The following is a 57,671-nucleotide window of genomic DNA, read 5'->3' as shown; positions in this document are numbered from 1 at the left end:
TGGAGGAGCGCCTCGATCGCGCCCTGGGTGAGCAGCGGCCCGAGCGCGAACGCGATGTTCGCGGTGGTGGTCAGCTCCTGGATGGCGAGGCCGACCGTTCGCGGGAACCCTCCGCCGCCGAATTCCTCGGGCAGGGGCACCGAACCCCAGCCGGCATCGACGTAGGCGGCGTAGGCCTCCTTGAAGCCGGTCGGCGTGGTCACCGTCCCGTCGGCGTTCAGGCGGGCGCCCTCGATGTCGCCGGCGCGGTTGGTGGGGGCGACGACCGCAGCAGTGAAGTCGCCGAACTCGTCGAGGATCTCGGAGACCGTGTCGAAGTCGGCGTGCTCGAAGCCCGGAAGCTGCTCGACCTGGTCGTAGCCCACGACGTGCTTGAGCGCGTAGGCGAGGTCGGCAACGGGCGGACGGAAATCATTCATCTTCGGACTGTAGCCCCGGGCCTGCCGCCAGGCGCCGTCATCTGTCGGGATCGACGATGCGGATCGGCCGTTCCGGCGGTGCGCTTGTGGCATCCGGCAATCGGTCAGGCGCCGTGCTTCGCGACCACGTCGGCCCGCGACGAGTCCTCGCTCGCGAGCACGCCGCCGTTCGCGACGACGTCGGCGGAGATCTCCTGGTACACGATGCGCACGTCCTGCGGGCGCGCGCCCAGGATGTCCACGGCGTGGGCGGTGACGGCTTCGGCGAATGCGCGCCGTTGGTCCACGGTGCGACCGCGCAGCAGCTCGACGGTGATGTTGGGCATGGTTCCTCCTTGGTCGGGTCGGATGTCAGATCGCGGTCACGCGGCGACTGCCGAACTGCCGGCTCAGCTGGTCGCGGGTCTCGAGCAGCAGCTCGATGATCGAGCGCTCTCGCTCGTCGTCCAGTCGAGCGATCGGCACCGAGCAGCTGATCGCGTCCTTCGACGGCGTCTGGAACGGGAGCACCACCGCGAAGCACCGCATGCCGAGGCCGGCCTCCTCGGCGTCGATGGCGTAACCCTGGCGCCGCACGTCGGCGAGGTGCTCGATGAGCGCCTCGCGCGAGGTGATCGTGTGCTCCGTCGAGGCGGGAAGGCGCTCGGGGAGGATGCGCCGGATGGTGTCGGCCGGGAGCTCGGCGAGCGTCGCCTTGCCGAGCGCCGTCGCGTGCGCCGGGAGGCGTCGTCCGATGGCGGAGAACATGCGGAGCGGATGCGTCGACTCGCGCTTGGCGAGGTAGACCACGTCGGGCACCTCGAGGCGGGCGAGGTGCACGGTCTCGCCGGTCTCCGCGGCGAGCCCGTCGAGGGCGTCGGACGTGCGGAGCACCGTGGGGTCCTGGTCGACGTAGGAGGATCCGATCAGGAGCGCGTTCATGCCCAGCATGTAGGTCGACCGCGCCGCGTCGCTCTCGACCCATCCCCGGTGCTCGAGCGTGCGGAGGATGCTGTGCATGCTGCTCTTCGGGATGCCGAGACGAGCCGACAGCTCCGCGAGGCTCGCTGTACCGGATGCGAGCGCCTCGAGCACGTCGAGCGTGCGATCGGCGGACTTCACGGGCACGAAGTCGGTGTCGTCCGCGCCGCCGGACAGGGGTTGGGACATCGGTTCTCCTTGACGCTGGCCGTTCACATTCTTGAACGATGTTCTCATACTTGACTCGCTGTGCCGAATCAGTCTACGGTCTCCGTACAAGATACGGAACATCGTTCAAGGATGAGGATGGATCGCCTGCCTCTCCGCGACCGACTCGAGGAGCTGCGCATGGACATCGACCGCCCGGCCATGGACGCCCAGCGCGCCCGTGCCGCGACGACGCAGGAATTGCGGGACGCGTTCCTCGTCGAGGGCCTCTTCCGGGAGGGCGAGGTGTCGACGCTGCACACGGCGGAGGACCGGATGCTCATCGCCGGCGTCGTCCCGTCGGGCTCGGCCCTCGAGCTGTCCGAGATCGAGGCGCTCGGGCCCGATGGCCTCTCCAGGCGGGAGTTCGGCATCGTCAACGTCGGAGGCCCCGGGGTGGTCGTCGTCGACGGCGAGCGGTTCGAGCTCGCACCGCGCGACGGCCTGTACGCCGGTCGCGGCAGCTCGCTCTCGTTCGAGGGCGCCGGGGCGCGCTTCTACGTCGTCGGCGCTCTCGCCCACACGCGACTGCCCGCTGCGCGCATCGCCTTCGACGAGACCGAGCCGGTCGAGCTCGGCGACGAGGCGGGCGCCGGCCGCCGGCGCCTCTACCGCTACATCTGGGGCGGGGGCACCGTCGAGTCGTGCCAGCTGCAGCTCGGCGTCACGGTGCTCGAGCCCGGCGCGGTCTGGAACACCTTCCCGCCGCACCTCCACGCGCGGCGCACCGAGATCTACCTCTACTTCGAACTCCCCGGCGCCGGTCGCGTCGTGCACCTCATGGGCGAGCCCGAGCACACGCGACACCTCATCGTCGCGAACGAGCAGGCCGTCATCGCGCCGCGCTGGTCCATCCACTCCGGCGCCGGGACCGCGCGATACTCCTTCGTCTGGGCGATGGCCGGCGACAACCGCGACTACGGCGACCTCGCCCCGGTTCCGGTGGAGGACCTGCGGTGACGGTCGACACGCTCTTCTCCCTCGCAGGTCGTCGCGCGCTCGTGACCGGTGCGAGCTCGGGGATCGGACGACAGATCGCACGCGGACTCGCCGCCGGCGGGGCATCCGTCGTGCTGATCGGCCGGTCGGCATCGCTCGACGCCACGCGGGCGCAGATCGCCGCGCAGGACGGCGACGCCGTGATCGCGCGCCTCGACCTGCGCGACACCGAGGCGCTGGAGGACGCCGCCGGCGAGCTGGCCGTCGAGCACCCGGTCGACATCCTCGTCAACTGCGCGGGCACGATCCAGCGCGGTCCCTTCCTCGACGTCGACGACCACGAGTGGCGCGACCTCATGGCCGTGAACCTCGAGGCGCCCCGCGTGCTGAGTCGGGCCTTCGGCGAGGGCATGCTCGCGCGCGGCCGCGGGAAGATCATCAACATCGCGAGCCTGCTCTCGTTCCAGGGAGGTCGTCAGGTCGCCGGGTACGCCGTGAGCAAGCACGCCCTCGTGGGGCTGACGCGCGCCCTCGCGAACGAGTGGGCCGACCGCGGGGTGCAGGTGAACGCCATCGCCCCCGGCTACATCGCCACCGACAACACCGCGGCGCTGCGCGCCGACCCCGAGCGCGACCTCGAGATCCTCTCGCGCATCCCGTCGGGGCGCTGGGGCCGCCCCGAGGACCTCGTCGGCGCGGCCGTCTTCCTCGCCTCGCCGGCATCCGACTACATCACCGGACACACCCTCGTCGTCGACGGGGGGTGGATGTCGCGATGACCGAGACCACCCACCTCACCTCGAATCCCGAAACGGAGCACAGCACATGATCAGCACATCCGCCCGCAGCCGGCGCGCGCTCGCGTTCGCCGCCGCCGGCCTGACCGCGCTGGCACTCGCCGGCTGCGCGACCGAGTCCGCCGCCGAAGGCGACGGCGGACAGGCCGCCGCATGCGCGCCCGAGGACATCCAGCTCATCGGCCAGGTCCGCAACGAGACCAACCCGTACGAGAAGGCCTGGCTCGACGGCGGCGACGAGTTCGCCGAGTCGGTCGGACTCACCCAGACCCGCCTCACCTACGACGGCGAGTCGCCCAAGCAGCAGGAGCAGCTGCGCCAGGCCCTCAGCACGGGCAACCCCGAGTGCATGGTGCTCAACGTCCTGCCCAACGGCGACTCCGACACGACCCCGATCGTCAAGGAGGCGGATGCCGCCGGAGCCTACCTCGTGACGCACTGGAACAAGCCGGCCGACCTCGACCCCTGGGACGGCTACGACACCTGGATCTCGCACATCACGTTCAACGGCGTGGACTCGGGTCGCCAGATCGCCGAGGCGATGTTCGAGGCGATGGGCGGCGAGGGCGGCATCATCGCCCTCCAGGGCATCCTCGACACGAGCGCCGCGAAGGACCGCTTCATCGGCCTGGAGGACGCGCTCGCCGAGAACCCCGGCGTGACCCTGCTCGACGAGCAGGCGGCCGACTTCGACCGCACGACCGCGTTCAACGTGACCAAGACGCTCATCACCAAGCACGGCGACGCGATCACGGGCGTCTGGGCGGCCAACGACGACATGGCGCTCGGTGCGCTGCAGGCGCTCGAGGCGGCGGGCATGAGCGGGGTCGCCGTGGTCGGCATCGACGCGGTCCCCGAGGCGGTCCAGGCGATCGCCGACGGCAAGATGACCGCGACGGTGTCGAGCGACGGCCCGTGGCAGGGCGGCATCGGCCTCGCGATGGGCTACTGCGCACTGACCGGCGAGCTGGCGGTCTCCGACCTCAGCGACGAGGAGCGCGCCTTCTTCGCGAAGCAGACGCTCATCGACGCGTCCAACGCCGAAGCGAACCTCACGCCGTCGGTGAACCTCGAGGACTTCGAGTGCGGCAACCTGTTCAACCGCGTCGACGGGCCGGTGAGCTGACATGACGCCCGCCCGGCTCGGGCAGGCGCCGCCCGAGACCGGGCGGGCCGCCGGCCCACGACCTCGACCGCGCCGCTTCGATCGTGCGACGCTCCTCGCCGACTTCGGTCCGCTGGCCGCCCTCGTGCTGCTGTGCATCCTCTTCGCCGTCCTCAGCCCGCAGTTCGCGACGTGGGGCAACGTGCGGAACCTCCTCGACTCCGCGGCGGTGCTCGCGGTCATCGCGGTCGGCCTCACGTTCGTCCTGCTGCTCGGCGCGATCGACCTGTCGATCGAGGGCGTCATGGCGACCGCCGCCCTGAGCGTGGCGCTCCTGGTGGCCAACAGCCGGAACGACATCGACCTCGGCCTGCTGGGCGTCGTCGCGGCCGTGGCCCTCGGCGCATGCTTCGGCCTCGCGAGCGGCATGCTGTCGACGGGGCTCAAGATCCCGTCGTTCATGACGACGCTCGGCATCTCGGCCATCGGGATCGGCATCGCGACGGTGCTGTTCGGCGGCGTGCAGCCGACGTTGCGCTCGCCGGAGCTCGCGGAGTGGGCGGCCGGACAGTGGCTCGGACTCACCCGGCTGACCTACGTCGCGATCGCGGTGGTCGTCATCGGGCTCCTCGTCCAGCGATACACGCGGCTCGGCCGGTACGCCCGGGCGATCGGCGGCGCCGAGGAGCTGGCACTGCTCTCCGGCATCCCGGTGCGTCGCTACAAGACCCTGGCGTTCACGTTCGCGGGCGCCGCGTACGGGCTCGCGGGCGTCATGGTCACGGTGCAGCTCGGCTCGGGCATCGTGCAGGCCGGCGTCGGGCAGAACTTCGCCGCCATCACGGCCGCCGTCGTCGGCGGCACGCTCCTCTCCGGAGGCCGCGGCGGGGTGCTGCAGTCGATCGTCGGGGTGCTCATCGTCACCGTCCTCGCCAACGGGCTCGTGCTCATCGGCGTGAGCCCGTACGTGCAGCGAGCGGTCCAGGGAGTGATCGTCGTCGCGGCCGTCGTCATCACGGCGTGGCCGCTGCGGCGGAGATTGCGAGTGGTCAAGTGAGTGCGGACATCGAGACGACCCTGGACGTGGAGCGTCCCTCGAGCACCGCGCCGGTCCTGGCGGTGCGAGAGCTCCGGAAGCGGTTCGCCGAGACCACGGCCCTCGACGGCGTGACGTTCGAGGTACGGCAGCACGAGGTGGTCGGGCTCATCGGCGAGAACGGCGCGGGCAAGTCCACGCTGCTGAAGATGCTGGTGGGACTCGCCCAGCCCGACTCGGGCTCGATCGAGCTGCGGGGCGAGCGCGTCAGGATGCGCGGCATCGCGCAGGCGGGGGCTGCGGGGATCGGGATGGTGTTCCAGGAGCAGTCGCTCATCCCCAACCTCACGGTCGCCGAGAACATCCTCCTCGGCGCGGAGGGCCCCGCCGTCGTCGGCGGCCTCTACCGCTGGGGAGAGCTGCGGCGGCGCGCCCAGGTGCAACTCGACAAGATCGGCTCGGACATCTCGACCGACGCCGTCACGGAGAGCCTCAGCTTCGCCGACCGGCAGCTCGTCGAGATCGCGAAGGTCCTCGCGACCGAGGAGCGCACCAACGCCGAACCGGTCGTGCTCCTCGACGAGCCGACCTCGGTGCTCGACCGCGACGAGACCGAGGTCCTGTTCGCCCAGATCGAGCGGTTGCGCACGCGCGCCTCCGTCGTGTTCGTCTCGCACCGCCTCGACGAGGTGCTCCGCGTTTCCGACCGCGTCTACGTGCTGCGGAACGGCCAGACCGTGGCGGAGTGCGTGCCGGGGGACGTCGACGAGGCGACCCTGCGCCGGCTCATGATCGGCCGCGACCTGGAGGGCAGCCACTACGACGAGGAGCGGCAGCTGCCGCCCCGCGACGAGGTGCGCCTGTCGGTGCGCGGACTCACGGTCAAGGGTGTCTGCGACCGCGTCGACTTCGACCTGCATGAGGGCGAGGTGCTCGGGATCGCAGGCGTGCAGGGATCGGGTCGGGAGGAGCTGTGCCGGAGCCTCTTCGGCGCACTCGCGAGTCGCAGCGAGTCCGTCACGCTGGAGGGCAGGCCGCTGAGGTCGCGCTCGCCTCGGGCCGCGATCGCATCCGACATCGGGTTCGTGCCCGCGGAGCGCCGTCGGGAGGGGATGGTCGGCTCGATGTCGGTCGCCGAGAACATCACCCTGCCGCACCTCGCCGAGGTGTGCGCAGGCCCGATGCTGCAGCGCGGCAGGGAGCGGGCACTCGCCGACGAGTGGATCGACCGGCTCAGCATCCGCACCCCGTCGGCGTCGGCGCCGCTCGGGTCGCTGTCGGGCGGCAACCAGCAGAAGGCGGTGCTCGCCCGCTGGCTCGTGTCCGACTCGCTGCGGCTCCTCATCCTCGACCATCCGACGCGTGGCCTGGACGTCGGGGCGAAGACCGAGGTCTACCAGTTGATCCGCGAGCTCACCGCGTCGGGGATGTCGGTGCTGCTCATGGCCGACAGCCTCGAAGAGCTCATCGCCATGAGCCACCGCGTCCTCGTCATGAAGGACGGGCGCGTCACCGAGGTCATCGATGCACCCGCGGGCGCGAAGCCCGCCCCGCTGCGAGTGCTGGAACGGATGGTGTGATGAGCGTCACCGACAAGACCGGCACGTTCGCCCGACTCGGCGAGCCGCCTCGACTCACGCAGACCACCCGACGGCAGCTGCTGCTGACCGTGATGCCCGTGATCGTCCTCGCGGCCCTCGTCGCGGCGATCGCGATCGCCAACCCCAACTTCCTGCGCCCCCTGAGCATCTGGACGGTGCTCGATTCGGCGGTGCCGCTGATGATCCTCGCCTCCGGCGCGATGCTCGTCATCCTGTGCGGCGGGATCGACCTCTCGGTCGCCGCCCTCGCCTCGATGGCGTCGGTGCTCGTCGCGCTGTGGATCCCCGTGCTCGGCCCGTGGGTCGTGCCCGTGGTCGTGCTGGTCGGCGCCCTTGCGGGGTTGCTCCAGGGCGCCATCCATGTCGTCGCGCAGATCCCGTCGTTCCTCGTCACCCTCGGCGGGCTGGCGGTGTGGTCGGGGATCGCCCTCGTCGCCTCCGGGGCGTCGACGATCGGCGTCTCGGGTTCGACCCTCGACTGGACGTTCACCCGGGTCGGCCCCTGGCGCATCCCGAGCGCCGTGCTCATCGCCGCCGCGATCGTCGTGGTCTTCGCGCTCGTGCTGACGTTCACCCCGGTGCGGCGCTGGCTCATCTCGATCGGCAGCAGCGAGCCGGCCGCGCTCATGGCCGGCGTGCCGGTCGCCCAGACGAAGATCGCCGCGTTCGTCGTGTCGGGCGCGTGCGCGGGATTCGCGGGCGTGATGCTCGTCGGCCGCACCTACAGCGGTGCGCCGAGCCTCGCGGATTCCCTGCTTCTGCCGGTGGTCGCCGCCATCGTGGTGGGTGGGACGGCGATCACCGGTGGATTCGGCGGAATCGGACGTACCGTGATCGGAGTGCTCATCATCACGGTGCTGCGCGTGGGACTCTCGGTGGCGGGCGTCGACTCCTCGTACGAGCAGATCTTCTACGGGGTGCTGGTGATCGCCGCGGTCGCCCTCACGATCGACCGCTCCAAGCTTCCATTCGTCAAGTGACCGCACATGACGTCAACTGAAAGGAACCCCATGACCAACGCAGCCCTGCTCCCGAGCGTCGCCGAGTTCGTCGGCTCGCCCCGGCAGCTGCTCATCGACGGTGAGTGGCAGGATGCCGCGGACGGCCGCACCTTCGCGACGATCGACCCCGCGACCGAGGATGCGATCACCCAGGTGGCCCAGGCCGGACCCGAGGACGTGAACCGCGCGGTCGCAGCGGCAAGGCGCGCGTTCGAGCACGGCTCCGCGTGGAACCGGTTCACCCCACGCCAGCGCGGACGCCTGCTGTGGAGGATCGCCGACCTGCTCGAGGAGCACGCCGACGAGTTCGCGCAGCTGGAGGCGCTCGACGGCGGCAAGCCGTTCGTCGGCGCGCGCGACGGCGACGTGGCCACGGCCGCCGAGCTGTTCCGCTACTTCGCCGGCTGGGCGAACAAGACCGAGGGCACGACGATCCCGCTGTCCAGCGAGACCTCGGAGTTCCTCGCCTACACGGTGCGCGAGCCGATCGGGGTCGTGGCCGGGATCGTCCCATGGAACTTCCCGCTGACGATGGCGGCCTTCAAGATCGTCCCCGCGATCACGGTGGGCAACACCGTCGTGCTGAAGCCGGCCGAGCAGACGCCCCTCAGCGCGCTGCGCCTCGGCGAGCTGCTCCTCGAGGCCGGACTGCCGGCGGGAGTCGTCAACGTCCTCCCCGGGTTCGGCGACACCGGAGCGGCCCTCGTCGCACACCGCGACGTCGACAAGGTCGCGTTCACGGGCTCGACGGAGGTGGGCAAGAAGATCGCTGCGGCCGCCGCCGGCAACCTGAAGAAGGTCTCGCTCGAGCTCGGAGGCAAGGCCCCGAACCTCGTCTTCGACGACGCCGACCTCGCCAAGGCGATCCCCGGCTCGGCGCACGCCGCGTTCTTCAACCAGGGCCAGTGCTGCGTGAACGGCTCACGCCTCTACGTGCAGCGCGGCGTGTTCGACGAGGTCGTCGCAGGGATCGCGGAGATCGCCCGCGGCATCCGTGTCGGCAGCGCCTTCGACGAGCGCACCGACATGGGTCCGCTCATCTCGGACGAGCAGTTCGCGAAGGTCACGGGCTACCTCGAGGCGGGCGTCGCCGAGGGGGCGACGGTCGCCGAGGGCGGCGTGCGCGTCGGCGACCGCGGCTACTTCGTGCGTCCCACCGTCTTCACCGACGTGAGCGAGCAGATGTCGATCCAGCAGGACGAGATCTTCGGGCCGGTCGTCACGGCCGTGCCGTTCGACACCGAGGAGGAGGCGATCAGGCTCGCGAACGACACCCGCTACGGGCTCGCGGCGGGCGTGTGGTCGCGCGACATCGGCACCGCGCACCGGGTGGGCGGCCGCCTCCGGGCGGGCACCATCTGGCTCAACTCGTGGCACGCCGACGACGTGACGCTGCCCCGCGGCGGGTACAAGGAGTCGGGCTGGGGTCGCGAGCTCGGCTCGTTCGGCCTCGAGGACTACACCGAGCTGAAGACGGTCATCGCCGAGCTGTGACGGCCTCGCGGCTGGTCGGGCCGCGAGGCCTCGCTCCGGCCATCGACGCGCGCAGCGGGTCGTGACGCCGGACGCCTCGGTGCGCCACACTGTGGTCATGTTCGGTGGGTACACGGACGCGCAGTGGGCGGGCATCGGGTTCGTGCTGCTGGGCATCGCGCTGATGCTCGCGGTGCTGCTGCGCCGATTCGTGCCGTTCCTCGCGGCGCTCTACATCCCGGCGAGCGTCATCGCCGGGTTCCTGATCCTGCTCCTCGGGCCGCAAGTGCTCGGGGCGATCACCGGCGGCTGGAGCCTGGTCCCGCCCGAGGCGGCATCCGTCATGTCTCGACTGCCGGGCCTGATGATCAACATCGTCTTCGCGGGCATCATGATCGGCAAGAGCCTGCCGTCGGTGCGGCAGATCTGGAACGAGTCGGCGCCGCACGTCATCCTCGGGTCGGTCTTCTCGTTCGGGCAGTTCGCGCTCGGCGCGTTCGCGGTCGCCTTCATCCTGACGCCGCTGTTCGGGCTGCCGGATGCCGCGGGGTCGATCCTCGAGCTCTCGTTCGCGGGTGGGCACGGCACGATCGCGGGCATGGGCGGCATCCTCGAGGAGGCCGGCGCGCCGGAGGTCGTCGACATCGGCCTCGGCCTCGCGACGATCAGCATGATCACGGGCGTGGTCGGCGGATCGATCCTCGTGAACTACGCGATCCGCAGCCCGCGCATCCAGGTGGCGCGCATGGCGCCGACGCACGGAGACGGCCCGGCGAGCCTGCAGCAGGTGCGGCCGAACACCGGCGACCAGGCTTCGCCGGGTGACATCGGTCTCGGCGCGATGAGCCGGGCCTTCGGCGCGATCGCCGTCGCCATCGCGCTGGCGATCGTGATCCTCGAGGTGCTCCGCTGGATCACGAACGCGTTCGGCTCGCACATCTTCGACGCGTTCCCGTTGTTCCCCTTCACGGTCATCGGGGGCTTCCTCGTGCAGCTCGTGCTCACGGCCACCAAGCACGAGTACCTCGTGCAGCGGCGGAACGTGAACGACATCAGCGGGCTCGCGCTCGACGTGCTCATCGCTGCGGCGATCGGCACGATGTCGCTCCAGGCGCTCGGCTCGAACATCCCGAGCCTCGCCATCCTGACCCTCATCGCGCTCGCCTGGAGCGTGATCGGCATGCTGTGGCTCGGCCCGCGCATCCACCGCACGCACTGGTTCGAGCACGCGATCGCGGACTTCGGGCAGTCGCAGGGCAACGTCGCGACCGGGTTCGTGCTCGCCGACATGGCCGACCCCGCTCGCACGACGAACGCCGCCCGCGCGTACGGCTACAAGCAGCTGATCTACGAGCCGTTCCTCGGCGGCGGCATCCTCACCGCCTTCAGCGTGCCGATCATCCTGCAGATCGGCTCGGTCGCGTTCGGGGTGGTCTCGCTCGTCGTCACGGTGCTGCTCATCCTGTGGGGGACGCTTCGGGGGAGGCGGGCCTCGGGGGCGCCCGGTGGGTGAACTCCATCGTCAGGAGTCGCGGGGAGCGCCGACGGACTCGCGCCAGACGATCCGGGTCATCGGCTCCGTCGACGGCGTGACGGGCTCGCCGGTGATCGAGGCGATGAGGCGCGCCATCGCCTTGCTCCCGACGCGTTCGAGGTCGACGTCGACGGTCGTCAGCGACGGCGAGAGGAAGCCGGTGATCCGGTCGTTGTCCCAGCCGGTGACGCTGACGTCGCCCGGCACGTCCCAGCCGCGATCACGCGCTCCGCGCAGCACGCCGGCGGCGACGAGGTCGTTCGCCGCGAGGATCGCCGTCGGCAGGTTCCGTTCGTCGAGGGAGCCCACCGCGGCGAGCCCCGACTCCCCGGACCAGTCGCCGTCGAAGACGCCGATCGACTCGAGGCCCATCCGGTCGATCGTCTCGAGGTACGTCTGCTTCCGCGCCCGCGCTGACGCGAACTGCTGGTCGCCCGCGACATGGAAGAACCGGCGGTGCCCGAGCTCGACGAGGTGCTCGATGATCTCCGTCACCGGTGCGCCGTCGGCAAGCTCGCCGATGCTGCGCATCTCGTCGTCGAAGTCGGCCGAGACGACGATCGCGGGGGAGTCGGCGAAGCGCCCCTCGCTCGACGGCGCCACGGGTGCGAACGATAGGATCCCCTCGAACTGGCCGGAATCCGCGAGCTCGGCGATGCGGTCGGCTCGCGCGTCGGCACCACCCGCGAGGCTCAGCACGTCGACGCTGTATCCGGCGTCGAAGGCGGTCGTGCTCGCGCCGTCGAGCATACGTGCCGGGTTGAACGCGATGGCCGGGACGAGCACGGCGAGGCGTCCCGTCCGTCGCGTCCGCATCGAGCGGGCGACGAGGTTGGGCCGGTAGTTGAGCTCCTTGATCGCGGCGTCGAGCTTCGCCCGGGTGGCCGGCTTGACTCCGGAGTTGAAGCGGATGTAGCGCGAGACCGTTTGGTGGGAGACGCCGGCCAGTCGGGCGACCTCCATGATCGTCGGCCGGCGGCCGGTATTCCCGGGTCCCGGGGTGTCAGGTTCCGTCACGCTCCGAGCCTCCCACCCGCTTGCAGCTCGACGCAAAGGTCCGGTCGGCTAGTCGGTCGGTGCTGGGCCAACCGATTCCCGCCAGATGATCCGGCTGATCGGAGCGTCGGGCGCCGGGTCGGGCTCCTTGCGCACCGAGGCGATGAGGCGCTTCATCGCGTTGCTGCCGAGGCGCTCCAAGTCGATGTCGACCGTCGTCAGCGAGGGGGAGAGGAATTGGCCGACCGGGACGTTGTCCCATCCGGTCACGCTGAGATCCTCGGGCACGCTCCAGCCCCGGTCGCGTGCGCCGCGGATCACGCCGGACGCGACGAGGTCGTTGGCGGCGATGATCGCCGTCGGGCGATCGCGCTCGTCGAGCCGATCGACGGCCCGGATGCCGCTCTCGGCCGTCCAGTCGCCGTCGAACACTCCCGCGGACTCGAGGCCGAGCTCGTCGATGCTGTCGAGATAGGTCTGTCGCCGGCCCCGCGCCGAGGCGAAGTCCTGGGAGCCGGCGACGTGGAGGAAGCGGCGGTGGCCGAGGTCGGCGAGGCGGGCGATGAGCTCGCGCACGGGCGACCCGTCGGCGAGTTCGCCGATGCCGCGCATCTCGTCGTCGAAGTCGGAAGACCCTACGATGGCGGCGTCACGAGCGAGGAGTTCGTCGCTCGACGGTGTGATGGGAGCCAGCGAGAGGATGCCCTCCACCTGTCCGGAATCGGCGAGCTCGAGGATGCGCTCGGTGCGTGCCTCCGCCCCGCCTTCGAGGCTCAGGACGTCGACCGCGTAGCCGGCCGCATGGGCGGCGGCGGTGGCGCCGGCGAGCATGCGTGCGGGGTTGAAGGCGACGGTTGGCATGAGGATGGCCACCCGCCCGGATCGTCGCGTGCGCATCGAACGCGCCACGAGGTTCGGCCGGTAGTTGAGCTCGCGGATCGCGGCGTCGACGCGTTCGACCGTCGCCGGCTTCAGCCCGCCCTGGAACCGCAGGTACCGGGAGACCGTCTGGTGGGACACGCCGGCCAGACGGGCGACATCCATGATCGTCGGCCGTTTCGGGCTTGCTCGTACCTCGGTCAAATCCCGCTCCCTCCCAGGTCGTGACCTCATCTTGACAGAAATAGTGAACCTTCACTAGCGTAGCGCGCAGCAAAAAGTGTACGATCACTTTCACGAAAGTGCACGATCACTATGCAGCTCGATCCAAAGGAGTATCCGTGCCGTTCCCCACCTCGATTCGCCGCGACGCATGGCGTTCGCGCGGGTCGATCCGCCGCTCCCCGTGGAGCGCCCGATGAGCGCGATCAACGAGCTTCGACACCTGAAGGGCGGGTCGGGCCAGACGACGAAGCGCGACGGCAAGGCGGCCCTCGTATTCCTCGCCCCATGGTTCATAGGTCTGTTCGCCATCACGGCGGGTCCGATGCTCGCCTCGCTCTACCTGAGCTTCACGAAGTACAACCTGCTGCAGCCGCCGGTGTTCACCGGGCTCGACAACTTCACCCGCATGTTCACCGACGAACGCCTGCACAAGTCGCTCGGCGTCACGTTCACGTACGTGCTGGTCTCGGTGCCACTGCAGCTCGCCCTGGCGCTCGCGCTGGCGGTCCTGCTCGACCGCGGCGTCCGTGGGCTGTCCTTCTACCGCTCGATCTACTACCTGCCCTCCCTCATCGGCGGCAGCGTCGCGATCGCGGTGCTCTGGCGCACCGTCTTCGGCACCGACGGACTGTTCAACGTCGTGCTCGGATGGTTCGGCATCGAGGGCAAGGGCTGGATCTCCGACCCCGACACCGCGCTGTGGACCTTGATCCTGCTCAATGTCTGGACGTTCGGTGCGCCGATGGTGATCTTCCTCGCCGGCCTCCGCCAGATCCCCGGCTCCTACTACGAGGCGGCGAGCGTCGACGGGGCGTCGAAGTGGCGGCAGTTCTGGAGCATCACCGTGCCGCTGCTCAGCCCGATCATCTTCTTCAACCTGGTGCTGCAGATCATCCACTCGTTCCAGTCGTTCACGCAGGCGTTCGTCGTCTCGGGCGGAACGGGCGGTCCCGCGGACTCGACGCTCGTCTTCTCCCTCTACCTCTACCAGCGGGGATTCGGCGCGTTCGACATGGGCTACGCGGCATCCCTCGCCTGGCTGCTGGTGATCATCATCGGCGCCTTCACCGCGATCAACTTCTGGGCCTCGAAGTACTGGGTGTTCTACGATGACTGACCTGCTCCGCCGTGACGACACGGCCACCTCCGCGATCCTCGCCGCACCGACGGGCGCCACACGCGCTCCTGCCGGCCGCCGGAGACATGGCTTCGGCGCGCTCCGATCCGTGATCAAGCACACGGTGCTCATCCTCGGCGCGCTGCTGATGCTCTATCCGGTGCTGTGGATGGTCGCGAGCTCCCTCCGGCCGAACGACGCGATCTTCACCGACCTGAGCATCATCCTGCGCGACTTCCACATCGAGAACTACGTCAACGGGTGGAACGCCTTCGCCGAGCCGTTCGGCCACTACCTGATCAACTCGGCCCTGGTGGTCCTCGGGTGCATCCTCGGGAACCTCGTGGCGTGCTCGATGGCGGCGTACGCCTTCGCGCGGCTGGAGTTCCGAGGCAAGAAGTGGTGGTTCGCGATCATGCTCGTGACGATCATGCTCCCGATCCACGTGATCATCGTGCCGCAGTACATCATGTTCGCCCAGCTCGGATGGGTGAACACCTACCTCCCGCTCATCCTGCCGAAGGTGCTGGCGACCGATGCCTTCTTCATCTTCCTGATGGTGCAGTTCATCCGCGGCATCCCGCGTGAGCTCGACGAGGCCGCACGCATCGACGGCGCCGGACACGGGAGGACCTTCCTCCAGATCATCCTGCCGTTGATGGTCCCCGCGCTCGGCACCACCACGATCTTCACGTTCATCTGGGTCTGGAACGACTTCTTCAGTCAGCTCATCTACCTCACGAAGCCGGAGAAGTACACGACGCCGCTCGCCCTGCGGGCGTTCGTGGACCAGCAGGCTGCGACGGACTGGGGCGCGGTCTTCGCGATGAGCGTCGTGTCGTTGCTGCCCGTGTTCATCGTCTTCCTCCTCGGCCAGCGATTCCTCATCCAGGGGATCGCGACCACGGGAGGCAAGTAGTCCGGCGCGCCGGCGCGCCCCGGACCGTGCGCGGCGGCCCCCGCCCGCGTTCGACCCACGCCGAATCGGCCCACCTCACCACCCTGAAACACCCTCACCCCTGAATCCACAAGGAGAATCACCATGAGAGGCACCTTCATGCGGAAGGCCGGCATCGGCGCCGCCCTCGCCGCGACCGCAGCGCTCGCCCTGTCGGGCTGCTCGGGCGGCGGCGCGGCCCAGAGCGGCCCCGAGCTCAGCGACGAGCCCGTCACCATCAGCATGACCTGGTGGGGCGGTGACGCCCGCGCCGAGCAGACGCAGGAGGCGATCGCCGCGTTCGAGGAGGAGTACCCCAACATCACGGTCGAACCACAGTACGCGGACTGGAACGGATACTGGGACCAGCTCGCCACTTCGACGGCCGCCGGCGAATCGCCCGACATCATCCAGATGGACGAGCTCTACCTCGCCTCCTACGGAGCACGCGGAGCGCTCTACGACCTGAGCACGCTCGACATCGACACGTCCGAGGTCCCCGACGAGGCGCTCGCCACGGGCAAGGTCGCGGACACGCAGTACGCCCTCCCCATCGGCGTCGCGGTCTACGCGATCGTCGCCAACGCCGACCTGTTCGAGCAGTACGGCGTCGAGCTTCCCGACGACGAGACCTGGACGTGGGACGACTACGCCGCACTTGCGGACGAGCTCTCGGAGAAGAGCGGGGGAGCCATCACCGGTACGGCCCAGATCGCCGGGTTCGACGCGGGCAGCCTGAAGTACTGGGCTCGCGCGGCCGGCGAAGAGGTCTTCGACGAGGACAACCAGGTCTCGGTCTCGCCCGAGACGATCGCGGACATGTGGCAGTACGAGCTCGACCTGATCGCCTCGGGCGGCATGCAGCAGCCCTCGGCGATCGTCGAGAGTCAGGCCGCCGGCATCTCGGGCGGCGCGCTCGCCACGAGCAAGGTCGCCCTCGGAACGGCCTACAACACGCAGGTCACGGCGCTCACCGACGCGAGCGGGGCCGACCTGCGGCTGCTGAAGCTGCCCGAGCCGAAGAGCATCCACCCGAACTCGTACAAGCCGTCGATGTACTGGTCGGTGTCGGGCAAGTCGGAGCACCCGGCGGAGGCCGCCCTGCTCGTCGACTTCCTCCTCGACAGCGAGGCGGCGGCCGACATCATCGGCACCGAACGCGGAATCCCGGCGAACCAGGCCATCCTCGATCACCTCAGCGACTCGCTGTCGCCGACCGACACGATCGCCGTCGAGTATCAGGACCGCGTGACCCCCGGTGACGCACCGCTGGTCACGCCCAACGGCGCGAGCGGCATCGAGGCCATCCTGCAGCGCTACACGCAGGAGGTCCTCTCCGGCCAGACGCCGCCGCTCGACGCAGCCGGGGCGTTCATCGCCGAGCTGCAGGCGGAGATCGACGCCGCCTGAGGCCCGATCATCCGGCGAGGCTCTCACGGCGTCGCCCGGATGACCCCTTCCGGAGCGCTGGATGACGTCAGCGAGCCGGAGCCCATCCCCGGAGCGCACCCTGTCTGCGTGCCCGTGGATCTCACCGCATCCGAGGGGGCCGTCTCCCGGCGGCCCCCTCGGATTCCGAACTGAACCGAAAGAGGACCATCGACCATGTCCGCGAAGACCCCGCCGTTCCGCGTCGCCATCATCGGCACCGGTGGCATCGCGCACGCACACGCTCGTGCGCTTGCGGAACTCGGCGATCGAGCCGTGCTCGTCGGCGTCGCCGACGTCGACCGCTCCCGAGCCGAGGGCTTCGCGACGGAGTTCGGCGCCTCCGGTGTGTACACGGATGCCGCCGACCTGCTCGCCGCCGAGACCGAACTCGACCTCGTGCATATCTGCACCCCGCCCCAGACGCATGCGACCCTCGCGATCCAGGCGATGCGTGCCGGCGTGCCGGCGCTCGTCGAGAAGCCGACGGTGCTCAGCCTCGCCGAGATGGACGAGCTCGTGCACGTGAACGCCGAGACCGGCGTGCCCGTGCTCACGGTGTTCCAGCACCGCTTCGGACCCGCCGCCCTGCGACTTCGTCGGCTCGCGGCATCCGGTGCACTCGGCCGACCGCTCGTCGCGACCTGTGAGACGCTCTGGTATCGCCCTGACGAGTACTTCGACGTGCCGTGGCGCGGCCGCTGGGAGGTGGAGGGCGGCGGACCGACCATGGGCCACGGGATCCACCAGTTCGACCTGCTGCTCGCGGTGCTGGGGCCATGGGCTCTCGTGAGCGCGTTCGCCGCCCGCCAGTCACGCCCCACCGACACCGAGGACGTCTCGATCGCCCTGGCGCAGTTCGACAACGGCGCCGTGGCCACCGTCGTGAACTCGGTGGTCTCGCCCCGTGAGACATCCCGCCTGCGATTCGACTACGAGTACGCCACCGTCGAGGTCGAGCACCTCTACGGCTACGCCGAGAGCGACTGGACCTTCACACCGGCTCCCGGGCACGAGGACCTCGTACCGCTCTGGGCCGCCGACGCCGAGCCGGATGTCACGAGCGGACACCGGCTGCAGATCGAGGCGATCCTCGACGCGCTCGAGGCCGGACGCGAGCCGGAGGTCTCGATCGCCGAGGCACGCCGCACGATGGAGTTCGTCGCGGCGACGTACGCCTCCGCCTTCCGCGGGCTGCCCGTCGCGGCCGGCGAGATCACGGGCGACGACCCGTTCACCCGCAGCATGGACGGTGGCGCGGTGCCTTGGGCCCCTGTGAAGGAGGTCGTCGCATGAGTGTGCTCCGAGCCATCCACGACGTCGGCACGAGCATCACGGTGCTCGACGGCGACGTGGAGCTCCTCCGCTACACCTACGTGCCGGACAGCCCGCAACTCGAATCGCCGAAGCCGTTCGTGCACCCCATCCGCACTCGCGCCGGCCACCTCGTGAGCCTGTTCCGGCCGCACGACCACGTCTGGCACAAGGGCATAGCGTGGTCGTTGCCGGTCGTCGGCGACGAGAACTTCTGGGGCGGCCCGACGTACGTCCACGGGCAGTTCTACGTCCAGCTCGAGAACGACGGAACGCAGGCCCACCGCCGAGTCGAGACGCTCGCCGTCGAGGACAGCGGCGTCGAGTTCGTGCACCGGCTCGCGTGGATCAGCCAGGCGGGCGAGCGTCTCTTCACCGAGCGCCGGGCACTTCACGTCGGCATCCTGAGCGACGACGCCTGGGCGCTCACCTTCGAGACGTCCATGAAGAACGTGACCGACCGGACGATCCCGATCGGCTCGCCCACGACCCGGGGCCGGGAGAACGCCGGGTACGGCGGACTCTTCTGGCGCGGCCCGAGATCGTTCACGGGCGGACGCGTGGTCACCGCCGACGGCGTCGGCGTGGCCGACGAGGTTCGCGGTCGACGGCACGAGTGGATGGCCTTCGAGGGGCGCCATGACGACGTCGACGCCACCTCCCTCGTCGTGATGGTCGACCATCACCGCAACCCGCAGCATCCCCCGCAGTGGTTCGCCCGATCGGTCGAGTTCGCCTGCCTGAACCCGGCACCCTTCTTCAGCGAGGAGCTCGAGATCGCGCCGGGCGAGACGGTCCACTTCCGCTACGGGGTGGGGATCGTCGACGGCGGCGCGGAGGTCGCGGCGGAGGTCGCCGGCGCGGTGCGCGCCGATCTCGTGTCCGAGCGCGTGACCGACGTCCGCATGGCCCGCGTCGCGGCGGGGATCGGGGCGTCGGCATGAACCTGCCGTCTTCGTCGTTTCCCGGCGGCACCTCGGTCACGTGGCTCGACGTCTACGACGATGCCGCGCCCGACGGACTCCGCGGCGGCAGCCCCCACGTCCACTTGGCGTCGACCGAGTGCTACGTCGTCGCGGGTGGTCGAGGCGCACTCCACACGCTCGATCCGTCGGGCGCGCGCGAGAGGACGCTCGTGCCCGGTTCAGTCGTGTGGTTCACCCCGGGTACCATCCATCGTGCGGTGAACCACGGCGACCTCCGGGTGCTCGTCGTGATGGGCAACGCCGGCCTCCCCGAGGCGGGCGATGCGGTGATGACCTTCCCCAACGACGTCGTCGGCGACCCCGAGCGTTATCACGCGGCCGCGACGCTGCCCGACGCCTCCGAAGGTGCGACGGCACGATCGGATGCCGCGCGACGACGTCGCGACCTCGCCGTCGAGGGGTACCTGCCCATCCGCGACGCCCTGCTCCGCGGAGACGACGGTCCGCTCCGCGAGTTCCATGCCGCCGCCGCCGAGCTGGTCGCCGGACGTGCGGCGTCATGGTCGCGGATCGTGACGGACGGACCACTGGCGCAAGCGCAGCGAAGCCTGCAGCTCACGACGGCGCTCGAGTACGGGTCCGCCGCACACCTGGCGGACGCGCGAGTGGAGCAGGGCGTGCGATCCGAGGCCGACCTCGGATTCGGGATGTGCGGCCGCCTGCGGACCTACGACGTCGCCGCGCGCCCACGGCCCGTCCCGATCCTCTGATCCGCGATGACCGGGTCAACCGATCTCGGAAGCCGGCGGACGGCGACCCTTCAGGACGTCGCCCGGGCCGCGGGCGTCTCGGTGACGACCGCCTCGCGTTCGCTGAATCCCGGCGCCGAGCACCGAGTCGTCACCGACGCGTTCCGCCGGCGCGTGCTGCTGGCAGCGCGACGTCTGGAATACAACCCGAACGTGCCGGCGCGGGCGATCGCGAACGGCTCGACCTCGACCGTCGCCGCGATCGTGGGCGACCTCGCCGATCCGACCTCCTCGTCGATCGTGTCGGGCCTCGTGGCGGAAGCCGACCGGCGACGCCTCACCGTGTCGATCGCGTCGACGGGCCGGGACCACGAGCGCGAGCCGGAACTCGTGCGCCGGCTCCGGGCGCAGCGGCCGGGCGCGATCATCCTCGCTGCACCACGGGTCGCGGACCGAGCGACCGAGTCGGCCCTGCGTGAGGAGCTCACCATGTATCGCCGCACGGGCGGACGGGTCGCGTGCGTCGGCCGGAACGGGCTGGGCGTCCCGACGGTCGAGCTGGACGACCGAGGCGGCGGGGCGGCCCTGGCGCGCGCGATGTCGGCGCTCGGCCACCGGCACGTCGCTGCGCTCGCGGGTCCGGTGGTCTCGACGGCCACGATGGATCGCCTGGGCGGCTTCCGGGCCGCAGCCGAGGGCGACGGCCGGGCCCTCGTCATCGACGCGGTGATCCACGCTGCGCTCACGCGCGACGACGGCTACGACGGCGCTCGCCGCCTTCTGGGAGCGAGGTCCAGGCGACCACGACTCATCGTCGCAACCGACGACGTGCTGGCGATCGGGGCGCTGGCGGCCGTGCGCGACGCGGGTCTCGTCCCGGGCGAGGATGTCGCGGTCGCCGGATTCGGCGATCTGCCCGCCGCACGCGACGTGTTGCCGGGATTGACCACCGTACGCGTGCCGTTCGAAGAGCTCGGACGGCGCGTGGTGGCGATCGCGCTCGACGACCCCGAGGGATGCGGTGCAACGGTCGTGGGGATCGGGGTCGTGGTGCGCGGGAGCACGCCGCGACTCGACCGGGATCGTGGTGCGGAGGGCCCGCCGCGACTCGTGAGGGACGATTCGAGCGAACTCCTTGACAGCCAGAGTGATCGTTCACTAGTTTGGCCGGTGAATGAGAACGTGAACGTTCACCATTGCTGCTGAACCCCAGCTGCCACGGAGGCAGACACGTGACCGAGGTCCAGTCCGCTGACGACTGATCCGCCATCGAGGCGTCGAGACGATGACGCACCACCCCCGGAACTGAGCGCGCCACAGCGCGCACGATGAAAGGAAACGCCGATGTCCCTGTCCCTGTCCATACGACGGCCCGTCGCCGCGGTCGCGGTCTCGCTGGCCGCGTTGCTCGGCGCCGGCCTGCCGGCCGTGCTTGTCGTGCCGGCAGCCGCCGCCGCGACTGCAGCGGGGGAGTCGTTCGTCGGCTTCACCGAAAAGAGCGCCCTCGAGGCCGAGGGGCGCGGCGTCGTGTCGAACCGGCAACTGCTGGTCGAGGACGGTTCGGCACCCGCCGGAGCCGGAACGACGTACTACGTCGACTCCGCCGCCGGCGACGACGCGCTCGCCGGAACGTCGGCCGAGACCGCCTGGAAGTCGTTCGCCAAGGTGAACGCGACCGTGTTCCAGCCCGGCGACCGCATCCTCCTGAAGGCGGGGAGCACCTGGACGGCGCAGGGCGACGAGGTCGCACGCGAGGCGTACGACTACACGACCTGGAGCGGCGGCGTGGGCACAGACGTGCCCGGAGCCGACGCCACCGCACTGCTCGCGCCGAAGGGCTCGGGGACGGTCGATCGCCCGGTCGTCCTCTCGAGCTACGGTGACGGCGCCGCTCCCGAGCTCAACGGTCGGGGCGTCGTGAACGACGTCGTGCAGCTCACCAACCAGGAGCACTGGGACATCTCGAACCTCGAGATCAGCAACATGACCGACGGCTTCGACCCGTCGGACTTCGCCCCGAAGGCGAACCTCGGACAGGTACCCGGCGAGGAGAACCCGCAGACCGGCGACGTCCGCGGCATCCACGTGCAGGGCGAGAACGCCGGCACGCTCCGCGGCTACGACATCCACAACGTCTACATCCGCGACGTCAGCGGGGTCATGTGGTCGGTCAGCGGCGCAGGCCTCGACAGGTCGAAGCGCACCGGCGGCATCCTCTTCGAGGGGCTCAAGGGCGACGCCCAGACCGTCTCGCGGTTCGAGGACGTCTCGGTGCACGGCAACTTCATCGCCAACACGGCCTTCGCGAACCTCATCTTCAAGCAGTTCTCGGGCATGGGCACGAACCGCTACCAGGACCTCGACCCCGGCTGGGGCGACCGCGCGGTGGGCAAGGCCAGCAGCACCGGTGTGATCACGGAGGACCCCGACTGGCGGCCTCACTCGAACATCCACATCTCGGGCAACTACCTGACGAACCGCGACACCGAGTACGGCTGGGACTCGATGTACCTGACGAGCGTCCAAGGCGCGACGGTCGAGGACAACCTCATCGACGGCGCGGGTGTGTCGGGCATCGAGATGTACTACTCCGACAACATCGTCGTGCAGGACAACGAGGTCGCGGAGCTCGAACCGCGGACGGGCGCCGCCGACTCGAACGGCATCGATCCCGACCGCGGCGCGACGAACATCCTGATCCAGGGCAACTACGTGCACGACTCGGGCGAGGGCATCCTGCTCTGCGGATTCAGCTTCGGGTCCGCCGTCGTGCGCTACAACATCATCCAGGACGTCGACCGGAACTACGTCAATCCGCACGGCGACAGCGGCGTGAACGTCATCTACAACAACCTGATGTACAACACCGAGCGCCCTCTGAAGAACAATACGGTCGGCTTCTTCGAGTCGTCGGGGAGCGCGAGCTCGTACCTCGTGGCGAAGAACCCGCACTGGGTCCTGAACAACGTGTTCCTCAACGCCCGCGACGACGTGAGCGGCGCGGCGTTCCGCACCGAGTTCCCGGGCGTCACCTTCAGCAACAACTCCTACTGGGGTCCGATGGTCACCGCTCCGACGGCCGACGCCCACGCGACGGTTACCGACCCGCTGCTGGGCGGCAACCCCGCGGACGACATCCTGAACGCCGAGCCGACCTCGGCCGCGTCGCCGCTCATCAGCGCCGGCGCGCCGGTCGACCTCGCGATCATCGCACCGGGGTTCGGTGTGACCGGGAACTCAGGCGAAAGCCGGCTGCCGATCAGCGTCGACTTCTTCGGCCAGCCGCTCTCGACGCCGCCGAACGTGGGTCCCACCTCCTACGAGCCGGCAGCCGGTCACGGACTGGTGTCGGGCCTGGTCTCCGATGCCTTCGGAACGCCGGTTCCGGGCGCGACGGTGTCGTACGGTACCGGCATGGCCACGGCCGACGTCCGAGGCCGGTACGCGGTAGAGGCAGCGGCGGGCGAGTATGCGCTGACTCCCTCGGCCGACGGCTACGCACCGGGTGCGCCGGTGGCGGTGACGCTCGAGGCGGGCAAGACCATCAGCACCGGCCTCACGCTCGGCGAGACGACCGCGACGACCGGCACGATCGCCGGACGCGTGACCACCTCCGGCGGCGGCCTGGCGGGCGCGACGATCACGGTGTCGAAGGGTGCCGAAACGGTCGCCACATCGATCACCGGTGCGGACGGCGCGTTCAGCATCGCGGAGGTCGCGAAGGGGGACGGTTACACCGTCGCCGCCTCCAAGGACGGGTACCAGACGACATCCGAGTCGGAGGTCACGGTGACCGCCGCCCGGACGGTGACGGTCGACCTCGTCCTGCGACGCGAGCTCGGCGACACGACGTACGTGATCAACGAGACCTTCGACGACGAGGCCACGGGTGACTTCACCCAGTCGAGCGACGGCGCACTCGTGGCACGGACGGCACCTTCGGTCGGGTCGATCACAATCGCCGACGACGCGAGCCGAGCCGGCAACAAGGTCCTCCGTATCAACAAGTCGAGCTCCAGCTCGGCGACGCTCGGCGTCCACAACGCCGCGGAGCAGAACCTGACCGGAACCGTCACGATCGAGGCCCGGGTGCAGCGCACGACGACGAACGGGACTCCGAACCAGCTCGCGATGTACTCGTACACGGAGAGCGGATGGAACGCCGCGAACCCGGCCTCGTCGACCAATCCGTCGGCGACGTTCGGGTTCGCGGGCGGCCAGATCATGACGCACAACGTGACGGGTGCGAGCACCGTGAAGAACGTCGCGCCGTACTCCGTCGGTCGCTGGTACACCGTGCGGAACGTCGTCGACCTGGACGCCGGGACGTTCGACTTCTACCTGGACGACATGACGACGCCCGTGCTCGCGGACCAGCCGCTGCGCACCAAGGTGGACGACCTCGACTACTTCCTGTTCTTCATCAACGGGTCGAACGTCGGGGACCTGCTCGTCGACTACTTCCGGGTGAACACGGGGACGCCGTACGGCCACGACGATGCGACGCTGGCAACCGTCGGCGCTGCGACGGTGGGAGGCGAGGTCGACCTCACGGCGTCCGGGGATGGCCTGACGTACACGGGCACGGTGGATGCGTTCACCGAGTCGGTCACGATCACGGCGGCCCCGGAGAGCGGATTCGCGAGCCTCGTCGTCAACGGATCGCCTGTCGCGGCCGGCGCGTCCGTCGAGGTCGAGCTGGCAGACGGGTCGCCGAGCGATCCCGTCTTCGTCACGGACGTGCCCATCGTGGTCACCGCCGAGGATGGCTCCCAGGGGAGCTACACCGTGTCGATCTCGCGCATCAACCCGAGCCAGATCGCGGGCCTGCGCGCCCTCTCGATCAGCGGCTACGAACTCAGCCCGGCGTTCGATCGGGACCGCAAGGGTTCCGAGAACCCGTACGTGGTCGAGGCGGACCTGGAGTCGACGGTTTCGTCGGTGACACTCGCCTGGCAGCCCGGCTGGGACGGCCAGCAGGTGCAGGTGAACGGCGACCTGCAGCCGGTGGGCGCGACCGAGGCGACCGTCGAGTTGGAGGACGGCGAGAACGTCGTCGAAGTCACCGCGAACTCGTTCGCCGGCGACTTCGGGACCTACGTCGTCAAGCTGACGCGTGCAGCAGCCGAGCCGGCGCTGGCAGTCGACGTGACCACCAGCACCAAGTGCGTCGGCGGGAAGGTGGTGCTGACCGCCGCCGTCGAGAACGAGGCGGACATGCGTGTCGACATCACGCTGGCGACACCGTACGGATCGACGACGTTCAACGCACTCAAGTCAGGCAAGAGCGCGTCGAAGGCGTTCACCACCCGCCTCGCCGAGCTGCCCGCCGGCGAGCTGACCCTCACATCGACCGCGATCGTGGACGGACAGCCCGTTCATTCAGTCCAGATGGTCGGCTACCCGTCAGCCGGCTGCTGAGATCCGCGGGCGGGGCGTATCAACTCCAGCGCCCCGCCCCATCCCTGACCTCCCCCGGTCGTGCACCCGCGCGACCGGGGGAGATCGCTTTCCGGATGCACATCCTTCTTCCCGTGCTCGCACAGCGTTCACCGAGCGCCTCCACAGTGTGCCGTGGGCGTGCCCTGGCCTCGGTCGGTGCCCGCGCCCGCTCACCGAGGACAAGAGGAAGGACGGCGCGCCGATGCGGCCGAGCAGTCAACGCCCAGAGGGCGAAGCGAGACGATGGAAGGGGCGGGCGGCCGCGGTCGCGGCGGTGGTCGTCACGACGCTGGCGGTGTCGGGAATGGCGGCGCCCGCGGCATCCGCTGCGCCCTTCACGACCGAGAAGCCCGGTGCGACGACCCCGGTCGCTCCGACGCTGAGCCCCGAGAACGGTGCCTGGCTCGAGGGTGACGTCATGGTCGCCTCTGATGCCACGACGGCCGGCGACCCCGTCGCGAGCCTCGCGATCGACGGCGCGCCGATCACGGCCACGCCGACGCCGGGCGTCGCGCACCTGACGTTCGACATCGGGAGCAACTCCGCGTCCGCCGCATACCGCAACTACCTCGTGGTCAACGGCCACCGGATCGACCAGGACCGCACCTGGGTGTCCGAGCGCGTCGATGTCCCGGTGCCGAACGACTGGCTCGTCACGGGGGAGAACACCGTGGAGATCTTCGCCGGCACGTCGAACACGGCGTGCGGCGTCAACTACGACGACTTCGTGATCACCGAGGTCGGCCTCGAGCTGCTCGGCGAGGTCGCCGACGGCGAGGAGAACCCGTTCACGTTCAGCTTCGGCGACGGCGACTGCGGCACGCAGACCGGCGACATCGTGCACGCCGAGCTCTCGTTCTTCGTGCTCGGCGACCCGCTCGCCTCGCCCGGTCTCTCGGCGGAGGTCGACACGCGCGCTCTCGCGAACGGCACGCACGAGATCGTCGCCACGACGGCGGCCGGCGGCCGGGTCGCCCACGCAGTCACCGTGAACAACGCACCCGTCGGCGCGCCGAGCCTGGCGCCCGAGGACGGCACGCTCGCGCACGGGACGCAGACCGTCTCGGCCTCGCAGCCGGCCGACGAGGAGGGCGGCGTCTCGTCGCTCACGGTCGACGGCGACGCGCCGCCGGCTGCGACGAGCCTCGGCGCGGGATCCTCGACGTTCAGCTTCGACGTCGGCTCGAACTCGATCGAGCACCGCTACCAGAACCACCTGCTCGTCAACGGCCACAAGGTCGACATCCTGGGCGACTGGGTGAGCCAGCGCGTCGACGTCCCGGTGCCGAACCGCTACTTCGTCGCCGGCGAGAACGTCATCGAGATCGTCGCCGGCGACATCAGCTCGACCTGCGGCGCGAACCTCGACGACTTCACGCTGACCAACGTCGGGCTCACCGTGAGCACCGGTTCGGCGGCCGGCCTCGCCATCGCGCCGAGCTACGCGATGGGTGACGGGAACTGCGGCTCGTCGACGACGGCGCTGCCGAAGGCCGAGACGCGGTGGACCGTCGACGCGCCGGCGGTGGCCGTGCTGCCGACCCTCGGCTCGGGCGAGGCCACCCTGAGCTTCGACGTCGGCTCCAACTCGATCGACGCGACGTTCGCGAACCTGCTGTTCGTCAACGGCATCCGCTACGTGCTCGGTGGCGACTTCGTGAGCGAGCGGGCCAATGTGGTCATCCCGAACGAGTGGCTGCTCCCGGGCTGGAACACGGTCGAGTTCGTGACCGGGACCACCGCGACCGGCTGCAACCGCGACGACTTCACGATCTCGAACGTGGCGCTGGCGCCCGCGTCGGGCACTGCCGAGCCGCAGCGGCCCAAGGCGTCGTACGCCCTCGGCGACGGCACGTGCGGGTCGAACATCAACCTGTTCCGCGAGGTCGACCTGCACTTCGAGGTCACGGATGCCACGGCGCAGGGCCTGCGCACCGAGCTCGACACGACGGCGATCGCCGACGGCGCGCACGTGCTCGCCGCGGCATCCACCACCGGCGAAGTCGCGACGCGCACCCTGCTCACCGACAACTCGGCGCCCGCGGTGGCGTCGAGCGTGCCGGCGGCCGGCGCGACGATCACCTCGTCGGTCGCCCTCGACGTGCAGCTCGACGACGCATCCGGTCTCATGGGCACGCCCGAGCTCACGCTCGACGGCGAGTCCATCAGCCTCGGCTCGCTCGTCGGCCCGGGCCTCGGCGCGGGCGACCACACCCTCGCGGTCACCGCCACGGACGCGCTCGGCAACACCGCGACTCACGAAGTGGTGTTCGCCTCCGCGGGCATCCCCGACGTGCCGGCCGAGCTGGTTCCGGCCGGCGGGGCGAACGGCGTGGCCGGCACGGTGACGCTCGAGGCATCCGTCGCGGAGCCCGACGGCGGCGACGTCACGGCCGAGTTCACGCAGGCCGAGATCCTCACGCCGAACCAGGGCTGGCAGGGGTCGGCGCCCGAGGTGCCGACCACGCTGAGCGTCGCCGGCGAGCAGAACCTCGGCGACACGAAGGCGCTCGCACCGGGCGACGGGGCGACCCTCGACGCTCCGGCCAGCCGGGAGGTCGCGTTCCAGCGCTTCGACGTGCAGGTGAAGGGCCACGTGGCCGACCCGGTCCTTCGCTGGGAGGGCGTCATCGACCCGACCCGCGTCGTCTCGCTGCGCGCATGGAACCTGTCGACGGGCGCGTGGGACGTGCTCGCGAGCTCCCGCGGCGCGCTCGACGGGAACACGCAGCTCACGGCGATCGTGGACGAGCGCTACCTCGACGTGCAGCAGGTGCACGTGATGATCACCGGTGAGGACCCCTTCGCCGATGAGCCCGACGCGGGTGCAGAGGGCTTCGCCGACCCGGCGTCGTACGACTTCTCGATCGCGCACTTCACCGACACGCAGTACCTGTCGGAGGGAGCGACCGAGCAGGAGTCGGCGGCCGAGCGGGCGATCTGGGAGAAGGCCTACGGCGACACGACCCGGTGGATCGCGGCGAACGCCGACGACCGCAAGATCGAGTACGTCGCGCACACCGGCGACATCATCGAGAACAACATCCGCACGCCTGCGGATGCCGCGATGATGCAGGAGGTCGTCGGCGAGTTCGAGGTGTCGTCGCGCCAGCAGCAGGTGCTGGACGATGCCGGCGTGCCCAACCAGGTCATCGCGGGCAACCACGACAACCGGTCGGGCACCGAGGACGGTCCGGAGGCGATGTACAACCAGTACTACGGCCCCGACCGCTACGAGGCGGCCGACGACCAGTGGATCGACGCCGAGTACGGCGGTCCCTGGCGCGAGGGCGACAACCAGAACAACTACACGCTGTTCTCGGCGGGCGGCCTCGACTTCGTCGCGGTCGGACTCTCCTACGGCGTCACCCGCGAGGAGGCCGAGTGGGCCGACTCGATCTACCAGCGCTACCCCGACCGCAACGGCATCCTGCTGTCGCACGACTACCTCGCCGCGAGCGCGCAGCGCGACGGTCGCAACTCGGGATACGCCGCGCCCGACGGGTCGATGCTCTTCAAGACGGTCGTGGAGGACAACCCCAACGTGTTCCTCATCCTCGCCGGCCACGTGCACGGCGTGGGCACGAACGTCAAGCCGAAGGTCGGCGTGGTGGGTCACGGCGTCGTCGAGATGCTCGCCGACTACCAGAACTACACGGTCACGGCCGAGGAGCTGGGGCTCACCGAGATCGGCGGCTACGCCCCGACCGACCGGCTGCGGTTCGGCGCGAGCTACCTGCGCCTGCTGCAGTTCGACGTGGATCGCGGCGAGATGATGGTCGACACGTTCTCGCCGTTCCTCGACGACTTCGGCGCCGACGAGTACGACCCCGCCCTGCGGTACGGTCCCGAGTCGGACAACATGGTGCTGCCGGTCGACCTCACGTCGCGCACGACGAGCTTCCGGACGGACTCGCTCGCGCTCTACGACCCGATCGCGGTGATCGGCGAGTCGACGGTCGCGTCGGGCGAGGTGGCGTCGGTCGAATGGACGGGGCTCAAGCCGGGCACGACGTACGCCTGGTTCGTCGTCGCGCGTTCGGCCGGCGGCGGCGAGACGCCGTCGCAGCCGAGCGTCTTCGTGACGGGCGACGCGCGTGGTCGGCCGGGAACGGTCTCGCCGGAGCTGGCGCCGTACGCGACGCCGACGCCGGCGCCGACCGCGCCGACGTCGAGCGAGCCGACGCCGAGCGCGCCGGCTCCGAGCGCGCCGGCTCCGGCGACCGATGCGCCGGCGTCATCCGAGCCGACGGAGACGCCGTCGGGTCGCTGACGCACGGCGGGTGACGTGGGGCGCCGCCCCGGCTCGAACAGCCGGGGCGGTGCCTCGCCGTGCGCATGCGCGGGCCTCGGGGCATGCGATGCCTGTCCGCCGCGTATCGAACGAGAGCAATTCGAAACCTATTGACAAACGATAGGAAAGACGCGAGAGTCGATGCATGCTGAAGCTCGATCGCGTCATCGTCCCGCTCAAGGTCCTGCTCGCCCTGCTGTTCGTCGGCCTGATCGTCGCCGAGGTGCTGAGCGTGCCGGGTGAGTTCATGGAGTCGGCCCGCGAGATCCGGCCCGAGTTCGCGCACATCCCCTGGCTGATGCTGGTGTTCTCGATCCTCGTGCTGGTCGGCGTGCAGGTGATCATCGTGTGCATCTGGCGGCTGCTCGACCTGGTGCGAGGCGATCGCATCTTCAGCGAGCAGGCGTTCGCCTGGGTCGACGCCATCGTCTGGACGATCGCGGGCGTCTGGCTGCTGATGCTGGTGGTGTTCGCCTACGTCGTCGGGTTCATCTACTTCACGCCCGAGCTGCGCGACCCGGGCATCCCGGTCGTGCTGTTCGGCATCGGGCTCGCCACGAGCGTCGTGCTGCTGCTCATGATCGTGATGCGCGCGCTCCTCGGTCAGGCGGCGGCGATCCGCGCCGACCTCGAGGAAGTGATCTGATGCCCATCATCGTGCGCATCGACGTCGAGCTCGCCAAGCGCAAGCTGAGCGTCGGCGACTTCGCCGAGCAGGTCGGGCTCACGCCGGCCAACGTCGCGGTCCTGAAGAACGGACGTGCCAAGGCCGTGCGCTTCAGCACGCTCGAGGCCATGTGCCGGGTGCTCGACTGCCAGCCGGGCGACCTGCTCGAGTGGGTGCCGGGCGACGAGGCGGGCGACGCTGACGGGGCGGATGGCGCGGGCTCAGCGGATGCCGCGGGCTGAACGGCGCGCGAATCGGCAGCGGATGCCGCAGCGCTGAGCGGGTGCCGCGGGGGAGTCGGGTGTGGCGGGTCGGGCTGCCCCGGATCTCCCCAGATCCTCGGGTGGGGGCGCCCGGCCCGCCGAAGGGCGAGTCGAGAATCTCCCCAGTCATCGATTCGCCGCACTGATTCTCACTGATGACCCGGTGATTCGAGAAATCCTCAGCCCGGGTCTTGACGCGCAGCGGCGCATGTGCAGCCGACGTGCGCCGATGGCTCAGGCGCCGACGGGCTGCCGAGGGGCGGTGACCGTCGCCGGCAGGAGGCGGCGGACCGTGACGACGGCCAGCGCGACGAGGAGCGCGAGCAGCGCGGCATCCGCTGCGATGTAGGCGTAATGCGCCCAGTCGGTGCCGGGCGCCTGGGCGCCCGCGAGCACGAGGTCGCTGCGGCGGTTGAGGACCGGGCGGATGACCGCTACTTCGACGAGGTAGACGAGCCAGATCGAAGCGAGCAGCACGAGCGGCGCCCGGGCGGGCCGGGGGCGAAGGCTGGCCAGCGTCAGGACGACCAGGACGATGCCCGTGGCGCTGTTGAGCGCGGTGAACACGAGGCGGCCGATGCCGAGGCCGAGCGGGATGGTGATGCCCGGCGCGAGGAACTTCAGCGGCGCCTCGAGGAACGAGATCGCCACGATCATGCCGATAAGCAACGGGGGAAGCAGCAGGCGGAGGGCGAGCGCGGTGCGAGCCATGTTTTCTACACTATGTCGAATTCCCGGATACGTCGGCGGTCACCTCGTCGGGCAACGACTCGTCGGCCGTCACGTCCCCGGGCAACGACTGGTCGTCGGCCTCGCCGGGAAGCGCCTCGACGGGCGGCGGCTGGTCGGGTTGCGTCGCGCGGCGCTCGGTCGGCTCGGCCTGCTCCTCGCTTGGCTGCCGCTCGCCCGGCGGCACGCGCACGGTGAGGCCGCCGGCGTCCACCCACGTGCGCAGTGCGCGTGCGCGGCCGAAGCCGTCGCCGTCGAGCTCGATCTCCTCGGGGCGGCTCAGCACGACCTCGAGGCGTCGGCCCTTCACGTACCGCAGGGCGTCGACGTCGCGGCCGACCAGCTTGCGACCCCATCGCGTGCGACGGAGCACGCCGTTCTCCCAGATCACCTTGCCCATGATCTGCAGCCAGCCCCAGGCGCTCTCGGGGCGCAGGAAGACCGCCTCGAACCGGCCGTCGTCGATCGCGGCGCTGGGCAGCAGCAGGATGTTCGCCGGCAGCGACCCGCAGTTTCCGATGATCAGCGTGTGGGCGGAGACGGCACGGATCCGATGCCGGTCGAGCCGGTAGCGCATGCGCATGCGGTTCTCGTCGCGGAGCGCCGTGCGGATGGCGGCGACGTAGGCGAGCCAGCCCATCTTCGCCTTGAGCTCCTCGTCGGTGTTCGAGAGCATCTTGGCATCGAGCCCGAATCCGGCCATCACGAGGTAGGCCGCGCGATCCGTCGAGCCGTCCTCCCTGCGCAGCTCCGCCCAGGCGAGGTCGATGCGCCGGTCGGCGCCCGAGAACGCGACGTGGATCGAGTTCCCGAGGTCGTCGAGCGTGAGGTCGAGGTTGCGGGCGAGCAGGTTGCCGGTACCCGAGGGCAGCAGCGCGAGCGCGGTCGACGTGCCGCCGAGCACCTCGGCGACGGCGCGGATCGTGCCGTCGCCGCCGGCCGCGATGACCATGTCGGCACCCGCCTCGAGCGCCGCCTTCGCCTGGCCGCCACCCGGATCCTCGACCGAGGTCTCGTACCAGAGCGTGTCGCCCCAGTCGGCCGCGGCGGGCTCGGCGGCGATGGCACGACGGAGTTCGTCGCCGTCGATCTTCACGGGGTTGTACACCACGGCTGCACGTGAGCGGGAGGGCATGCGCCGAGCCTACGGGCGGGTCGTCGGACATCACGAGGCCTTGACGGCGACCCCGTGGCGTGTCAAAACCGAGCACCTGAATCGTTTCGATTCGCTCTTGACACCCTCATGGGAGGGGCATAGTTTCGAGGTTGGAAAGCGTATTCCTACCATGCCCCTCGACGGCGAGCGATGGCCACCACGACCTGCTCGCCGGGCGATCAGTCATGCCCCGGAACACGCTGGGCACGGAAACCCAGTCACTTTCGACGAAGAAGGCAGGCATGGTCACGTCCACGTCATCACCCAGATCCACCAAACGAAATCCATGGCGCAAGGCCCTCCCGATCACCGTCTCGGTGGCCGTGGGGCTGTCGCTGTTCGGCGCAAGCGTTCCCGCTGCTGCCGCCCCCGAGTCCGACCTGCGCCCGGTGGAGTACCTCACTCGCGGCCTGGTCGCGGCCCAGTCCGCCGACGGCATCTTCCTCAGCTGGCGCTTCCTGGGCGACGAGCCCAACGGCCTCTCGTGGAACGTCTACCGTAAGGACGGTGGCGCGGACTTCCAGAAGATCGCGACCATCGAGCCCCGCGACGTCCAGCCCGAGAGCGACTACGACACGAACCCGGGCGTCGTGAAGGAGGACAGCACTCCGTCGAACTACACCGACCCCGACGGCGTCCTCACCTCCGTGTACGAGGTCGCGCCGGTCATCCACGGCGTCGAGGGCGAGCGGCAGGGCATGAGCGTGCCGATGCTGTCGGCCCTGGCGGGAGGCGCGGGGCAGGCGAACCGCGGTGCGGTGCACTACATCCCGCTGAAGCCCGCGCCGGCGCCCGTGCCGCTGGCGCACTTCACCTACCGCGGCACCGCCAACGAGTTCGGCGGTCCGAACCGGAACCTCAACGCGGCCAACATGGTCGTCCCCGGAACCGGTGGCCAGAACTGGTACGTCGTCGACATGGACCTGCTGAAGGGCTTCCGGTCGGCGTTCGAGGAGCAGACGGCGGTGACGCAGGAACAGCTCGACGGCTGGGTCGCCGCGCTCAACCAGAAGAACACCACTCCCAACGCGCTCGGCGTCGCCACCTACACGGAGGCGCGGCCGCTCGTGAACGGGCTCGTGGACGGCAAGATCACCAAGGAGCTCTACGACGAGCTCGAGGGCGAGTTCATCACGTACGTCGAGAACCTCGACTCGGGCACGAAGCTTCCGTACGCGAAGACCAGCTCGGGCGCGATCTCCACAGCGCTGAGCGGCGCGTACTCCACGCACGACATGACGGTGGGCGACTTCGACGGCGACGGCGAGTACGAGATCGTCGTGAAGTGGCGGAGCTTCCAGGTCGACCCGATGTACTCGGAGCCGATCTTCGGCGGCGCCAACACCACGACGGCGCCCGAGTACGTCGACGTGTACAAGCAGGACGGCACGCTGCTGTTCCGCGTGGACATGGGCTACAACGTGCGTGCGGCCAACGACCACGAGACCACCCTGTTCGCCGAGGACTTCGACGGTGACGGCACGTCGGAGCTGATGCTCAAGACGGGCCTGGGCACCCGGATCGGCAACTGGGACGAAGCCTCGCAGTCCGTCGTGTACCCCGACACCCTCCAGACCGTCGTCGGCGGCGAGGACGGCCTGGCCACGACCACGGAGAAGTTCAAGGAGTACTTCGCCACCGGTGACGACCAGGCGCTCGACACCTACTGGTCGCTCCTGAACAGCTTCAGCATCGCCTACCGCAGCCCGACGGTCGGCGGAGGCAACGACGGACCGAACGACCCGGCGGTGAAGCGCTGGATCAAGACGTACCACGTCGGTCCGATCGGCCCCGCCAAGGACGACCAGGAGTTCTTCTCCGCGTTCGAGTGGGACCCGGAAGCCGCCAAGGGCGTGCTCGTGGACAGCGAGACGTACCCGTTCCCGTACCGTGCGAGCGTCGACGGGGAGAACTGGGCCATGACGCCCGCCTCCCAGCGCGGCAACTACTCGTACCTGGCCTACCCCGGCCCGGGTGCGGGCACCTCGACGAGCGACTACAAGGCGCAGATCCTCGCCGAGTCGGAGGTCTACTGGCTGGAGCACCCGTGGAAGGCGGCCTCGTACGGCGACGCGCAGGGCAACCGCTCCAACCGCTACGTCGGCGTCGTGGCCGCCCTCGACGGGGTGAACCAGTACGCGGTCTCCCAGCGCGGGTACTACCACCGGACGACCCTCGCGGCCTTCGACATCGTGGACGGCCAGGTGCACCTGCAGGCCAGCTTCGACTCGGCGGACCCGCAGTACTGGTCGCTCGGCGGCAGCGCCTACGACTACCAGAACCGCGGCAACCACTTCACCACGTCCGCCGACCTCGACGGCGACGGCTGGGACGAGGTGGTGCTGAAGGCCATGGTCCTCGGCCTGAACGCCGACAAGACCAAGATCCTGCCGAAGGTGCTGAACGGCGACGTCATGCCCACGATCGAGGGGCAGGACGGCGTGCCGCCGGTCGCCGGCGAGTTCCAGTTCGCCACCGACGAGGTGCGGAACAACCCGCTGAACCAGTGGGCGCCGCTCCGCCACGGCGATCGCAGCGCGCTGCTGCCGGTCGACAAGGAGGACAACATCCGCGAGTGGTCGGGCATGGAGGAGCACCTCCTGGACGACATCCGCACCGGCGTGCACAGCGGCTGGATCCCGGGCCCGGCGGGCTACGACCCCATGAAGGGCAAGCGCCTGGACGCGCAGGGGGAGGTCGTCTACGAGAACTCGCTGATCTACGGCACCTACGCCGGCAGTGACGACGAGGGCAGCGTGGCGGGCAACTACTCCAACCGCTGGCCCGGCGCACAGGCGGGTTCGGCGGGTGCGACCCGCGAGGTCAGGAGCATGGTGACGGGCGAGATCCTGACGACCACCGCCAGCGCTCGCGGCATCGCGCAGGGCCTGAACGCCATCTGGTTCGGTGGCGGCCTCACCCACATGGCCGTCAACGGCGCGACGATCAGCAGCGTGAACGACCAGACGTTCGCAGCGTCCTCGTACCTCGCGACCGGCCTGACGTCGACCGGCAACAAGAGCACCCCCACGCTCAAGGCCGACATGTACGGCGACTGGCGCGAGGAGCTCATCCTCCGGGCGAGCGGGAACCGCCTCGGCATCGTCACGACGCTGGCGCCGACCGAGTACGGCATCCGCACGCTGATGCACGACCCGATGTACCGCAACGGCGTGGCGAACAAGAACACCGGCTACGACCAGGTCGGTTTCGCCAGCTTCTACCTCGGCGACGAGGCGGAGCTGCCGGCGAAGCGGACCGACATCGCCGTGCCCGACCGCACCGCGCCGACGGTCGCCGTGAAGCCGGACTCGAAGGGCGAGGACGGGGTGTACCGCTCCGTCTCCTTCCGGTTGTTCGACCTGGGCGGTCTCGCCGAGCTCACGCTGAACGGGGTGCCGCAGGACCTGGGCGACCGCACCGATGGCACGCTCAACGGCGTCAAGCCCGGCGCGCACGGCGCGGTCCTCGGCAGCAATGAGCTGAAGGTGGTCGACGTGGCGGGCAACGTCACGACCGTGACCTTCACGCTGGAGTAGGAAGGGAGGCGAGCATCCCAGCCAGGGGGCCGGTCCGCATGGGCCGGCCCCCTCGGCGTACCGTGACGTGATCGAAGCCGAGCGGATGCCGCGACGGGTCGATGTACCAGGTCCACGGCGCGTAGGCTCACGCCTCGTGAACGATCGAACCACCGCCGCGCCCGCGCTCGCCCCGCTCGGCCTCGGCCTGGCCGCGATCGGCCGCCCCGCCTACATCACCACGGGGCGCGACGCCGACCTGGACGACGACCGCAGCGTCGGGGCGATGCGCGGGCGCGCGCACGACCTGCTCGATGCGGCGTGGGCGCGCGGCATCCGCTTCTTCGATGCGGCGCGGTCGTACGGGCGGGCCGAGGAGTTCCTCGGGTCGTGGCTCGCCGCGCATCCGGAGCGCCGCCCGGAGCTCACGATCGAGTCGAAGTGGGGCTACGCCTACGTGGGCGGCTGGCGCATGGACGCCGAGGTGCACGAGCGCAAGGAGCACTCGCTCGGGATGCTCGAGCGGCAGTGGCCCGAGACGCTCGCGGCGCTCGGCGGCCCGCCCGACGTGTACCTCGTGCACTCGCTCACGCCCGACAGCCCGGCGCTCTCCGACGCGGCGCTGCTCGATCGCCTGCGAGAGCTCGCGGCATCCGGCGTGCGCATCGGCGTCTCGACGAGCGGGCCGGGACAGGGCGACGCGCTCGACGCGGCGCGGACGCTGCCCGACTCGCCGTTCACGGCCGTGCAGGCGACGTGGAACCTGCTCGAGCCGTCGGCCGCGCCGGCGCTCGCGCGGGCGCACGACGCCGGCTGGCTCGTCGTCGTCAAGGAGGCGGTCGCGAACGGGCGGCTCACTCCCGGGGGCGACGAGCCTCGCGCGGCCGCGCTCGCTGCCGCCGACGGGCAGGCGCTCGACGCCTTCGCGATCGGCGTCGCCCGCGCGCAGCCGTGGGGCGACGTGGTGCTCTCGGGCGCGGTCACGGCCGAGCAGCTCGGGTCGAACCTCGCGTCGATCCTCGCGTCGCGAGCGCCGAGCGCCACGGATGCCGCGACCGCCGCGGCATCCGCCGAGCTGGCCGCCCTCGCCGAGGACCCGGCCGCCTACTGGGCCGCCCGCAGCGCCCGCCCCTGGACGTGACGGGGCGCGTGACGACGGCGCCCCGCCGAAGCGGAGCGCCGTCGCGGTGGCGCGGTCCGATCTGCGGCAGGGCGCCGGACCGGTCGGGTCACACCTGCGGCAGGATGTCGAACGCCACGCGGCCGTCCTCGTCCACCCGTGCGTCGAGCGTCTTGTCGTCGAGCGCGGTGGTCGCGCTCTCGTCGAGGTAGACGCGGGCATTGCCCTGCTCGACGATGGCGTCGCGCGGCTTGGGCAGCGGCACGATCGACACGCCGAAGTCCGTGGCATCCGGGTTCTCGGCCTCGATCCGCAGTCCGGCCCGCTCGGTCTCGTCATTGCGGCGCACGATCTCCTCGACGACGGTGGTGGCGGTGTCGGTCAGGGTGAGCATCGTTCCTCCTTCGATCACGAATGGTCCACCATTCCGGATGCCGCGGGTGCCCGCCACCCCTTGCGATCGATGAGCGGATGCCGCACACTTGGCGACCCTCGGCGGGTCGCTTCGCCCGCCGCTGCCGGCTCCGGTCGTCGGCCGGCCGCCGCCCGTGACGCCTCCCAGCCGCCGCCCCGTGACGCCTCCCAGCCGCGCGGACTACCCTGAAGCGTGACTTCAGGCGACGCCCCGGTCGAGGTCGAGGCTCCGGAGGAGCCCGCCACGACGTTCTCCGACCTCGGGCTCGAGGGCCCGGTGCTCAAGGCGCTCGACGACGTCGGCTACGAGACGCCCTCCGCGATCCAGGCCGCGACCATCCCGACGCTGCTCGACGGTCGCGACGTCGTGGGCCTCGCACAGACCGGCACCGGCAAGACCGCCGCGTTCGCGCTGCCGATCCTCGCGCGGCTCGACCTGTCGCAGAAGACCCCGCAGGCGCTCGTGCTCGCGCCGACCCGCGAGCTCGCCCTCCAGGTCTGCGAGGCGTTCGAGCGCTACGCCGCGCACCTGCGCGACGTGCACATCCTGCCGGTCTACGGCGGGCAGGGCTACGGCGTGCAGCTGTCGGCCCTGCGTCGCGGCGTGCACATCGTCGTCGGCACGCCCGGTCGCATCATGGACCACCTCGACAAGGGCACGCTCGACCTCTCGGAGCTGAAGTACCTCGTGCTCGACGAGGCCGACGAGATGCTGAAGATGGGCTTCGCCGAGGACGTCGAGACGATCCTCGCCGACACGCCCGACGACAAGCAGGTCGCCCTCTTCTCCGCGACGATGCCGGCCGCCATCCGCCGCATGTCGAAGCAGTACCTGCACGACCCCGCCGAGATCACGGTCAAGGCGAAGACGCAGACGTCGGCGAACATCACGCAGCGCTACCTCGTGGTCTCGTACGCGCAGAAGGTCGACGCCCTCACGCGCCTCCTCGAGACCGAGAACTTCGAGGGCATGATCGTGTTCGTCCGCACGAAGAACGTCACCGAGGAACTGGCCGAGCGGCTGCGCGCCCGCGGCTTCTCGGCTGCCGCGATCAACGGCGACATCAACCAGGTGCAGCGCGAGCGCACGGTCAACCAGCTGAAGTCGGGCAAGCTCGACATCCTGGTCGCCACGGATGTCGCGGCGCGCGGCCTCGACGTCGAGCGCATCAGCCACGTGGTGAACTTCGACATCCCCACCGACAGCGAGCCCTACGTGCACCGCATCGGCCGCACCGGACGCGCCGGCCGCACGGGCGACGCGATCAGCTTCGTGACCCCGCGCGAGCGCGGGCTGCTCGCCCGCATCGAGAAGGCCACGCGCCAGCCGCTCGTGCAGATGCAGCTGCCGAGCGTCGACGAGGTCAACGTCACCCGGCTCGCGCGATTCGACGACCGCATCAGCGAGGCGCTCGCGGCATCCGATCGCATCGAGGGCTTCCGCGACATCATCGCCCACTACGTGCGGCACCATGACGTGCCCGAGGTCGACGTGGCCGCTGCGCTCGCCGTCGTCGCCCAGGGCGAGACGCCGCTGCTCATGGAGCCCGAGCCCGAGCGCCCGGCCCGGGCCGAGCGCGGCCCCCGACGGGATCGCGACGACCGGTACGACCGTGACGACCGCGGTGGCCGTGGCGATCGCCGCGACCGCGACGACCGCGGCGGTCGCTACGACGACGAGCGGGACGGCGGCGGTCGCCGGCGTCGCGGCGGCGACGCGAACCTGGCGACGTACCGCATCGCGGTCGGCCGCCGGCACAAGGTCGAGCCCCGCCAGATCGTCGGGGCGCTCGCGAACGAGGGCGGCCTCAGCCGCGAGGACTTCGGCGCGATCCAGATCCGGCCCGAGTTCTCGCTCGTCGAGCTCCCGGCCGACCTCTCGCGCGAGACCCTCGAACGGCTCGACGGCACGCGCATCTCGGGCCGGCTCATCGAGCTGCGCCTCGACACCGGCGGTCCGCGCCGCCGCCGCGAGGCGGATGGTCGGCCGACCGGCGCCCGGCGCCGCGATGCGGACTCCGGAGCGCCGACCGACAAGCCGTACCGGAAGCCGCGTCACCGCTCCTGACGCCTCGCTCCATTACCACGCGTCCGGCCCGAGTGGAGTCATCCACGCCGTCCGCCTATCCTCGTATGGGCGCTGTCCCCCGAACGGGGCAGCGCGCCGCACGTGGCAGGGGGAGGTGGACGCATGACCGACGGGCAGCAACAACCCGATGAGCCGATGCGCCGACCTCGCGGACGGCACGCGCGGCGTCCCGCGCCGGTGGCGGGCGACGGCTGGCGCGCGAAGGTCGCAGCGGTCGCAGCGCCCGTCGTGGCATCCGTCGAACCCCGTGTCGCGACCGCGGCGGCGTGGCTGTTCGAGCGGCGACTGCACGTGCTCGTGATCTCCGCGACCGCGGCCACCGCCATCATGATCGGCGGCGCGGTGGCGCTCATCTCCATCGCGCGCGGCGGCGTGGCACCCGACGACGAGGTGGCCAACGTGGTCGAGGGCGTGCGGCCGACGTCGACCGAGCCGGGTGAGCCGGGCTCGTACGCGCCCATCCTGCCGAGCCCGAAGCCGCAGCAGCACCTCGGCCCGTCGACGCCGGGACCCACCGCAGTGCCCGAGCCGGGCGCCGGCGACGATCCGACGGTCGACGAGTCGACCGTCGAGGAGCCCGTCGAGCCGTCGACGGAGCCCGAGCCCTCCGACACGCGCGGCAACCCGAACGCCCCCGGCCAGACGAAGAAGCCCGTCAAGCCCTGACACCGGTCCGGCCCGATGCGACTGCGGCCGGGTCGGACGGTTTCGGCTTCATCACACTCCCCGTTCATGGCGCGTTCAGATTCGGGTGTTCGGGTAGGTTGAGCGCGACGTCCAGCGTTGCGCGTCACCACCGAACGATGGGAACCCCCAGTGACCATTCGCACGGCCGAGTACCCCCGGCCGGACCATTTCCTCCTCCACATCAGCGACACGCACCTGCTCGCCGGCGGAGGCCGCCTCTATGACCGGGTCGCGAGCGAGCAGCACCTGCTGGCGCTCTTCGAGGAGTTCGAGGCATCCGGCGGCCGGCCCGAGGCGATCGTGTTCACGGGCGATCTCGCCGACCTCGGCGAATCCGACGCGTACGATCGGCTGCGCCGCATCGTCGACCCCGTGGCCGAGCGGATCGGCGCGCAGGTGATCTGGGTCATGGGCAACCACGACGACCGCACGGCGTTCCGCCGCGGCCTGCTCGACGACCACGTCGGCGGCTCCCGCCCGGTCGACCGCGTCGACGACGTGAACGGGCTGCGGGTCATCACCCTCGACTCGACCGTGCCCGGGCACCACCACGGCGAGGTGACGCCCGAACAGCTCGACTGGCTCGCCGAGGAACTCTCGATCCCGGCACCGCACGGCACGATCCTCGCGATGCACCACCCGCCCGTGCCGAGCGTGCTCGACCTCGCGGTGTCGGTGGAGCTGCGCGACCAGGCCGGCCTCGCGGAGGTCGTCGAGGGCAGCGACATCCGCTCGATCATCGCCGGTCACCTGCATTACTCGTCGACGGCGACGTTCGCGGGCGTGCCCGTGTCGGTCGCGTCGGCGAGCTGCTACACGCAGGACCTCAACGTGCCCGTGGGCGGCACGCGCGGCCGCGACGGCGCCCGGGCGTTCAACCTCGTGCACGTGTACCCGTCGACCGTGCTGCACTCGGTCGTGCCGCTCGGGTCGTTCCCCGCGCTCGACTGGATCGACGCCGCCGAGAGCGCCCGGCGCCTGGCCGCCGACGGCATCGTGATCGCGGATGCCGCGACCCCCGCGGCCCCGAAGGAGCCCCCGTTCACCATGCCGATCCCGGTGCTCGCGGGCTGACCTCGCGAGGGCGCCGTGCCTGCGCGACGCCACGCCCGCGCGACGCCGCGCCCGCGCGACGCCGCTCCCGCGCGACGGCGCGCCCGCTGCGCCCGCGCGACGGCGCTCCCGCCGCGCCCGCGCGATCGCGGTGGAATCCCGTTCGTGCGCTGGAATCCCGTTCGTGCGGGATTCCACTGCGCAAGCGGGATTCCGCTGCACGAGTGGGATCTTCGCGGGGCGCGCGGCTTCAGATGAGGATGACCCGCCGTCGGACCCGAGGCACGCCGAGTCGGACGAGGCGCGCTTCGACCGGTTGCTTGCCGAGCATCTCGTTCCAGTCCCATCGGTCGAATCCGGACACCCGGCGCCGGATCGCGTTCTCACGATCCTTCTCGGCGATGACCGCGTCGGCCGCCGCGCGGACGGCGCTCGCGGTCGTTCCCACGAGCCACCCGCCGCCGCGATACTTCCCTCGTCCATCTGCTTCGGCACCGACGTCCACCTCGGGCCAGTAGAAGTCGAGGAACGCCCGCTTCCCGAGTTCTGCCAACCAGAGCTCGTGCTGCAGTTCCGGTGCGGCGAATCCGAGTTCTTCGATGAGCAGGCGGCTGCCGGTCTCGAGGGGAGTCTCGGACAGGGAGGTCGTCCGAGCGAGCACCGCGTCCGCGCGTCGACTGCGCGGATAGGGCTTCAATCGCTCGTGCTCCGAGCGGAGGTGTTCGAGCGTGGTCAGCGGTGCAGCGCCGCCGAAGCGCGGGACGTGCAGCGCGGCATCCGTCGCCGTGAGCGCCGCGACCAGCGGGGCGTGACGAGCGAGTTGGAGCAGGGTGTACTCGACGGAGGTCACGAGGCAGCCGTCGATGGCCGTGAGGCCGACGGTGCTGGTCTGCGCGACCTCGACCACGCCGGCACGGCGTCGGCCGTGCGCGCCTCGTGACACGGTGTAGACCTCGGCGGGCCATTCCCCGATGATCGGGAGGTCGAGCAGCGCCGCGGCAGAGTAGCTCGTGAACACCGGATCGCGGAACGTCCGGGCGACCGCGTGGACTCGCGAGAGATGGGCGAGGCGGTCGGCCCGGTCGCCGGGGTCGAGGGTTTCGGACCCGGACGCAGACGGCGTCGCGCGGTAGACGCCGCGCCGAACGGATTCGAGTTCCCCGCGTGCGACGGCGGCGCGCAATTCGCCGAGGCTTCCACGTGCTCGTGCGTCCGCGACACGGACGAGGCCATGCTGATCGAGTGGAAGCGCGTGCGGCATCCCAGGAGCATGACCCGCAGCACGCCGCAAGGCCGCGCGACGGACCGCTGTGGTGCACGCGCTGCGCCCACGCGACCGTGTGGAGGATGGGTCGCCCGCGCTCCGGACGTGGCGAGTCGGCGGCGGGTCGGCGGCGGATCGGCGGCGGAATCCCGATCCCGCGCTGGGAGTCCCGCTCGAACGGGATTCCAGCGTACGTACGGGATTCCGGCAGTCTCGCGGGCGTGCGGGGGCGGGGGCGAGAGCGGCTACGCCGTGAGCTCCGGCACGTCGGGCGCGGCATCCGCCGGCTTCTCCCAGGGGGCCGGGAACGGGAAGTAGCGCTCGAGGAAGTCGATGACGGCCGCGGTGCGCTCCTCGACCGGGATCTCGGGGAAGCTGCCGTCGTTGAGGCAGAACATGTCCATGTCGCGCCGCTTCAGCAGCCGCCGCATCGCGGGCAGCGCGCGCTTCAGCGTCGTCTCGACGTACTTCACGCGCGCGTCGGTCTGCACGACCGCGCGGCCCGTGAGCAGCGCGAAGTAGTGGTACAGCGAGTTCGTGACCGAGATGTCGGTCGCGGCGCGGAACCGGCTGGCGGCGGTGCGTCGGAAGTCCTCGGGGAACGCCGCCTCGAGGTCGGCCATGACGCTCCTGCGCAGCGGCGCAGCGCAGTGCTCGAGGTGCCGGGTCGTGACCTTGCCGAAGCGCTCGCGCAGCAACGCGCGGTTCACGCGGGCGGCGTTCTCGAAGCCGCTGCGGGCGGGGTCGGTGTCGCCGAGCCCGATGCGGGTGGTGGCCTCGACGAACTTCGTGATGCCGCCGGGCGAGAAGAACAGGTCGGGTGACACGGGGCGGCCGAAGAACATGTCGTCGTTCGAGTACAGGAAGTGCTCGGTGAGCCCCTCGATGCGGTGCAGCTGACTCTCGACGGCGTGCGAGTTGTGCGTCGGCAGCACCGACGTGTCGGCGAACATCTGCTCGCTGCGCACGATGGTGACCTTCGGATGCCGCGCCAGCCAGCTCGGGGCGGGGGAGTCGGTCGCGATGAAGATGCGCCGCACCCACGGGGCGAACAGGTGCACCGACCGCAGCGCGTACTTGAGCTCGTCGATCTGGCGGTATCGCGCCTCGGAGTCGTCGCCCTCGCCGACCACGTAGCTCTGCATGCGCTTCGCCCGCTCGCGGATGAACTCGTCGCTCGAGCCGTCGACCCAGGAGAACACCATGTCGATGTCGAAGTCGACGTCGCTCGCGAGCGGCGCGAACATGTGCTCGAGCGTCGGCCAGTCCCGCCCGTGCAGGTGCACCGTGTCGTCGACCGCCTCCGAGCGCGGCATGGTGCGGCGCATGAGCGCGTTCTCCACCGGCGCCTCGATGGTGTCCTCGCCGAACCGCCAGAGCTCGAGCTGCACTCCGGTCGCGCTTCCGTAGCGCAGGCGACCGACGGGTTCGACGCGCGGTCGGTACAGGCGGAGGATGCTCGCCTTGCGGTGCGCCGACAGCGTGCCGTCGGCGAGCAGCACCGGGTCGGCGTCGGCGATGCGCTCGGGCGCGATGGTCGCGGCGTAGAACGGCTCGTTCGCGAACGCCCCGGCGAACGCCCGGGCCACGGCCTTGCGGTCGGCCCGGTCGACCGCGATCACGAGCCGCTCGTCGTTGCCGCGGACGAGCAGGTACCCGATGCCGGCCGCGTCGAGCGCATCAGCGACCGCGAGCAGGTCCTCGACCATCGACTCCTTCGGCGTCATGTGCCCGTTGCGCAGCGCGTATTGGCCCTTGCGCAGCACGAGGTCGTCGCGATCGAACCGCGCGGTGCGCGGCGAGGACGCCACGAGCACGAGCTCCGAGGCATCCGCCAGCCGCACCTGCGGCGAGGTCGGCCCGCGTCGCGCGAACGAATTCCCGGAGTGGTCGAGGTGGTCGGTGGATCGATCGCGGTCGGGACTCGTCACGGACGGAAGGCCTCCAGGGGTCGACGGATCGCACGGAATCGTGCGGGGGATGCCTCGATCCTACCGAGCGCGCGGCCGGTGACGATCGGCTTGACACCGGGACGGGCGGCGTGTGTCCGCGCGGCGCCCGCACGGCGGCCCCGGCGCCGGTGGGTGTCGCCGGATGACGCCGCGTTGACGCATGTGACGGTGGGTGCCGTCGCGTGACGGCGCCGGCTCGCGGCGTCCGATCGCCCTGCCTAGCCTCGGCCCATGTCGCGTTCCGTCTCGCTCGTCGCCGTTTCGGGCAGCCTGCACAGCCCGTCCAAGACCACCGTGCTCGTCGGCGAGATCCTCGCCGAGTTCGCCGAGGGCCTGCGCGCGGGCGGCATCGACGTGGAGACGCATCTCATCGAGCTCGGCGGGATCGGCCGCGACTTCTCCGGTGCGCTGCGCCGGGACGAGCTGAGCCCGCCGGCGGAGGACGCGCTTCGGCGTATCGAGTCCGCGACGCTGCTCATCGTCGGCAGCCCGGTGTACCGGGCGAGCTTCACGGGACTGTTCAAGCACGTGTTCGACTTCGTCGGCCAGTATTCGCTCATCGACAAGCCCGTGCTGTTGGCCGCGACCGGCGGCAGCGACCGCCACGCGCTCATCATCGAGCACCAGTTCCGTCCGCTCTTCTCGTTCTTCCAAGCGCTGACGCTGCCGATCGGCGTGTACGCGTCCGATGCCGACTTCGTCGACTACCGCATCGCGTCGAAGTCGCTGCGCGGGCGCCTCGAGCAGGCGGTCAGCCGCGGCCTCCCCGTCGTGCGCGGCACGCTGCCCGACGCAGTGTCGGCGTACGTCGCCACCTGGTGAGCCGCGAACGGACCCCTCCGTCCTCAGGCCGGTCGTCGCGCGGGGCGATGCGCGACGCACCGTCCGACGCCCTCGTGCAACCGTGCCCTCCCAGGGGTGACGTCCGATGACGCACGGTGTCGGCGTGTGGCACCCGGTTCCACCGTGTGACGGGTGCCCTCGCGGCATCCGTTCGCCCTCTCTAGCGTCGGCCCTCGGAGGTCCTAACATGACTCGACTCATCATCGGCGCCATGGTCCGCGCGATCGGCGCGTACCCCTCAGGCTGGCGCCACCCCGGCGCGCACCGCGACCCGCGCGGCGACGCCGCGGTGCTGCGACGCGCGGCCGAGGTCGCCGAGGCGGCCCGGCTCGACTACCTGTTCTTCGGCGACTGGCTCGCGACCGGCCACGACCTGGAGTTCCGCGACCCCTACCTCGTCGCGCGCATCGACCCGATCTCGGCGGTCACGTACCTGGCCGGCATCACGAGCCGGATCGGGCTCATCGCCACCGCCAACACGACGTACGCCGACCCCTACACGCTGGCGCGGGCCACGGCGTCGATCGACCTGCTCTCGGGCGGGCGTGCGGGCCTCAACCTCGTCACGGGCGCCGAGCCGCGCGCCGCCGGCAACCACGGCCGCGACCACCACCAGGCGAACGACACGCGCTACGACCGAGCTGTCGAGTTCGAGTTCGTGCTGCGCCGCCTGTGGGACTCGTTCGAGGACGACGCGATCGTGGCGGATGCCGCGTCGGGCGTGTACCTCGACCCCTCGCGCCTGCACGCTACCGACTTCCACGGTGCGCATCTCAGCGTGACCGGGCCGCTCAACGTCGCCCGGCCGGTGCAGGGACACCTCCCGATCGTGCACGCCGGCACGTCGCCGCGCTCGCGCCTGTTCGCCGCGCAGAACGCCGACCTCGCCCTCGTCGCGGTGTCGGGCCTCGAGCACGGCATCGCCATCCGCGAGGAGCTGCGCGCGCTCGCGTTCGAGTCGGGTCGCGACGACCGAACGCTCAAGGTGATCGCGCCGGTGCTGCCGATCGTCGGTGAGACGCGCGAGCATGCGCAGGCCATCGCCGACGAGCTCAGCGAGCTGCTGCAGATCGCCGAGGACTGGCCCGACGGACCGCCCGAGGCGTTCCCCGCGAACCGCTCGCTCGCGCAGCTCTCGGTGCTCCTCGGCGTCGACGTGTCGGGGCTCTCGCCCGACCGCGCCGTGACCCCGTCGCTCGTGGCGCAGTTCAGCGCCGCCGGACAGGAGCTCGTCGAGATCGTCGCGGAGCGCACCGGTCGCAGCCCGGCGGGGGAGCGGCCGTCGACCCTGCGGCACCTCGTCGTCGCGGCATCCGTCAACGCGTCGATGGTCGTCGGCACGGCCGCCGAGATCGCCGAGGAGTTCCAGACGTGGGCCGAGGCCGGCGCCGTCGACGGGTTCAACGTGCTGTCGGCGGTGCAGCCCGCGCAGTTCGAGGCGTTCGCGCTCGGGGTCGTGCCCGAGCTGCAGCGACGCGGCGTCTTCCCGACCGAGTACGAGGGCTCGACCCTGCGCGAGCACCTCGGGCTGCCCCGTCCCGACAACGTGCATGTTGCCCACGGTGACGTGCGATTGCAGCCCGTGACCGGCCGTGACGGCTCGCGTCGCCGGGCGGTTGAGCGCTCCGCGCGGCATCCGTAGCTTCGACGACCAACCCCCACCCGGGGCCGCCCTGCACCGTTCCCGACCGAAGGAAATGATCACCGAGATGTCCACGCCACGCATCACCCGCCTCGCCCTCGCGAGCACGGCCGCGCTCGCCGCAGCGGCCCTGCTCGCCTCGTGCGCCGGCCAGGCCCAGTCGACGGATGCCGCAGCCGGCGATCCCGTCGAGGGCGGCACGCTCACCTACCTCGAGCACCAGGCCTACACCACGCTCTACCCGCCGCAGGCCGGCTTCTACCCGAACGGCGGACTCGTCAACAACCTCACCGCCCGCCTCACGTGGCAGGACCCCGACTCGCTCGAGATCGAGCCCTGGGTCGCCACCGAGTGGACGGTCAACGCGGATGCCACGGAGTACACGTTCGACCTGCGCGACGACGTGACGTTCTCCGACGGCACCCCCCTCGACGCCGCCGCCGTCGCGAAGAACTTCGACACCTACGGCCTCGGCAACACCGAGCTGGGTCTCACGATCTCGGAGGCGATCAACAACTACGCCTCGAGCGAGGTCGTCGACGCGGACACCGTGACCTTCCGGTTCTCGGCGCCCGCTCCCGGCTTCCTGCAGGCCACCTCGACGATCAACTCGGGCCTCGTCTCGCCGGCCACCCTCGACCGCAAGCTCGAGGACTGGGGCGCGGGCAACGCCGCCGAGATCGTCGGCAGCGGCGCGTTCGTCGCGACCCGGGAGGAGATCGGCACCTCGCTCCACCTCGAAGCGCGTGAGGACTACGACTGGGCGCCGCCGTCGTTCGAGCACCAGGGGCGTGCGTACCTGGACGCGATCGACGTCGTCGTGACGCCCGAGGACAGCGTCCGCATCGGGTCGCTGCTCGCGGGCCAGGCGGACGTCATCCGCTACGTGCAGGCGTTCGACGAGGCGCAGGTCGAGGGAGCCGGCTTCGAGGTGATCGCCGCGCCGACCCGGGGCGTCAACAACTCGCTCGGCCTGCGGTTCACGAACCCGCTGCTCAGCGACCTCCGCGTGCGGCAGGCGCTCGTGCACGGCGTCGACGCGCAGGAGGTCGTCGACACGATCTTCACCGAGAACTACCCGGTCGCCACGTCGGAGCTCGCCGCCACCGCGAAGGGCTACACGGATGAGTCCGAGGGGCTCGAGTACGACCCCGAGCTGTCGGCCGAGCTCCTCGACGAGGCCGGCTGGACCGTGGGCGCCGACGGCATCCGCGAGCAGGACGGGCAGCGTCTGTCGCTCACGGTCTACGAGGCGAAGCCGCAGCCGCTCTCGAAGCAGACGCTCGAGCTCGTCGCGCAGCAGCTGAAGGAGATCGGCGTCGAGCTCACCGTGAAGGCCGCCGACTCGGGCAGCTACGCCGAGGACATCCTCGACCCGCTGAAGACCCCGCTCTACCACTCGATGGTCGGACGCGCCGACAACGACGTGATCAAGAGCCAGTACCACACGAAGAACCGCAACACGCTGCTCTCGGACGACGCCGAGCTCGACCGCCTGCTCGAGGCCGTGGCCTCCGAGCCCGACCCCGCGAAGCGCGACGAGGCCTCGGCCGCCGTGCAGGACCACCTCACCGAGCAGGCCTACGTGATCCCGCTGTTCGAGGAGCCGCAGGTCTACGGCGCGGCGACGTACGTGCACGGATTCCGCACGGAGTCGGTCGCGCGGCCGCTGTTCTACGACACCTGGGTCGACGAGCAGTAGTCGCAGCCCCTCGCTGATCGAGTAGCGCCCGGCGGAGCCGGACGCGTATCGAGATCGGGTGACTGGATCTCGATACGCGTCGCCTGCGGCGGCGCTACTCGATCACCGGATGCCGTCGCCTGCGGCGGCGCTACTCGATCACCGGATGCCGATTCAGGAAGGAGCACCCCCATGGCGTACCTCGCCCGCCGCACCGGCCAGGCGCTCATCGTGCTCGCCGTCGCGTTCACGGCGACGTTCGTGCTGCTGCAGGCGCTGCCCGGCGACGCGATCCTCATCAAGTTCGAGAGCCCCGAGCTGGGACTCAGCCCCGACCAGATCGCCGACATCCGGGCCGCGTACGGCGCCGACAACTCGGTGATCGAGCAGTTCCTCCACACCCTGACCGGATTCGTCGTGGGCGACTTCGGCTACTCCGTGCAGTACGGCACGGCGGTGCACGAGCTCATCGGCGCGGCCCTTCCCGGCACGCTCGCGCTCGCCGGGTTCGGCTTCCTCGTCGCCGTCGTCATCGCCGTCGGGCTCGCCGTGCTCTCGACGCTCGCGCCGTTCGCGTGGCTCCGCTCGTTCCTGCGCAGCCTGCCCGGCCTGTTCGTGTCGGTGCCCGTGTTCTGGCTCGGCATCGTGCTCATCCAGGTGTTCTCGTTCCAGCTCCGGCTCGTACCCGTCATCGGCGCCGACCCGGTGCAGGGGCTCATCCTCCCGGTGCTCACGCTCGCGATCCCGATCTCGGCCCCGCTCGCGCAGGTGCTCGTGCGCTCGATCGACGAGGTGCAGCTCTCGCCGTTCGTCGCGGTCGTTCGCGCCAAGGGCGCGAGCCCGGCGCGGGTGCTGTGGCGGGACGTCGCGCGCAACGCGGTGCTGCCGACGATCACGATCGCGGGCGTGCTGATCGGCGAGCTCATCGGCGGGGCGGTCGTGACGGAGACCGTGTTCGGACGCGCCGGCATCGGCCGCCTCACCGAGGAGGCCGTGCGCAACCAGGACGTCGCCGTGCTCCAGGCCGTCGTCGTGCTCGCCGCACTCGTGTTCGTGGCGGTGAACCTCGTCGTCGACCTGGTGTACCCGGTGCTCGATCCCCGGCTGAAGCGGAAGGCGGTGGCGGCATGAGCGCACCGGTACAGGAGGTTCCCACCGGTGGTCGCGTAGCGCCGTCGCGGAGCGGCGACGCGTATCGAGACGCGGCTTCCGGCGCCGGGTCGGGGCGTCTCGATACGCGTCCGCCTTCGGCGGGCGCTACTCGACGAACGATTCGTCGTGCCCTCCGACGGCCTGATCTGGTCTTGGCGTGGGCCGTCATCGTGCTCACGGTCGCGTGGGCGATCGTGCCGTGGCTGTTCACCGCGGCCGACCCGCTCGCCGGCGTGCCCGCCGAGAAGCTGCAGGGGCCGAGCGCGGCGCATCCGTTCGGCACCGACGCGATCGGCCGCGACCTGTACGCGCGGGTCGTGTACGGCGCCGTGCACTCGCTCTCGGGCGCGTTCGTCGCCGTCACGGTGGGACTCGTCGGCGGCACGCTGCTCGGCGTGCTCGCCGGGTCGCTCGGCGGCGCGGTCGACGCCGTGATCGGTCGCGTCGTCGACGTGCTCCTCGCGATCCCGGCGCTGCTGCTCTCGCTGAGCATCATCATCCTGCTCGGCTTCGGCACGGTGAACGCCGCGATCGCCGTCGGCATCGGCTCGATCGCCGCGTTCGCGAGGCTCTCCCGATCGGAGGTCGTGCGCGTGCGCCAGGCCGACTTCGTCGAGGCCGCCTTCGGCTCGGGGGCGCGGATCCACACCGTGCTCTTCCGGCACGTGCTGCCGAACTCGCTCACCGCGGTGATCGCGCTCGCAGCGCTGCAGTTCGGCACCGCGATCCTCGCGATCTCGACGCTCGGGTTCCTCGGCTACGGCGCTCCGCCGCCCACGCCCGAGTGGGGCCTGCTCATCGCCGAGGGGCGCAACTACGTCGCGACGTCCTGGTGGCTCACCGTGCTGCCCGGCCTCGTCGTGGTCGTCGTCGTGCTCGCCGCCAACCGCATCAGCCACGCCCTCGGGAGGAACCGATGACCGCGCTCCTGGAGATCGAGCACCTCGACGTCGCCTACCGCACGTCGTCCGGCCCGAGCCGCGTCGTGCACGACGTGTCGTTCGACGTCGCCCGCGGCCAGGTCGTCGCGCTCGTGGGGGAGTCGGGGTCGGGCAAGACCACGACCGCGAGCGCGGTGCTCGGGCTGCTGCCGGCCGGCGGCACGATCGAGGGCGGAGCCATCCGGCTCTCGGGCACCGACATCTCGGGGTGGAGCGACCGCCGCCTGCAGGCCGTGCGCGGCGTGCGCATCGGCTACATCCCGCAGGACCCGGTCTCGTCGCTGAATCCCGTGCGCCCGATCGGCGTGCAGCTCGGGGAGGCGTTCCGCATCCACCGACGCGGCGATCGGCGCGACCTGCGTCGCCGCGTGCTCGAGCTGCTCGACCGCGTCGGCATCGACGATCCGGCGCTGCGGGCGCGCCAGTACCCGCACGAGCTCTCGGGCGGCATGCGCCAGCGCGTGCTCATCGCGTCGGCGGTCGCGCTCGAGCCCGAGCTCGTGATCGCCGACGAGCCGACGAGCGCGCTCGACGTGACCGTGCAGCGCCGCATCCTCGATCTCATCGACGAGCTGCGCCGGGAGCACGGCACCGCGGTGCTGCTCGTGACGCACGACCTGGGCGTCGCCGCCGAACGCGCCGAGCGAGTGGTCGTCATGCAGCACGGCCGCATCGTCGAGCAGGGGGTCACCGGGGCGCTCCTCGACGACCCGCGCGAGGCGTACACCCGCCGGCTCCTGGCCGACGCAACCGGCCTCGAGGAGCCCGAGTTCCGTCATCCGCGCCCGCCCGTCTACCTGCGCGACGCGAGTGTGGCGGCCGCCGAGAACCCGTTCGTGCTCGAGGCATCCGGGCTCGTGAAGACGTACGCGACCGGGCGCGGGGCCGAGCCGTTCCGCGCCGTCGACGACGTCTCGTTCAACATCGTGCGCGGTACGATGCACGCGATCGTCGGGGAATCGGGGTCGGGCAAGACGACCACGGCGCGCATCGTCACGCGGTTCGTCACTCCGGATGCCGGGACGGTACGCCTCGGCGACACCGACGTCACGGCGCTGAGCGGCGCCGCTCGGCGCGAGTTCCGCCGCCGCGTGCAGCTCGTCTACCAGAACCCGTTCGCGTCGCTGGACCCGCGGCACACCGTGGCCGACCTCGTGGCCGAGCCGCTGCGCAACTTCGGGATCGGCGACCGCCGCTCGCGTGCTGAGACCGCCCGGCGGCTCATCGACCGGGTCGCGCTGCCGGCGCACCTGGCCGGGCACCGGCCGCGCGAGCTCTCGGGCGGTCAGCGCCAGCGGGTCGCCATCGCCAGGGCGCTCGCGCTCGAGCCCGAGCTCGTCGTGCTCGACGAGGCCGTCTCCGCGCTCGACGTCACGGTGCAGGCCCGCATCCTCGAGCTGCTCGAGCAGCTGCAGGGGGAGCTCGGGCTCAGCTACCTCTTCATCTCGCACGACCTCGCGGTCGTCGCCCGCATCAGCCACTCCGTGTCGGTGATGCGTCGCGGCCGCGTCGTGGAGGCGGGGCCGACCGAGCAGGTGTTCCGGTCGCCCCAGCACGAGTACACCCGGGAGCTGCTCGACGCGGTTCCCCGACGGAAGGTCACGGCATGACGCGCATCGGATTCTTCACCCGGCTCCTCGACGACGCTCCGGCGGCCGAGCGGTACCGCATCGCGACCGAGCAGATCGTGCACGCCGAGCGGCACGGCTTCGACTCCGCGTGGGTGGCGCAGCATCACTTCCACGCGGCCGAGGGCGGGCTGCCGTCGCCGTTCGTGTTCCTCGCGCACGCGGCGGCGCAGACGAGCCGCATCCGGCTCGGCACGGGCGTCGTGACGCTGCCGCTCGAGGATCCGGTGCGGGTCGCCGAGGACGCCGTCGTGCTCGACCTGCTCTCGGGCGGCCGCGTCGAGCTGGGGGTCGGCTCGGGCTCCACGCCCGCGTCGTTCGTCGCGTTCGGCGAGCGCTCCGAGGACCGTGGGCGCGTGTTCGGCGAGAAGGTCGACGCGCTCGTCGCCGCACTCGCGGGCGGGGAGCTCGGGGACCCCGCCAACCACCTGCAGCCGCCGGGCCGCGACCTGCTCGGCCGCGTCTGGCAGGCGACGTTCTCGTCGTTCGGCGGCACGCGGGCCGGGCGCGCGGGTCACGGGCTCCTGCTCTCCCGCACCCAGCCGAGGCCGACGGATGCCCCGCGCCGCACGCTCTCGGAGCTGCAGCTGCCCATCATCGACGCCTATCGCGAGGCACTGCCGACGGGCGTACCGCCGCGGATCCTCGCGTCCCGCACGCTGTTCGTCGCGGACTCCCGCGAGGAGGCACGCCGCTGGGCCGAGCTCGGACTCCGGCGGGCCGCCGTCGGGTTCGCCCGCACCGGGCAGCCGCCGATCGGCGACACGCTCGACGAGCTCATCGCGACCTACGACACGCACGTCGGCACCCCCGTCGAGGTGATCGAGTCGCTCGCCCGCGACTCCGCCGCGGCCGAGGCGACCGAGGTGGCGTTCCAGGTGCACTCCGTCGATCCGCCGCACGAGCTCGTGCTCCGCTCGATCGAGCTCATCGCGAACGAGGTCGCTCCGGCGCTCGGCTGGGGGAGCCGGGCGCTCGCCGAGGCATCCGCCCGCTGACCCACCAACCAGACAGAAAGGAACCCCGATGACCGACATCATCGACCGGCTCGCCGGCGTACGACCCGGCGGGAGCGTGGACGCCCTGCGCCGCCACCGCCCCGCCACGCGCGACAACGCGCAGGCGAGTTACGACGCCCTGTTCACCGATCCCGACGAGCGGCACGCGAGCCTCGCCGAGCGCGCATCGGTCGCGCAGTTCGTCGCGATCCTGCACGACGACGAGGTGGCGGCCACCCACTACGGCGCGCTCACCCGCTCGGCGGGCGGCGACGCACTCGCCGACGCCGTGGCCGACGCGGCGACGGCCGCTCGCACCGAAGGACCATACGGCGAGTACCCCGCCGACGGGCCGCTCGCCGCGGAGAGCGTGCCCGGCCCGCGTCTCACGCTCGACGACGCGGCACGCGCCGTGCTCGGCGAGCGCCTCGCCGCGGCGCTCGGACACGCGCACCTGCTCGTCTTCCGCCCGCGTGAGTCGTCGGCCGTCGCCCTCGCAACGCTCGCCGACGCCGGCTGGTCGACCGACGGCATCGTCACCCTCTCCCAGCTCGTCTCGTTCCTCGCGTTCCAGCTGCGGGTCGCGGCCGGGCTCCGCCTGCTCACCACGAAGGACGCCGCATGACCGAGACGACCATCACGACCGACGCCGTCACGACCACGTCGACGGATGGCGCGGGCGACGCGCCCGTGCGCATCCTCGAGCATCCCGGGGCATCCGTGCCACTCGCCTTCACGCAGGACGAGCTCGGCTGGCTGCCCTGGCTGGAGCCCGCCGACGAGGCGACGCTCACCGAGCGCCAGTACGCCGGTCTCGTCGATCGCTCGCGCGTGAAGAGCGACTACTTCCGGCTGCTCGTGCGCGACCCCGACATCCTGCGGGCGCGCACGCTCACCGACAAGGACATCTTCTACAACGCCGCCGACGGGCTCGGTCGCGCCGAGCGGGAGCTCGCCGCCGCCGCGACGAGCCGGTTCAACGGCTGCATCTTCTGCGCGTCGGTGCACGCGCGGTTCGCGACGCACCACTCGAAGCGCCACGACGACGTGCAGCGGCTGCTCGACCTCGGGGTCGGCGCCGAGCAGGACGCCCTGTGGCGCGCCGTCGTCGACGCCGCGGTGGCCCTCGCGGCGACGCCGTCGCGGCTCGAGTCCGAGCACCTCGAGGCACTGCGGGACGCCGGGCTCGACGAGCAGGCGGTGTCCGACGTGATCCACTCGGCGGCGTTCTTCAACTGGGCGAACCGGCTGATGCTGTCGCTCGGGGAGCCCGAAGAGCCGCGGACCGGGGAGGCCGGGGGCTGATTCGGGGACATCGCTGCGTCTCGATACGCGTCCGGCTTCGCCGGGCGCTCCTCGACGACCGAGTACGACGCGCTGCGGCGGCTCCGTTACCGGATGTTGCGCGGCATGACACCGTGCGACGCCAACCGTTGCGGGCTGCCGCCGCCGGCCGTACGTTCGACGCCAACCCACCCCGAGGAGCCGCCGTGATCGCGACCGATGTGCGCACGCCAGTGCGTGCGGGCGCGCTCGGCGCGTCGACGGATGCCGCGTCCCGGCCCGCGCTCGGACCCCTCGCCGCGCTCGCCGACGCCGGCCTCGAGGTGCCCGTGCTCGGCGGACGCACGGTGCGGCACGTGAACCTCGACGTCGCGGCATCCGCTCCCGCGCTCGACGCGGTCGCGGCCCACGTCGCCCGCGTGCTGCCGTACTACGCGAGCGTGCACCGCGGCAGCGGCTACCCGTCGCAGGCCACGACCACGCTCGTCGAGGACGCCCGCGTCACCGTCGCGCGCCACGTCGGCGCGCGCGACGACGACCTCGTCGTGTTCACCCGCAACACGACCGACGCGCTCAACCTGCTCGCCGCGGCCGTGCCCGGCGAGACCGTCGTGCTCGACATCGAGCACCACGCCAACCTGCTGCCCTGGCGCGAGCGCCGGGTCGTGGTCGGCCGCGCGACGATCGCCGAGACGCTCGAGGCCCTCGACGCGGAGCTCGCCGCCCGTCCGGCCGCACTCGTCTCGGTCACCGGCGCCTCCAACGTGACGGGCGAGGTCCTCCCCGTCGCCGCGATCGCCGCCCTCGCGCACGCACGCGGCGCCCGGCTCGCGGTCGACGCCGCGCAGCTGCTGCCGCACCGCAGGGTCGACCTCGCGGCATCCGGCATCGACTACCTCGCGTTCTCGGGGCACAAGGCCTACGCGCCCTACGGCTCGGGCGCGCTCGTCGGACGCGCCGACTGGCTCGACGCCGCACCCGCCCACCTCGCGGGCGGTGGTGCGGTCGAGTCCGTACGGCTCGACGCGACCGCGTGGAAGCACGGGCCCGAACGGCACGAGGCCGGCACGCCGAACGTGCTCGGCATCGCCGCCATCGCGCGGGCGCTCGACGAACTCGACCGGCTCGGCGACGACGCCCGTCGCACGCACGAGGACGCGCTCACGGCGCGCCTGCACGAGGGGCTCGCCCGACAGCGCGGCATCCGGGTCATCCGCGGCTTCGACGACGCCGACGACCGGCTCGGCATCGCCACCATCGAGGTGGAGGACGGGTCGGTCGGGCTCGTCGCCGCGGCGCTCGCCGCGGAGCACGGCATCTCGGTGCGCGCGGGCCGCTTCTGCGCGCATCCGTTCTTCGACCGGGTCGCGCGCCGGTCCAACGGCCTGCGCGCCAGCCTCGGCGCCGGCTCCTCGGCCGATGACGTCGACCGGTTCCTCGACGCGCTCGCGCGCCTCGTCGCCGACGGCCCGGCGCACGCCTACGAGCGCACGCCCGCCGGGTGGTGTCCGGCCGTCGACGACCGCCCGCGGCTCGTCCTCGACTGAGCCGGCGGGGAGATCCTGGCGCGCGCTACCCGAGCACTTCGCAGACGTCGACGATGCGCCCGGTGCCGTTCAGCGGCACCACGATCGACCCGTCGGGCGCGGCGGTGAACGAGAAGTCGCCCGAGATCAGGGCGAAGCCGGCCACGGGGTCGGTCACGAGGTTCCTGCCGGTCATCTTGGTGAACGTGTCGCCGTTCGGCAGCGTGCTCTGGTGGAAGCTGCCGGAGATCGACCAGGTCTCCGACGCGTCGGTCGAGGTGTTCGTCACCGTGGCGACGAGGCCGGGCGACGTGAGGATGAAGCTCCCGTCGGGCCGCTCGATCGTCTTCGCCTTGCCCTCGATCTCGACCAGCACGGTGAACGGGCAGATCCCGGCCACGTCGAACGAGCCGCCGACCGAGTCGGGTGGCGCCGCGGCGGCGGGCTGGGCGACGCCGATCATAGCGACGGCGGCGAGCGTGACGGCGGCGGATGACAGCCAGCGGTTCATCGTGACTCCTCGGTCGTGCGCGGAGACGAGACGCCGACCGGCGGTCTCGCCGTTCAGTGGGCCCATGGTAGCGATTCGCTACGATGGCCCGCATGCCCGCGTCCCGTCCCGCCGCCGCGATCGGACTGATCGCCGCGGCCGCACTCGTCCTCTCGGGCTGTGCCGCGAACGAGATGGGCGACGCGCGGAGCGACCTCTCGGGCACCCTCGACGGCGCCGGCTCGTCGGCCCAGGGCGCCGCGCAGGACGCATGGGTCGCCGGGTTCCAGCGCGCGAACGCGAGCGTCACGGTGAACTACGACCCCGCGGGTTCGGGCGCCGGACGCGAGCAGTTCCTCGTCGGCGCGGTCGGATACGCCGGCAGTGACACGGCGCTCTCGATCGACGAGACCGAGTCGGAGACGCCGGAGTGCGCGGTGGGCTCGGGCGCCGTGAACCTCCCCGTGTACCTCTCGCCCATCGTGCTCGCGTTCAACGTCGAGGGCGTCGATCGCCTGCAGCTCGACGCGGACGCGGTGGCGGGGATCTTCTCGGGCGAGATCGAGCGGTGGAACGACCCCGCGCTCGCCTCGCTCAATCCCGGTGCGGCGCTGCCCGACGCGCGCATCTCACCGGTGCACCGCTCCGACGACTCGGGCACGACCGAGAACTTCACCGACTACCTCGCCGAGGCGGCGCCCGAGCACTGGCCGTTCGAGCCCGACGACGCGTTCCCGATCGAGGGCGAGGCGGCCCAGGGCAACTCGGGCATCGCCGCGGTCATCCGCGACGGCGCGAACGTCATCGGCTACCTCGACGCCTCCCGGGCCGATGGGCTCGACGTGGCCACGCTGCGCGTCGGCGACGAGTTCGTCGAGCCCACCGCCGCGTCGGCGGCCGCCGTGGTCGACGTCTCGCCGATGCAGCCCGGCCGCGCCGACGACGACCTCGTGATCGACGTCGACCGGGCCACCACCGAGCCCGGCGTCTACCCGCTCGTCCTCGTGAGCTACGTCATCGCGTGCCGCGAGTACGTCGATCCCGACGATGGCGAGCTCGTGCACGCCTACCTCGAGTGGGTGTCCAGCGCCGAGGGGCAGGATGCCGCGGCCGACGACGCCGGATCGGCGCCGATCTCCCCAGCGCTCCGCGAGCGCGTGCAGGCGGTCGTGGCCGGAATCCGCTGACCCCTGAA

The 57,671-nt window shown here is 71.0% G+C and carries 46 protein-coding genes (1 of these 46 running past the window's edge); 35 read left to right on the top strand and 11 right to left on the bottom strand.

Going from position 1 to position 57,671, the window contains the following annotated elements; genetic code table 11:
* The 3 genes from FYC51_RS05485 to FYC51_RS05475 all read right to left on the bottom strand — a co-directional run.
* Window positions 1-419, bottom strand: partial view of an acyl-CoA dehydrogenase family protein gene (locus tag FYC51_RS05485; protein ID WP_148732623.1) — the beginning only. It extends 1,378 nt beyond the left edge of the window; 419 of the gene's 1,797 nt are visible here — the first part of the coding sequence; its start codon is at window positions 417-419; its stop codon lies beyond the left edge, outside the window.
* 104 nt (window positions 420-523) lie between these two features.
* Window positions 524-745 carry a tautomerase family protein gene (locus tag FYC51_RS05480; RefSeq protein WP_148732622.1) on the bottom strand — a complete coding sequence of 74 codons (222 nt, stop codon included), beginning with the start codon at window positions 743-745 and terminating at the stop codon, window positions 524-526.
* A gap of 25 nt (window positions 746-770) precedes the next feature.
* Complete coding sequence (locus FYC51_RS05475; protein ID WP_148732621.1) at window positions 771-1,568, bottom strand: IclR family transcriptional regulator; 798 nt, start codon at window positions 1,566-1,568, stop codon at window positions 771-773.
* Between the two features lie 117 nt (window positions 1,569-1,685).
* Between FYC51_RS05475 and kduI the strand changes: the two genes are divergently transcribed.
* The 8 genes from kduI (at window position 1,686) to FYC51_RS05435 (ending at window position 11,051) form a co-directional block, all read left to right on the top strand.
* Window positions 1,686-2,546 carry a 5-dehydro-4-deoxy-D-glucuronate isomerase gene (gene kduI, locus FYC51_RS05470; protein ID WP_238476228.1) on the top strand — a complete coding sequence of 287 codons (861 nt, stop codon included), beginning with the start codon at window positions 1,686-1,688 and terminating at the stop codon, window positions 2,544-2,546.
* Window positions 2,543-3,304 carry an SDR family oxidoreductase gene (locus FYC51_RS05465; RefSeq protein ID WP_148732620.1) on the top strand — a complete coding sequence of 254 codons (762 nt, stop codon included), beginning with the start codon at window positions 2,543-2,545 and terminating at the stop codon, window positions 3,302-3,304. Before kduI ends, FYC51_RS05465 begins: the two co-directional genes overlap by 4 nt.
* Before the next feature lie 46 nt (window positions 3,305-3,350).
* Entirely contained in the window at window positions 3,351-4,448 is a 1,098-nt protein-coding gene (locus FYC51_RS05460) for a sugar ABC transporter substrate-binding protein (RefSeq protein ID WP_148732619.1), read from the top strand.
* Between the two features lies 1 nt (window position 4,449).
* A complete protein-coding gene (locus FYC51_RS05455; RefSeq protein ID WP_148732618.1) occupies window positions 4,450-5,484 on the top strand; it encodes an ABC transporter permease in 1,035 nt (344 codons plus the stop codon).
* Window positions 5,481-7,043 carry a sugar ABC transporter ATP-binding protein gene (locus tag FYC51_RS05450; protein ID WP_222863205.1) on the top strand — a complete coding sequence of 521 codons (1,563 nt, stop codon included), beginning with the start codon at window positions 5,481-5,483 and terminating at the stop codon, window positions 7,041-7,043. The genes FYC51_RS05455 and FYC51_RS05450 overlap by 4 nt, the downstream gene beginning before the upstream one ends.
* Window positions 7,043-8,044: an ABC transporter permease gene (locus tag FYC51_RS05445; RefSeq protein WP_148732617.1), complete on the top strand. Its 1,002-nt coding sequence runs from the start codon at window positions 7,043-7,045 to the stop codon at window positions 8,042-8,044. Before FYC51_RS05450 ends, FYC51_RS05445 begins: the two co-directional genes overlap by 1 nt.
* Before the next feature lie 30 nt (window positions 8,045-8,074).
* Window positions 8,075-9,559, top strand: coding sequence for an aldehyde dehydrogenase family protein (locus FYC51_RS05440; RefSeq protein ID WP_148732616.1), 1,485 nt, complete (start codon window positions 8,075-8,077; stop codon window positions 9,557-9,559).
* Window positions 9,560-9,656: 97 nt separating this feature from the next.
* Entirely contained in the window at window positions 9,657-11,051 is a 1,395-nt protein-coding gene (locus FYC51_RS05435; RefSeq protein WP_148732615.1) for a sodium/glutamate symporter, read from the top strand.
* Window positions 11,052-11,060: 9 nt separating this feature from the next.
* Here FYC51_RS05435 and FYC51_RS05430 read toward each other — a convergent pair whose 3' ends face one another.
* Both FYC51_RS05430 and FYC51_RS05425 read right to left on the bottom strand, forming a co-directional pair.
* The gene (locus FYC51_RS05430; RefSeq protein ID WP_238476227.1) at window positions 11,061-12,089 is read right to left on the bottom strand and encodes a LacI family DNA-binding transcriptional regulator; all 1,029 of its coding nucleotides are present in this window, start codon (window positions 12,087-12,089) and stop codon (window positions 11,061-11,063) included.
* 48 nt (window positions 12,090-12,137) lie between these two features.
* Window positions 12,138-13,112, bottom strand: coding sequence for a LacI family DNA-binding transcriptional regulator (locus FYC51_RS05425; RefSeq protein WP_238476226.1), 975 nt, complete (start codon window positions 13,110-13,112; stop codon window positions 12,138-12,140).
* 253 nt (window positions 13,113-13,365) lie between these two features.
* Between FYC51_RS05425 and FYC51_RS05420 the strand changes: the two genes are divergently transcribed.
* From FYC51_RS05420 to FYC51_RS05370, 11 genes are all read left to right on the top strand, one after another.
* A complete protein-coding gene (locus tag FYC51_RS05420) occupies window positions 13,366-14,289 on the top strand; it encodes a carbohydrate ABC transporter permease (RefSeq protein ID WP_148732613.1) in 924 nt (307 codons plus the stop codon).
* Window positions 14,282-15,208, top strand: a complete 927-nt coding sequence (locus FYC51_RS05415) for a carbohydrate ABC transporter permease (RefSeq protein ID WP_148732612.1) — start codon at window positions 14,282-14,284, stop codon at window positions 15,206-15,208. Before FYC51_RS05420 ends, FYC51_RS05415 begins: the two co-directional genes overlap by 8 nt.
* A 123-nt stretch (window positions 15,209-15,331) precedes the next feature.
* Window positions 15,332-16,636: an ABC transporter substrate-binding protein gene (locus FYC51_RS05410; RefSeq protein ID WP_238476225.1), complete on the top strand. Its 1,305-nt coding sequence runs from the start codon at window positions 15,332-15,334 to the stop codon at window positions 16,634-16,636.
* Between the two features lie 195 nt (window positions 16,637-16,831).
* Complete coding sequence (locus FYC51_RS05405) at window positions 16,832-17,950, top strand: Gfo/Idh/MocA family protein (RefSeq protein ID WP_148732611.1); 1,119 nt, start codon at window positions 16,832-16,834, stop codon at window positions 17,948-17,950.
* Window positions 17,947-18,912, top strand: coding sequence for a DUF6807 domain-containing protein (locus FYC51_RS05400; RefSeq protein WP_148732610.1), 966 nt, complete (start codon window positions 17,947-17,949; stop codon window positions 18,910-18,912). Before FYC51_RS05405 ends, FYC51_RS05400 begins: the two co-directional genes overlap by 4 nt.
* On the top strand, window positions 18,909-19,664 hold the full coding sequence (locus FYC51_RS05395) for a cupin domain-containing protein (RefSeq protein WP_148732609.1): 756 nt from the start codon (window positions 18,909-18,911) through the stop codon (window positions 19,662-19,664). The genes FYC51_RS05400 and FYC51_RS05395 overlap by 4 nt, the downstream gene beginning before the upstream one ends.
* 6 nt (window positions 19,665-19,670) lie before the next feature.
* The gene (locus FYC51_RS05390) at window positions 19,671-20,849 is read left to right on the top strand and encodes a LacI family DNA-binding transcriptional regulator (protein ID WP_148732608.1); all 1,179 of its coding nucleotides are present in this window, start codon (window positions 19,671-19,673) and stop codon (window positions 20,847-20,849) included.
* A 138-nt stretch (window positions 20,850-20,987) separates the two neighbouring features.
* Window positions 20,988-25,064 carry a carboxypeptidase regulatory-like domain-containing protein gene (locus tag FYC51_RS05385; RefSeq protein ID WP_148732607.1) on the top strand — a complete coding sequence of 1,359 codons (4,077 nt, stop codon included), beginning with the start codon at window positions 20,988-20,990 and terminating at the stop codon, window positions 25,062-25,064.
* A gap of 295 nt (window positions 25,065-25,359) precedes the next feature.
* Window positions 25,360-29,358 (top strand): metallophosphoesterase, encoded by a 3,999-nt coding sequence (locus FYC51_RS05380; RefSeq protein WP_148732606.1) that lies wholly within the window; start codon window positions 25,360-25,362, stop codon window positions 29,356-29,358.
* A gap of 166 nt (window positions 29,359-29,524) precedes the next feature.
* Window positions 29,525-30,025 (top strand): DUF2975 domain-containing protein, encoded by a 501-nt coding sequence (locus tag FYC51_RS05375; RefSeq protein ID WP_148732605.1) that lies wholly within the window; start codon window positions 29,525-29,527, stop codon window positions 30,023-30,025.
* Window positions 30,025-30,288: a helix-turn-helix domain-containing protein gene (locus FYC51_RS05370; protein ID WP_148732604.1), complete on the top strand. Its 264-nt coding sequence runs from the start codon at window positions 30,025-30,027 to the stop codon at window positions 30,286-30,288. Before FYC51_RS05375 ends, FYC51_RS05370 begins: the two co-directional genes overlap by 1 nt.
* A 255-nt stretch (window positions 30,289-30,543) precedes the next feature.
* On the opposite strand, the gene FYC51_RS05365 is transcribed toward FYC51_RS05370, so the two are convergent.
* Window positions 30,544-31,020 (bottom strand): hypothetical protein, encoded by a 477-nt coding sequence (locus FYC51_RS05365; RefSeq protein WP_148732603.1) that lies wholly within the window; start codon window positions 31,018-31,020, stop codon window positions 30,544-30,546.
* Window positions 31,021-31,030: 10 nt separating this feature from the next.
* Window positions 31,031-32,173 (bottom strand): diacylglycerol/lipid kinase family protein, encoded by a 1,143-nt coding sequence (locus FYC51_RS05360; protein ID WP_148732602.1) that lies wholly within the window; start codon window positions 32,171-32,173, stop codon window positions 31,031-31,033.
* Between the two features lie 263 nt (window positions 32,174-32,436).
* Between FYC51_RS05360 and FYC51_RS05355 the strand changes: the two genes are divergently transcribed.
* Together FYC51_RS05355 and FYC51_RS05350 are read left to right on the top strand one after the other, a co-directional pair.
* Window positions 32,437-35,733 carry a rhamnogalacturonan lyase family protein gene (locus FYC51_RS05355; protein ID WP_148732601.1) on the top strand — a complete coding sequence of 1,099 codons (3,297 nt, stop codon included), beginning with the start codon at window positions 32,437-32,439 and terminating at the stop codon, window positions 35,731-35,733.
* Window positions 35,734-35,869: 136 nt separating this feature from the next.
* On the top strand, window positions 35,870-36,853 hold the full coding sequence (locus tag FYC51_RS05350; protein ID WP_238476224.1) for an aldo/keto reductase: 984 nt from the start codon (window positions 35,870-35,872) through the stop codon (window positions 36,851-36,853).
* Window positions 36,854-36,941: 88 nt separating this feature from the next.
* On the opposite strand, the gene FYC51_RS05345 is transcribed toward FYC51_RS05350, so the two are convergent.
* On the bottom strand, window positions 36,942-37,226 hold the full coding sequence (locus tag FYC51_RS05345; RefSeq protein ID WP_148732600.1) for a hypothetical protein: 285 nt from the start codon (window positions 37,224-37,226) through the stop codon (window positions 36,942-36,944).
* Window positions 37,227-37,439: 213 nt separating this feature from the next.
* Between FYC51_RS05345 and FYC51_RS05340 the strand changes: the two genes are divergently transcribed.
* From FYC51_RS05340 to FYC51_RS05330, 3 genes are all read left to right on the top strand, one after another.
* Window positions 37,440-39,314, top strand: coding sequence for a DEAD/DEAH box helicase (locus FYC51_RS05340; RefSeq protein ID WP_148732599.1), 1,875 nt, complete (start codon window positions 37,440-37,442; stop codon window positions 39,312-39,314).
* 123 nt (window positions 39,315-39,437) lie between these two features.
* Window positions 39,438-40,001, top strand: a complete 564-nt coding sequence (locus tag FYC51_RS05335; RefSeq protein WP_148732598.1) for a hypothetical protein — start codon at window positions 39,438-39,440, stop codon at window positions 39,999-40,001.
* 150 nt (window positions 40,002-40,151) lie between these two features.
* A complete protein-coding gene (locus FYC51_RS05330) occupies window positions 40,152-41,096 on the top strand; it encodes a phosphodiesterase (protein WP_148732597.1) in 945 nt (314 codons plus the stop codon).
* 229 nt (window positions 41,097-41,325) lie between these two features.
* Here FYC51_RS05330 and FYC51_RS19140 read toward each other — a convergent pair whose 3' ends face one another.
* Both FYC51_RS19140 and FYC51_RS05320 read right to left on the bottom strand, forming a co-directional pair.
* Entirely contained in the window at window positions 41,326-42,093 is a 768-nt protein-coding gene (locus FYC51_RS19140; RefSeq protein ID WP_187432504.1) for a hypothetical protein, read from the bottom strand.
* A gap of 491 nt (window positions 42,094-42,584) precedes the next feature.
* The gene (locus FYC51_RS05320) at window positions 42,585-44,156 is read right to left on the bottom strand and encodes a stealth family protein (RefSeq protein WP_238476343.1); all 1,572 of its coding nucleotides are present in this window, start codon (window positions 44,154-44,156) and stop codon (window positions 42,585-42,587) included.
* A 366-nt stretch (window positions 44,157-44,522) separates the two neighbouring features.
* Between FYC51_RS05320 and msuE the strand changes: the two genes are divergently transcribed.
* The 10 genes from msuE to FYC51_RS05270 all read left to right on the top strand — a co-directional run bounded on the left by msuE (window position 44,523) and on the right by FYC51_RS05270 (window position 56,007).
* Window positions 44,523-45,113 carry an FMN reductase gene (gene msuE / locus FYC51_RS05315; protein ID WP_148732596.1) on the top strand — a complete coding sequence of 197 codons (591 nt, stop codon included), beginning with the start codon at window positions 44,523-44,525 and terminating at the stop codon, window positions 45,111-45,113.
* Window positions 45,114-45,321: 208 nt separating this feature from the next.
* Window positions 45,322-46,776 (top strand): NtaA/DmoA family FMN-dependent monooxygenase, encoded by a 1,455-nt coding sequence (locus tag FYC51_RS05310; protein ID WP_148732595.1) that lies wholly within the window; start codon window positions 45,322-45,324, stop codon window positions 46,774-46,776.
* Window positions 46,777-46,843: 67 nt separating this feature from the next.
* The gene (locus FYC51_RS05305; RefSeq protein WP_148732594.1) at window positions 46,844-48,478 is read left to right on the top strand and encodes a TIGR04028 family ABC transporter substrate-binding protein; all 1,635 of its coding nucleotides are present in this window, start codon (window positions 46,844-46,846) and stop codon (window positions 48,476-48,478) included.
* Between the two features lie 171 nt (window positions 48,479-48,649).
* The gene (locus tag FYC51_RS05300) at window positions 48,650-49,588 is read left to right on the top strand and encodes an ABC transporter permease (protein ID WP_148732593.1); all 939 of its coding nucleotides are present in this window, start codon (window positions 48,650-48,652) and stop codon (window positions 49,586-49,588) included.
* Complete coding sequence (locus tag FYC51_RS05295) at window positions 49,585-50,529, top strand: ABC transporter permease (RefSeq protein ID WP_148732592.1); 945 nt, start codon at window positions 49,585-49,587, stop codon at window positions 50,527-50,529. Before FYC51_RS05300 ends, FYC51_RS05295 begins: the two co-directional genes overlap by 4 nt.
* Window positions 50,526-52,160, top strand: a complete 1,635-nt coding sequence (locus FYC51_RS05290; protein ID WP_148732591.1) for a dipeptide ABC transporter ATP-binding protein — start codon at window positions 50,526-50,528, stop codon at window positions 52,158-52,160. The genes FYC51_RS05295 and FYC51_RS05290 overlap by 4 nt, the downstream gene beginning before the upstream one ends.
* Window positions 52,157-53,176: a putative FMN-dependent luciferase-like monooxygenase gene (locus FYC51_RS05285; protein ID WP_148732590.1), complete on the top strand. Its 1,020-nt coding sequence runs from the start codon at window positions 52,157-52,159 to the stop codon at window positions 53,174-53,176. The genes FYC51_RS05290 and FYC51_RS05285 overlap by 4 nt, the downstream gene beginning before the upstream one ends.
* A 28-nt stretch (window positions 53,177-53,204) precedes the next feature.
* Window positions 53,205-53,801, top strand: coding sequence for a CMD domain protein (locus FYC51_RS05280; protein ID WP_148732589.1), 597 nt, complete (start codon window positions 53,205-53,207; stop codon window positions 53,799-53,801).
* Entirely contained in the window at window positions 53,798-54,481 is a 684-nt protein-coding gene (locus FYC51_RS05275) for an alkylhydroperoxidase domain protein (protein WP_148732587.1), read from the top strand. The genes FYC51_RS05280 and FYC51_RS05275 overlap by 4 nt, the downstream gene beginning before the upstream one ends.
* 185 nt (window positions 54,482-54,666) lie before the next feature.
* Window positions 54,667-56,007 (top strand): aminotransferase class V-fold PLP-dependent enzyme, encoded by a 1,341-nt coding sequence (locus FYC51_RS05270; RefSeq protein WP_222863204.1) that lies wholly within the window; start codon window positions 54,667-54,669, stop codon window positions 56,005-56,007.
* 25 nt (window positions 56,008-56,032) lie between these two features.
* Here FYC51_RS05270 and FYC51_RS05265 read toward each other — a convergent pair whose 3' ends face one another.
* A complete protein-coding gene (locus tag FYC51_RS05265) occupies window positions 56,033-56,497 on the bottom strand; it encodes a hypothetical protein (protein ID WP_148732586.1) in 465 nt (154 codons plus the stop codon).
* A 92-nt stretch (window positions 56,498-56,589) separates the two neighbouring features.
* Between FYC51_RS05265 and pstS the strand changes: the two genes are divergently transcribed.
* Window positions 56,590-57,663, top strand: coding sequence for a phosphate ABC transporter substrate-binding protein PstS (gene pstS, locus FYC51_RS05260; protein ID WP_148732584.1), 1,074 nt, complete (start codon window positions 56,590-56,592; stop codon window positions 57,661-57,663).
* Window positions 57,664-57,671: the final 8 nt, after the last annotated feature.

The organism is Agromyces mariniharenae, from assembly GCF_008122505.1.
GTDB classification, from domain to species: Bacteria; Actinomycetota; Actinomycetes; order Actinomycetales; family Microbacteriaceae; genus Agromyces; species Agromyces mariniharenae.
This window is presented reverse-complemented; position numbering and strand designations above follow the sequence as displayed.

What these genes read in the sequence shown, in the direction of transcription:
- FYC51_RS05480 (WP_148732622.1), bottom strand. Translation starts at nt 745, where the DNA reads ATGCCCAACATCACCGTCGAGCTGCTGCGCGGTCGCACCGTGGACCAA.
- FYC51_RS05475 (WP_148732621.1), bottom strand. Translation starts at nt 1,568, where the DNA reads ATGTCCCAACCCCTGTCCGGCGGCGCGGACGACACCGACTTCGTGCCC.
- kduI (WP_238476228.1), top strand. Translation starts at nt 1,686, where the DNA reads ATGGATCGCCTGCCTCTCCGCGACCGACTCGAGGAGCTGCGCATGGAC.
- FYC51_RS05460 (WP_148732619.1), top strand. Translation starts at nt 3,351, where the DNA reads ATGATCAGCACATCCGCCCGCAGCCGGCGCGCGCTCGCGTTCGCCGCC.
- FYC51_RS05455 (WP_148732618.1), top strand. Translation starts at nt 4,450, where the DNA reads ATGACGCCCGCCCGGCTCGGGCAGGCGCCGCCCGAGACCGGGCGGGCC.
- FYC51_RS05445 (WP_148732617.1), top strand. Translation starts at nt 7,043, where the DNA reads ATGAGCGTCACCGACAAGACCGGCACGTTCGCCCGACTCGGCGAGCCG.
- FYC51_RS05440 (WP_148732616.1), top strand. Translation starts at nt 8,075, where the DNA reads ATGACCAACGCAGCCCTGCTCCCGAGCGTCGCCGAGTTCGTCGGCTCG.
- FYC51_RS05435 (WP_148732615.1), top strand. Translation starts at nt 9,657, where the DNA reads ATGTTCGGTGGGTACACGGACGCGCAGTGGGCGGGCATCGGGTTCGTG.
- FYC51_RS05425 (WP_238476226.1), bottom strand. Translation starts at nt 13,112, where the DNA reads ATGGATGTCGCCCGTCTGGCCGGCGTGTCCCACCAGACGGTCTCCCGG.
- FYC51_RS05420 (WP_148732613.1), top strand. Translation starts at nt 13,366, where the DNA reads ATGAGCGCGATCAACGAGCTTCGACACCTGAAGGGCGGGTCGGGCCAG.
- FYC51_RS05415 (WP_148732612.1), top strand. Translation starts at nt 14,282, where the DNA reads ATGACTGACCTGCTCCGCCGTGACGACACGGCCACCTCCGCGATCCTC.
- FYC51_RS05410 (WP_238476225.1), top strand. Translation starts at nt 15,332, where the DNA reads ATGAGAGGCACCTTCATGCGGAAGGCCGGCATCGGCGCCGCCCTCGCC.
- FYC51_RS05405 (WP_148732611.1), top strand. Translation starts at nt 16,832, where the DNA reads ATGTCCGCGAAGACCCCGCCGTTCCGCGTCGCCATCATCGGCACCGGT.
- FYC51_RS05400 (WP_148732610.1), top strand. Translation starts at nt 17,947, where the DNA reads ATGAGTGTGCTCCGAGCCATCCACGACGTCGGCACGAGCATCACGGTG.
- FYC51_RS05395 (WP_148732609.1), top strand. Translation starts at nt 18,909, where the DNA reads ATGAACCTGCCGTCTTCGTCGTTTCCCGGCGGCACCTCGGTCACGTGG.
- FYC51_RS05390 (WP_148732608.1), top strand. Translation starts at nt 19,671, where the DNA reads ATGACCGGGTCAACCGATCTCGGAAGCCGGCGGACGGCGACCCTTCAG.
- FYC51_RS05385 (WP_148732607.1), top strand. Translation starts at nt 20,988, where the DNA reads ATGTCCCTGTCCCTGTCCATACGACGGCCCGTCGCCGCGGTCGCGGTC.
- FYC51_RS05375 (WP_148732605.1), top strand. Translation starts at nt 29,525, where the DNA reads ATGCTGAAGCTCGATCGCGTCATCGTCCCGCTCAAGGTCCTGCTCGCC.
- FYC51_RS05370 (WP_148732604.1), top strand. Translation starts at nt 30,025, where the DNA reads ATGCCCATCATCGTGCGCATCGACGTCGAGCTCGCCAAGCGCAAGCTG.
- FYC51_RS05365 (WP_148732603.1), bottom strand. Translation starts at nt 31,020, where the DNA reads ATGGCTCGCACCGCGCTCGCCCTCCGCCTGCTGCTTCCCCCGTTGCTT.
- FYC51_RS05360 (WP_148732602.1), bottom strand. Translation starts at nt 32,173, where the DNA reads ATGCCCTCCCGCTCACGTGCAGCCGTGGTGTACAACCCCGTGAAGATC.
- FYC51_RS05355 (WP_148732601.1), top strand. Translation starts at nt 32,437, where the DNA reads ATGGTCACGTCCACGTCATCACCCAGATCCACCAAACGAAATCCATGG.
- FYC51_RS05345 (WP_148732600.1), bottom strand. Translation starts at nt 37,226, where the DNA reads ATGCTCACCCTGACCGACACCGCCACCACCGTCGTCGAGGAGATCGTG.
- FYC51_RS05335 (WP_148732598.1), top strand. Translation starts at nt 39,438, where the DNA reads ATGACCGACGGGCAGCAACAACCCGATGAGCCGATGCGCCGACCTCGC.
- msuE (WP_148732596.1), top strand. Translation starts at nt 44,523, where the DNA reads ATGTCGCGTTCCGTCTCGCTCGTCGCCGTTTCGGGCAGCCTGCACAGC.
- FYC51_RS05310 (WP_148732595.1), top strand. Translation starts at nt 45,322, where the DNA reads ATGACTCGACTCATCATCGGCGCCATGGTCCGCGCGATCGGCGCGTAC.
- FYC51_RS05305 (WP_148732594.1), top strand. Translation starts at nt 46,844, where the DNA reads ATGTCCACGCCACGCATCACCCGCCTCGCCCTCGCGAGCACGGCCGCG.
- FYC51_RS05300 (WP_148732593.1), top strand. Translation starts at nt 48,650, where the DNA reads ATGGCGTACCTCGCCCGCCGCACCGGCCAGGCGCTCATCGTGCTCGCC.
- FYC51_RS05295 (WP_148732592.1), top strand. Translation starts at nt 49,585, where the DNA reads ATGAGCGCACCGGTACAGGAGGTTCCCACCGGTGGTCGCGTAGCGCCG.
- FYC51_RS05290 (WP_148732591.1), top strand. Translation starts at nt 50,526, where the DNA reads ATGACCGCGCTCCTGGAGATCGAGCACCTCGACGTCGCCTACCGCACG.
- FYC51_RS05285 (WP_148732590.1), top strand. Translation starts at nt 52,157, where the DNA reads ATGACGCGCATCGGATTCTTCACCCGGCTCCTCGACGACGCTCCGGCG.
- FYC51_RS05280 (WP_148732589.1), top strand. Translation starts at nt 53,205, where the DNA reads ATGACCGACATCATCGACCGGCTCGCCGGCGTACGACCCGGCGGGAGC.
- FYC51_RS05275 (WP_148732587.1), top strand. Translation starts at nt 53,798, where the DNA reads ATGACCGAGACGACCATCACGACCGACGCCGTCACGACCACGTCGACG.
- FYC51_RS05265 (WP_148732586.1), bottom strand. Translation starts at nt 56,497, where the DNA reads ATGAACCGCTGGCTGTCATCCGCCGCCGTCACGCTCGCCGCCGTCGCT.
- pstS (WP_148732584.1), top strand. Translation starts at nt 56,590, where the DNA reads ATGCCCGCGTCCCGTCCCGCCGCCGCGATCGGACTGATCGCCGCGGCC.